Here is a 57,671-nt window from a genome sequence, read left to right on the forward strand (position 1 = left end):
GTGCAGGCCCCCGCGCCGGTGCGGGCCGTGCCGGCGCCGGCCCCCGCCCCGGTGCGTGCGGTGCCCGCGCCGGCGCCCGTGCCGAGTGACCGCCTGGGCCAGGTCAGCAGCATCGAGCCCATCACCGCCACCTCGAAGCCGACCGGCGTCGGTGCGGTCGCGGGCGGCGTGCTTGGCGGCGTGCTGGGCCACCAGATCGGCAGCGGCACCGGCCGCGACGTCGCGACGGTCGCCGGCGCCGTCGGTGGCGCGGTGGTCGGCAACAAGGTCGAGAAGAATCGCTCCGAGAAGGTCGTCGGCTACCGCGTGCACGTGACGCTGGACAACGGCCAGCAGCGCAGCTTCGAGCAGTCGGGCAGCAGCGGCCTGCAGGTCGGCGACCGGGTCCGCGTCGACGGCAACCAGATCCGACGCGTCTGAGCGCCGGCCACCGGCTGTGCTTACACTCGGGCGTTGCCGCCGCGGCGCGGCTTGCGAGGAGTCGGCCCGTGGCCATCAGCTGGATCAGCGCACTCAAGGTCATCCCCTGGGGTGACGTGATCGAGGCCGCGCCCGGCCTCGTCAAGGGCGCCCGCAAGATCTTCACCCGCACGCAGGCCGACAGCGCGCCGCCGGCTTCCGATGCCGCGTCGCCACAGGACCGCATCGAGCAGCTCGAGGCCACGGTCGCGCGCCTGGCCGAGCAGCAGCAGGCCAGCGCCGCGCTGCTCGAATCGCTGGCCGAACACAACGCCCAGGTGGTGGCCGCGATCGAGGTGCTGCGCCTGCGCAGCAAGCTGCTGGCGGGCGCCTGCGGGGTGTTGCTCGCGGCGCTGGTCGCCGGGGCCGCCTGGACGCTGCGCTGAGGGCCTGGCGATGGACCGCGTGCAGCTCGACACCGCGCCGGCCCGCGCGCTGACGGCCGCGACGCAGCCGGTGCGCCACCTGCGCCAGATCCTGCTGTGGCCGCTGCGCCTGGTGCCGCCCGAAGGCGCGGCGCGCGGCAGCAAGCCCTGGGAGCTGCTGCGCAACCTGCCCGGCTCGCCGTGGCGCGAGGAGGTCGACGAGTTCACCGGCGACGCCACGCGCTTCCACGAGCGGCACTACAACGAGTTCGTCAGCTTCCTGCCCTACGTGCAGCGCTTTCTTTATGGCGAAGGGCGCGCGCGGCGCGGGGCCGGCCAGGGCGATGCCGGTTCGCCGATGCGCGTGTTCCGCCGCCACGACGTGAAGGCGGTGCGCGTGACGGCGCATGCCGGTGCCGTGCCGCTCACGCTCGAGATCGTCCACGCCGACTTGTACTTCTTCTACGACATCGACGTCGTGATGCTGAACCTCGAGGTCGCGGCCAGCGACCTGACGCTGGCCCAGGCGCAGGACCTGCTCTACCGCTTCGGCCGCGGCTATCCCGCCGGCTGGGACGCCGATGGCGCGCCGCTGCACGGCATGCACGGCGTCGAATGGCTGGGGGCCGAGGGGGCGGTGCTGGCGCGTTCCGATTCGCAGGTGCGCGACGCCTTCCTGGCCCACGTCAGCGAGCACCGCGCGCCGCGCATCGCGTCGCACTGGGCCTTCATGCTGCAGCCGCTGGTCAGCGACCATTCCGACGAGCCCGGGCTGCTGCGCTACCGCCAGATCGAATACCACCGCATGCCCGTGATGGGCTACCTGGCGGTCGACGACCCGGCCAGCCTGACGCGCGGCGACTTCATCCGCCTGGGCCTGGTGATCGGCGGCAGCGAGGCCGAGACGGCGCTGCCGTTCGCGCAAGCCCACCTGTCCGATTTCGAGCAGCGCTTCTGCTACGACCGCTTCTGGGTCGACGCGGGCCTCGCGCCGCGCACGCGCTACCTGTGCAGCGGCCATTCGCTGATCGTCGTCGGCGATGCGCGCTCGGTGTTCTACAACTGCCGCGACCGCGGCGTGCTGGCGCAGTTCCGCCACCAGCACTTCATGCTGTTCCTGATCGCACACTTCCAGAAGGCGTCGCTGCTGATGTTCTCCGACGTGCTGGTCGAGGCGCTGAAGCAGCTGGACATCGGCAACCCGGCCAGCGTGCGCCGCTTCAAGCGCGCGATCCGCGCGAGCTTCGAATCCTTCCTGCGCTTCACGCACCGCTACTGGTTCCACCAGGTGTCCGACCAGGCCCAGGTGCGGGCGCTGTTCCGGATGTGCTCGACCCACCTCGGGCTGGACAGCCTGTACGCCGAGGTCAAGGAGCGCATCGCCGACATGAACGGCTACCTCGACGCCGACAGCCTGCGCCGCCAGGCCAACACCGTCGTGCGGCTGACGGTGGTCACGATCCTCGGGCTGATCGGCACCGTCACCACCGGCTTCCTCGGCATGAACCTGCTGGCCGAGGCAGACGCGCCGCTGCCACGCAAGCTGTGGATGTTCGGCGTCGTCTTCGTGCTGACGACGGTGCTGACCTTCTACACGATGGCCAAGTCGAAGGGCCTGTCGGATTTCCTGGACGCGCTGTCCGACGAGCGGCTGTCGACCTGGACCAAGTTCAAGGCGCTCATCGCCGTGTGGCGGCGACCGCTCGATTGACCGAGGCCGGGATGCTGTCGCGCGCGATCGGCGCGCCGGCCTGCACCGCGGCCACCCAGTCGGCGGTCGACGTCACCGCGGCGAAGCGGCTGTGGAAGACGACGCTGAACACGCGGTGGATCTCCTCGGCGCTGGCGCTGCCGGCCGCATTGGCATAGGGCACCGCACCGGTCGCATCGGCCAGGAACTCGACCGCGAAGCCGCGGTGTGCCGCCTCGAGGATGGTCGACGCATTGCAGTTCTGCGTCATGTAGCCGGTGATGGCCAGCGTGTCGATCTCGTGCCGCGCCAGCCAGTCGGCGAAGTCGGTGCCGGCGAAGACGCTCGGCCGGCCTTTCTCGATCAGGTGCTCGCGCGGGCGGCTCGCCACCACCTCGTGCAGCGCCCAGCCGGGCGAGCCGGCCGCGAACAGCGGCGCTGCGGCAGCCTCGCCGTGCTGGACCACCACCACCGGCACGCCGGCGGCACGCGCCGCATCCATCGCGCGGCCGATCCGGGCAAGGCTTTGCGACACCGGCGGGTGCTCGATCGGCAGCTTGCCGGTGACGTATTCGTTCTGCACGTCGATGACGACGAGGGCACGGCGGGGCGGGGTGGGCATGGCGGGTTCTCCTGGGTTGACGGGATGGATTCTTGCGCCGGGCCGGGTCGTGCGACAGTGGCCCGAATGCCAGCTTTCGATAAGATCGGGCCATGCCTCGCCCGCACCGCGTCGCCGTCGTCGCGTTCGACGGCATCAGCCCCTTCCACCTGTCCGTGCCCTGCATGGTGTTCGGCCCCGACATGGCCGGAGCCGGCGTGCCGGCCTTCGAGCTGCAGGTGTGCGCCAGCGAGCCCGGCCCGCTCGCGACGACCGCCGGCTTCACGATCGCGGCGACGCGCGGCCTGGCGGCGCTGTCGCGCGCGCACACCGTGATCGTGCCGTCGTGGCGCGACACCGCCGAACCGGTGCCGCCGGCCCTGCTGCAGGCGCTGCGCCGGGCCCATGCGCGCGGTGCCCGCATCGTCGGCCTGTGCCTGGGCGCCTTCGTGCTCGCCGAGGCCGGGCTGCTGGACGGCCGCCCCGCCACCACGCACTGGCACCTGGCGGGCGAGTTCGCGCGCCGATTCCCGCAGATCGACGTGCGGCCCGACGTGCTGTACGTCGACGACGGCGACGTGCTCACGTCGGCCGGCACGGCCGCCGGCATCGACTGCTGCCTGCACCTGCTGCGCGGCCTGGCCGGCGCCGAGGTGGCCGCGCGCGTCGCGCGCCGCATGGTGGTGGCGCCGCACCGGCAGGGCGGGCAGGCGCAGTACATCGAGCAGCCGCTGCCGCGCGGCGGGGCCGACCAGCGGCTGGCGGCCGTGATGTCGTGGGTGCTCGCGCGCCTGGACCAGCCGCACAGCCTGGACACGCTGGCGGCGCGCGCGGCGATGAGCCGGCGCAGCTTCACGCGCCGCTTCCGCGAGGCCACAGGCACCACCGTGCTGCAGTGGCTGCAGAACCAGCGCCTCGCGCGTGCGCAGCGCTTGCTGGAGACCAGCAGCCAGCCGCTGGAGGCGATTGCCGCCGAGGCGGGCTTCGGCTCGGCGCTGTCGCTGCGCCAGTGGTTCATGGCGCGGCTGTCGATCTCGCCATCGCAGTACCGCAAGGCGTTCAAGGGTGGCTGATGTCGACAGGCCGTGGTCCTACACGCCGGCGCGCTGCACGCCGACCGCGGCGCAGGACGGCCGCCGATTCGCGCGCAGGGGCCGGCGGCGCACGATCAAAGCCTGCTGTGCAACAACAGGAGCCGATCATGATCGCCCGTCCGTTGATCTCCCTGTGTTCGATCGCCATCGCCACCGCGCTGTGCGCCTGCGGTTCGGCGCCGCGCGAAGAGCGCCGCGTCGTCAATGACGCGCCGGTGGCCGCCCCGGTCCACGGCGAGTACGGTCGCGTGCGCGACATCGAGGTCGTGTCGGTGCAAGGCCGCACCTCGGGTGGCGGCGCGGTGCTGGGCGCCGTCCTCGGGGCGGTGGTCGGCAACCAGATCGGGGCCGGCACCGGCCGCGTCGCCGCCACTGGCGTCGGCGCGGTCGCCGGCGGCGTGGTGGGCAACCAGATCGAGCGGCACAACCGCCGCGACGACGAGGTCTACCGCGTCAGCGTGCGCTTCGACAACGGCAGCGTGCAGAGCTACGAYTTCCAGCGCATCGACGACCTGCGCGTCGGCGACCGCGTGAAGTGGGAAGGCGGGCAGTTGCACCGCGTGTAAGGGGCACGGCGCCGGCATCTGGCGCCCTGCCACGTTTGCGGAGATGATCGCGCTCTCATTCCTGGGAGCACGTCCGTGGCGACAGACAAGCGCATCCGTGTCGGCATCGGGGGCTGGACCTTCGAGCCCTGGCGCGACAACTTCTTCCCCAAGGGCTGGCCGCACGCGCGCGAGCTCGAATACGCGAGCCGCCGGCTGACGGCGATCGAGGTCAACGGCACCTACTACAGCACGATGAAGCCGGCCAGCTTCGCCAAGTGGCGCGACGAGACGCCGGACGGCTTCATGTTCTCGCTGAAGGCCTCGCGCTTCTGCACCAACCGGCGCGTGCTGGCCGAGGCGGGCGAATCGGTGCAGCGCTTCATCGGCAGCGGGCTGGCCGAGCTGGGCGACAAGCTCGGCCCGATCGTCTGGCAGTTCGCGCCGACCAAGCGCTTCGACCCGGACGACTTCGGTGCCTTCCTGAAGCTGCTGCCCGGCCAGGTCGACGGCATCGCGCTGCGCCACGTGATGGACGTGCGGCACGACAGCTTCAAGACGCCCGGCTACCTGCAGCTCGCACGTGCGCACAAGGTGGCGACGGTCTTCACCGATTCGGACGACTACCCGTCGTTTGCCGACCTGACCGGCGACTTCTTCTATGCGCGGCTGATGCGCTCGCAGGCGAGCGTGACGACCGGCTACGAGCCGAAGGTGCTGGATGCCCTGGCCGCGTGCGCGCATTGCTGGGCGGGCGGCGACGAGCCGAGCGGCCTGCCGCGCGTCGAGCCCGCGCCGGCAGCGGGCCAGCCGCGCGACGTGTTCCTGTACTTCATCAACGGCGCGAAGGAACGTGCGCCCGCCGGGGCGATGGCGCTCATCGAGCGGCTCTGATGCCGCAGGAGCGCCCGCCGCGCGACGCGGCCACGCTGGTGGTGCTGCGCGACGCCGCGGGCGGGCCGCAGGTGCTGCTGATGCAGCGCCCCGAGACCCGCGACCACACCAGTGGCGCCTGGGTCTTTCCCGGCGGCGTCGTCGACCCGCAAGACCGCGTCGCGCAGGCCTGCTGCAGCGGGCTCGACGACGCGCAGGCCAGCGCCCTGCTCGGCGTGCCGCAAGGCGGCCTCGGCTTCCACGTGGCGGCGCTGCGCGAATGCTTCGAGGAAAGCGGCCTGCTGTTCGCGCAACCGCTGCCCGCTGGCGACAACGCGCCCTGGGACGGCTGGCGCGAGCGCCTGCACCGCGGCGAGCGCACGCTGGCCGATTTCTGCCGCGACACCGGGCTGCGCTTCGCGGTCGACCGCATTGCCTACCTGAGCCATTGGGTGACGCCGCTCGGCCGCGCGAAGCGCTTCGACACGCGCTTCTTCGTCGCGCTTGCGCCGGCCGGCCAGCGCGCGCGCCACGATGGCCGCGAGATGCTGGACCACCGCTGGCTCGGCGCGGCCGAGGCGCTGGCACAAGGCGATGCGCTGAAGCTGATGGGCCCGACCCGGGCCACGCTGCAGTGGCTCTCGGCCTTCGATTCGGCGCAGGCCGCGCTCGACGCGGCACGCCGCCCGCGCGAGATCCCGCGCACGCTGCCGCGCACCGCGCAGGGCCCGTCCGGCGAGCGGCCGGTGCTGCCGCACGAGCCGGCCTGGGAAGAGATCGGCCGGCTCGATCCCACGGGCCAGGGCCTCGCGCGCCACGACATCCGCGCCGGCGTGCCGGTGCGCCTGTCGCCGCGCGTCATCCGCGTCACCGCGCCGAATGCCGGCGTGATGACCGGCCCCGGCACCAACAGCTACCTGGTCGGCGGCGGGGCGCGCAACGAATGGGCGGTCATCGATCCCGGCCCGGCCGACGCGGCGCACGTCGACGCGCTGCTCGCCGCGGCGCCGGGCGCCATCCGCTGGATCTTCGCGACCCACACCCACAGCGACCATTCGCCGGCCGCCGTGCCGCTGCAGGCGCGCACCGGGGCTGCGGTGCTGGGCCGCCGGCCGCTGCACCCCGATCGGCAGGATCCGCACTTCGCGCCGCAGCGCGAGCTGCAGCACGGCGAGCGCTGCAGGCTCGACGGCGCGACGCTGCGGGTGATCCACACGCCGGGGCACGCCTCCAACCACCTGTGCTTCCTGCTCGAGGAGGAGCGCCTGCTGTTCACCGGCGACCACGTGATGCAGTCGTCCACCGTCGTCATCAACCCGCCCGATGGCGACATGGCGGCCTACCTCACGTCGCTGCAGGCGCTGCGCGACGAACCGGTCGACTGGCTGGCGCCGGGCCACGGCTTCCTGATGGCGCAGCCGGTGCGCGTCTTCGATGCGCTGGTCGCGCACCGCCTGAAGCGCGAGGCCAAGGTGCGGCAGGCGCTGCAGACCGCCGGCCCCGCCACCGCCGAGGCCTTGCTGCCGGCGGTCTACGACGACGTCGACCCGCGCCTGCTGCCGATCGCGCTGCGCTCGCTGACGGCCCACCTGCTGAAGCTGCGCGGCGACGGGCTGGCCGCGGCCGACGAGCACGCCGGCAGCATCACCTGGCGCCCGGCCGGGCCCTGACACATCCGCATCCACAGTTTCTCGACGATTCGCCGCTACAACCCCTGAGGAGCCAGCCAACAGCCAGCGAGCATCGCGTCCTTGAGCACCACCGTGCGGTTCAGGTTCGGAGAGAACGAGGTCAACGTCTCGACGCGCACGCTCGTCCACGCCGGCCGCAGCCTCAGCGTCGAGCCCAAGGTCTTCGACATGCTCGTGATGCTGCTGGCGCACCGCGACCGCGTCGTCACGAAGGATGAACTGCTGGCCACCGTGTGGGGCGGCCGCGTCGTCACCGACGGCGTGCTGACGCACACGATCATGAAAGCCCGCCGGCTGATCGGCGACAAGCTGGAGCCCCCGGTCATACGCACCTTGCACCGCGTCGGCTACCGCTTCGTCGCCGACGTCGAGGTGCTGGACGGGTCGGCCACCGGCGCGCCATCGCCGGCGGCCGCGGCAGGCGCCCGCGTCGGGGTGCTGCCGTTTCGCGACGACACCGGCCGGCCCGACCTGGCCTGGGTCGACCTGGGGCTGATGGCGACCACGCGCGACCTGATCGCGGCGCTCGGCGGCGAGGGCTGCGCGGTGCCGGTGGGCGAGCTGCTGGCCGTCGTCGGCACGCACGATCCCGGCCTGCAGCTCGATGMGGCCGCGGCCCGGCTGGCCACCGCCCTCGGGGCCGTCGATGTCGTGCAGGCCGCGCTGTCGCAGGCGGCGCCGGCGGGGCTGAGCCTCGCCTACCGTGCCTGCGGGCCGCGCCTGCAGGGGCTGCAGGGCGCGCTGCAGGGGCCGGATCCGGTCCAGCTGTCGCACCAGCTGGCACGGCTTGTCGCCGCGCGGCTGGCGGCACCGGGCGGCGCGGCCGGCCCGCCGGGTGCGCTGGCGTCGCCCGACGCGCGCTTCGCCGATGCCGCGCAGGCGCGTGCGATGAAGGCGATGCACGAAGAGCGCTGGGCCGGCGCCGCGCGCTTGCTGAGGGTGGCGCTCGACCACCGGCCGCAGGATGCGGCGCTGCAGCTCGACTACGCGCGCTGCCTCGTCGGGCTGCGCGATCCGCGGGCGGTGCCGGTGCTGCAGGCGGCGCTGGCGCAATCGAGGCTGGCGGGGCGCACCGGCCTCGAACTGCGCGCCGTGCACCTGCTGGCCCGCCACCGCCATGCCGAGGGCGACTTCCTCGAGGCCGAACGCCTGCTGGTCGACGGCCTGCGCCGGGCCGAGGCCTGCGCCGACGATGCCGAGCTGGAACTGCATCTGCTGCTGGCCAGTGGCGAGACGCTCACCTGCCTCGGCAACCCGGGTGTCGCCAGCTGGATGCTGGACCGCGTCGAGCGGCTCGCCGAGCGGCTGGGCAACCAGGTTGCCACGGCGCAGGCCCTGGACATCCGCGGACGCATCGCCGTCTGCCGCGCACAGCCGGAAGCGGCGCTGAAGGCCTTCGAGCAGGCGGCCCGGCTGAACGAACAGGTCGGCCTGAATGCCGGTGCCGCGTATTCGCTGACGCACGTCGGCCACTGCCTGCGCGATGCCGGCCGCTTCGCGCAGGCCGCCGGCTTCTTCGTGCGCGCCTTCCAGCGCGCCCTGCTGTCGGGCAACCCGTCGGCCATCGGCCTGTGCGGCGTCTGCAGCCTGCGCTTCGGCGGCGCGCCCCCGTCCGAGCTGTCGCACGCGGACGCCGTGCTGGCGCAGATGCGCGGCCAGGGCGCGATCCCCGGTGCCACCGAGCTGGCCGAGGCGTTCGTGCTGGCGCGCCGCGGGCGCCTGCCGGCCTGCATCGCAGCGCTCGACCGCGCCGAGCAGGGGATGGCCGGCAGCCCGAGCCTGGCGTTCCACCTGTGCATGCTGCGCATCCGCGTGCTGGTGTGCCTGGGCCTGCTCGAAGAGGCGCTCGACCTGTGCCACGAACTGCGCGCGCGCGCCGGCGGCCGCCTGCAGCGGCCGATGCGTGGGGCCAGCCTGCACCTGCGTGCGCTGGTTGCCTGCGCCGAAGGCCGGCGGACCGACGCGCTCGCGCTGCTGCACGACAGCCTGCATGAAACCCCGCCGTCGCTGGCCCGTGCCGATGCCGTGCTCGACGCGGCCTGGCTGATGCTCGATGCCGGCGATCCAGCCGCGGCGCGGTCGCTGCTCGCCGGCATCGCACCGTTCATGCAGGCCGCGCGGGCCGGCGGCTACCCGCCCGCGCAGCGTGTCGAGGCGCGCTGCGACGGCGTGCCTGCTGCCGGCGATGCGGATGTCCGCCACCTGCCCAGCCAGCATGAGCTGGCCGCACCCGCCGCGGCGCCGGCCGGCCAGGCCCATGGCGCCTGACCCGCCCGACACCGACATCGCCGGCTGGCGTTTCGGCGACTGCGAACTCGACCTCGCGCAGCGCATGGTCACGCGCCGCGGCCGGCCGGTGCAGCTGACGCGGCGCGCCTTCGACGTGCTGCTGCACCTGGTGCGCCACCACGACCGCGTCGTCACGCGCGCCGAACTGCTGGCGCGCTGCTGGCCCGGGCAGCGGGTCACCGAGGGCGTCGTGGCACGCATCCTGATGCGGCTGCGGCAGGCGCTGTGCGACGTCGAGCCGCGCGACGCCGAGGCGCAGCACCTGATCCAGACGCTGCCGCGCGTGGGCTACCGCTTCGCCGGCGAGGCGGTCGCGCTGCCGCCGGCCGTGCCCGCCGAAGCGGCACCGGGGGACTGCTTCGCGGCGGCGCCGGCCGCGCTGCAACTGGCCTTGCTGCCGGTGCACAACCGCACCGGCGATGCATTGCTGGCCTGGGCCGAGCTGGGCCTGCCATCGCTGGTCGCGACCGGGCTGCGGCAGCGCGGGCTGACCGGCCTCGCGACGGTGCAGGACGTGCTCGTCGCGCTGCAGCGCGTGCCGGACGGCGCGCCGGCGGCCGAATGCGCCCGCACCGTCAGCGCCGCGCTGGGCACGCGCTTTGCCTGGGCCGGGCGGCTCACCTGCGACCAGGGCAGCTGCGTGCTGCATTTCGCGCTGCATGCCGCAGAGGGCGTGCTGCACGAGTCGACCGTGGTCGGCGACGACGTCGCGGACGTGGCCGGGCATGCGGCGGCGCGCATCGCCCAGTGGCTGGTGATCGACGAGGCGGTGGCCGCGGCGATGCCGGTCGACCTGGGCGACGCGTTCCTCGACGAGGCGCTGCGGCGCGCGCTGTGCAAGGTGCGCGACGACGACCTGGTCGGCGCCGAACACCTGCTCGACCTGCTGCACGACGCCGGCGTGCAGCGCGACGAGGTGCTGCTCGAATCGGCGCGGGTGGCGCTGCTGCTCGGCCGGCCCCATGCGACCACCGCCTTGCAGCAGCTGGAGCAGCATGCCGCCGACCGCGGCAGCCTGCACCTGCAGCTCGAAGCACGGCTGCTGCGCGCGCCGCTGCTCGAACAGCACGGGCAGATGGCGGGCGCAGCGCGGATGGCACGCGAGGCCGCCGAGCGCGCGGGCGCGGCCGGCCTGGCCGAGCTGCAGCTGCGCGCCACCGTGATGTGCGCACGGCAGACGGCTGCCGGCATGGGCGAGGGTGCGCGCGCGATGATGTCGCAGACCATCCACTGTGCCGAGACCAGCGGCAACCGCGTGCTGCTGCGCGATGCCTATGCCGCGCTGGGGCACATCGCCGCCTTCGAGCAGGACTGGGTGGCGGCCACGCGGCACCACGCGATGGGGCTGTCGGTCGCGCAGGCGCTGCACGAATCGGCGCGCGCGGTGCCGCTGTACGGGCTGTCGCAGGCCAAGCTGCAGCTCGGCCAGCTGCGCGAGGCGAGGTCGGCAGGCGTGGAGGCGCTGCGCTGCGCGCGGCTGTCTGGCACGCAGCCGATCCAGGGGCGCGCGGCGATGGCCGCCGCCGCGGCCCTGATCGCGTGCCGGCAGGCGGGTGCGCTGGCCGAGCTGCTGGCGGCGCTGGACGGCCTGGACGACCGCTCGGTGGTGATGGAGGTGGCGCGCGAGTCGCGCTGCCGCGCGACGCTGCTGCGGCTGGCGGGGCGCCATGACGAGGCGCTGGCCTGCATCGCGCAGGCCCGCCACGCCGCCCGCAAGAACCCGGTGCTGGCCGCCGCCTGCGTGCAGGAGCGCCTGCTGGTGCTGCTGGCCGCGCGCCGCCATGACGAGCTGCAGGCGCTGTGCGAGCCGCTGCTCGCGACGCCGCCGGCTTGCCTCGACCGCCGCCTGCATGCCTGGCTCGAACTGGCCCTGGCCTGGCGCGAGCACGCGCTGAACGCCGGGTCGGGGACGGCGCTGCGGCGGCTGGACTACCTGCTGCACCGCTGCCTGCCGTCGCAGGCGCACGCGCAGGCCAGCCTGGGGGCGGCCTGGATCCACCTCGACCGCGGCCAGGTGGCCGAGGCGGCTGCGCGCGTCGCGCCGCTCGGCGCCTGGCGCGTGCAGAGCCCGGCCGGCATGCTGGTCGATGCGCGGCTGCACCATGCCCGCGGCGACATGCGCCATGCGACCCAGGTGCTGCGCCGCTACCTCGAGCTGTTCGGCGAGTCGGCCACGGCGGACCAGCACGGCGCGCTGGCGCAGTGGGAGGCCGGCGGCCGTGGGCAGCCGCGCGGGCTCGGCGGCCTCGAGGCGCTGCTGTGGCTCAGCGCGCCGTCATAGCTTCTGGACCGAACTCTTGCAGGTATCGCTGATGGCCTTCAGCACGCCCGCCGCCATGTCGGCCATCACGCTGAAGAGGGTGGTCAGGTGATCGACATGTCGCAGACCTTCTACATCCAGCTGACCGGCGAGCGCGTCGCCAGCGTCGTGCCGGTGACGGTGGGCGTGACGCTGCGCGTGACGCCGCACGTGATCGTGACGGCCGAGGGCCGGCAGGCGATCCACCTGACGGTCGACATCGAGGATGGTGCGATCCAGAGCACGATGATCGGCAACATGCCGACGGTGAGCCGCAGCACCATCGGCACGCAGGCGGTGATGGGCGAGAACCAGAGCCTGCTGGTGGCCGGCTTCAACTCCGAGCGCGACGCGACCCAGCACGACGGCGTGCCGGGGCTGCGCGACCTGCCGCTCATCGGCGCCCTCTTCAGCAAGAAGACCGGCGACATCCAGAAGCGCGAGCGCATGTTCCTGATCACGCCGCGCATCGTGCAATCGGCGGCGGCCGGCGTTCCGGCCGCCAGCCGCTGAGGAAGACCATGGCCATCACCCTGCATGCTCCTGCCGCCGGCCTCGCTCCGGCCCGCCGCCTGGCCCCGCGCAGCCACACGCCGCCGGCCTTCGACACGCTGATGGCGGCGGCCTGGGCCGAACTGATCGTCGCGCACTGGGACGACCTGCGGCGCGACGGCCGCATCGACCTGCAGGCGCCGCTGGACGTCGTCGACTGGATGCCTGGCGACGGCGGGCCGGCCCGGCTGATGCTGCAGGCGCTGTTGCAGCGCATGCGCTGGCGCCTCGGCTTCGAGCCGCGGCTGCGCTACCTGGCCTGCGTCGAGGACGCGCACGCGGCGCGGGCCTGGCACGCCGAGCCGGAGCTGGGCAGCCTGCTCGATGCCGGCCTGCTGGTGCCGATGCTGTGGCCGGCCGGCGGTGCGGCGCCCGTCCTGCTGGCGGCGGGCGAGCCGCAGCCGTGGGCCTGCGCCAACCCGGTGGTGGTGCTGGCCCACGAGCGCTTTCGCCACCTGCCGCAGCGCCTGCTGGCGACGCACTATGGCCGCCTGCTCGAGGCCGACCCGCAGGACCTGGTCGGTGCGCGCGACGCTGCCGAAGACACCGCCTGGCAGCCGATGGACGAGGCCACGCTGACGCCGGCGCAGCGCCGCCTGGTGCAGCGCCACGTGGCGGGCCTGAACAGCGCCCCGGTGTGCCTGCCGCTCGGCGCGATCGAGCAGCTGGCGCAGGTGGCGGCGCTGTGCCCGGCCGGCCACCTGGTGCTGGCCAGCGCGCGCGGTTTCGTCAGCGAGCGCGGCGTGCGCCTGGGCGGGTTCGACAGCGTGCTGGCCGACTACCGGCGCGAGCGCCTGCTGCCGCTCGACTTCAGCCTGCTGGCGGCCCACCTGGCCGAGCAGGACGTGCTCGTGTGGCAACGCGGCATCGGCGACGGCCAGGTGGTGCAGGCGATCGCCGGCGGTCCCGGCACGTCGCGCGCGGTGCTGGAGCGCTGGGTCGCGCCGCTCGCGCGCGGCGACTGCGGCGATGGCGCGGCGCTGGCTCGCGTGATGCGCTGTGCCTTGCGCGAAGCCGGCGAATCCGCCGCGCTGGTGGTGCTGCGGCGCGCGCAGCACGATCCGCGCGTGTTCGGCGCGGCCTGTCCCGAGCTGCACCAGCGCTGGCTGGGCCGCACCGGCGTCGACCGCGAGGCCTGGGCCGAGGCGCTGCGCTGCGTCTGGGGCCAGCACCTGCCGTCGCCGCAGGGGCCGCCGCTGTTCCGCGACGTCGCGCTGTCGGCGATGCGCATCGCCGAATGGGGGCTGGCACGGCGTGCCTGGCTGCGCGGCCTGTCGGTGCAGGGTCCGCTGGCGCACGACCTGGCGCAGCTCGCGTGGTGCGAGGCCTGCACCGGCGAGCTGGAGGCCGGGATGCGCCATGCGCGGGCCGCGCTCGACTGCGACCCGCGCGATGCGCTGGCGCGCGACGTGCACACGCGGTTGCGGACGCGGCTGGACGACTGGGACGGCGACTGGCGCCGCTGCATCGGGCGCAGCCAGGGCGGCCTGGCGCTGGAGCCGCTGGACGCGAGCCATGCGCCGGCGCTCGGGCACCAGTTCCGCGATCCGCAGATCGCGGTGATGTCGGGCTTCGATCCGATCGATGCCGGGCGCACTGCGGTGCAATGGGTCGACGAGCGGCGCAAGGAGCCGGCGCGCGAAGACTATGCGGTGATGCACGCCGAGCACGGCTTCGTCGGGCACACCGGGCTGTACCGCTGGGAGCGTGCCGGCTTCTTCTACTTCTGGATCGGCGTCGACCACCAGGGCCGCGGCTTCGCGGCGCAGGCGGGCCGGCTGCTGTGCGAGTTCGCGCTGTCGCATGGCGTCGACTGCATCCTGACCTCGGTGTATCGCGACAACACCCGCTCGTTGCGCGGCCTGTTGCGCATCGGCTTCCGCCGCATCCCGGTGCGGCGCGCCAGCGACAAGGAGCCGGTGCACTACATGGTGTTGACCGCGCCGGGTGCCGAGGTCAACGTGATGGCGGTGCTGCACGACTACCACGTGCGCGAGGACCAGCCGACCGACTTCGTGGCCGACCTGGAGCCCTTGGCATGACGCAGGTTTCGCACGATCCGCATCGGCGCGACGAGGCCCGCCGCGAGGCCGAACGGGTCGAGCAGGCGCGCGTGCGCCACCTGCGCGAGGCGGCACGCGAGCGCGATGCCGGGCACGCGATGCCGGCCGGCGCCGTGCCGTGCAGCGAAGACGTGCTGCGGCTGCCGCTGCCTGTCGTCGCACCGCCGCGCATGGTGGTGCAGGCATCTCGCCTGATGCAAGGGGACCTGCCGGAGGTGGAGGTCGAGGCGATCCTGCAGCCGCAACGCGCGATCGTGCGGCCGGTGCACGGCGTGGCGCCGCGGCTCGCACCGGCGGCCGCCCCGGCTGAAGCGCCGACGCCGACGCCGACGCCGACGCCAACGCCAACGCCAACGCCAACGCCGGTCCGGCCTCCTCCCGCGCGGCCGATGCCGGCCCAGGTCGCCTCGGTGTCCGTCACGGTGCGCGAGGCGTTCGAGCAGGGCCTGCGCGCGGCGTTGGAGGTGCTGTCCGTCGACCTGCCGGACATGGCGCCGGTCATGGTGCCTGTCGAGGCACCTCCCCAGCCCACGCGCCACGCGAAGCGGGACCCGGTCGCACCGGTGGTGGCCGTGCAGCCGCCGGTCGAGAGCGCCGTCGCCGCGGTGCCCCACGCCGCAGGCCGCGATGCAGCACCGCCGGGGCGAGGGTCGGGCCATGAACCCCCCGTGCCGCGGGCTGAGCCGCAGCCCGCGCCACCGGCTGCGCCCGTGCCGCCGGCGGGTCGCCCGCCATCCCGGCCACCGGCGAGCATCCGGCAGGCGTTTCTCGAAGGCCATGCCAGCGTGCAGCCGCAGCGTGAGGCGCCGCGCGCCGTGGCGCGGCCGGTCTCGCCACGACAGCCTCTCCGGCAAGCTCCCCAAGAGCCCCCGCCGGCACGGCCACCCTCCCGGCCGCAGGCCCAACGGTCCGTGCCACCCCCGCCGGTGCTGGCGCCGGCGCGCGTCGACGTGCCGCGCGCCGATGCCGCCATGCGTCCTGCGGCGCGCGAGCCGGGCACCGAAGGGATCCAGCGTCGCGAGAACACCGGCGACGGCCTGCCGGGCGACCCGCTGCAGCCGGCCCGGGAGCGCCTCGACGCCCACCTTGCCACGTTGACCGCGGCACAGCAGCTGGCCAAGCGCAGCTGAGCGGCCTCAGCCGGGCCAGACGCCGGTGTCCTGCAGTTGCACCGCGAACCCGGCGGCCGACCAGCGCAGGGGCAGCGCGGCCGGGCGCCACACGCCTTCCTCGACCGTGACGCGCAGCAGCCGCTGCGCACCGGCGAAGGCCTGCAGGTCGGGGCCGTCCCACACCAGTTCGGCATCGCCGGTGAGCTGCAGCAGGTCGCCGCGCGCGTAGTCGATGAACAGCAGCCCCGCATGCGGATGCGCGGCGATGTTGCCCAGCGTGTTGAACATCCGGTTGCCGCGGAAATCCGGGATCGTCAGCACGCTGCGCCCGCCGATGGCCTGCACGCGCACGAAGCCCGGCCGCCCGCCGCGGTGCGAGACGTCGACGCCGTCGGCGCCCGCTTCGCCGCGCGCATGCGGCGAGGCCGAGGCGATGAACAAGGTGTCGGCGCGGCGCACCAGCGCCATGGCGTCGTCGCTCAGCAACGCGCCTTCGGGCCGGCTGGTGCCGGCCGCCTCGCCGGTCCATTCCGGCTCGCGGGCCTGGATGTACTGCGGGCAGTTGCCGAAGCTCTGGTCGACCTGCACGTCGATGCGCTGCGCATCGACGTGCGACACGGTGCCGTTCATGCGGTTGCGCCGGCGCGTGTGCGGCTCCAGGCCCAGCAGGCCGATCGGGTCGCCCACCGCCAGGTGCCGCGACAGCGGATCGGCCGGGTCGCGCGGCGCGCGGATGCGCAGGCCATGCTCGCCGGGCACGTCGACGAAGCCGGGCTTGCCGCTCAGCACCGATGCCCACGGGCGGCGCTGCGCATCCAGGCTGCCGACGAACAGCGTCGGCAGCTGCGCGAAGAACTGCTGGTGCTGCAGCGGCATTGCCGCGCGCAGCGCGCGCGCAGCAAAATCGCGCACCTGGTCGTGCGTGCCGGCGCGCTGCTGCACCGCGATCTCGCCTGCATGGAACAGCTGGATCTCGGTGTTCATGCCAGCACCGCCGCGTCGGGATGGCGTTGCATGCCGACGAAGCCCGGCAGCGCCTCGATGCGCTGCAGCCAGGCGCGCAGCCGCGGGTAGGGCGCGAGCGGCACGCCGCCCTCCGGCGCATGCGAGGTGTAGCTGTACAGCGCGACGTCGGCGATGGTGGGGCCGTCGCCGACCAGGTACGCGCGCTCGGCGAGGTGCGTCTCGATGCGCTCGAACAGCTGGCCGGCGATCACGCCGCAGCGTGCGTCGCGCGTGTCGCGGAACAGCTGGTTGACGCGCGCCGCCGCCGGCCCGTTGTGCAGCGGCCCGGCCGCGATCGACAGCCAGCGCTGCACCTGGGCCGCCTGCAGCGGGTCGCGCGGCAGCCAGCGGCCGCCCGCGTCGTAGCGCAGCGCGAGGTAGGTCAGGATCGCGTTGCTGTCGGCGATCGTCGCGTCGCCGTCCTCGATCACCGGCACCTGCGCGAACAGGTTCAGCGCGAGGAAGCCGGGGCGCTTCTGCTCGCCCTTGAAGATGTCGACGTCGACCCTCTCGAACGGCAGCTGCAGCAGCGACAGGAACAGCTCGGCGCGGTGCGAGTGGCCGGACAGCGGGTGGCGGTACAGGCGGATGGGGCGGTCGGGGCGGGTCATCGCAGGTCTTTCGTTGAATGTCACACGGAACGGATGGTGACCCGTCGGGGCGCCTTGTGGAATCACCGCGGCCTGCACTTGATTGTTCCGCCGCGCGGAATGGCGAGAATGGCGGGATGGACCGACTCGAGGGAATGCGGGTGTTCGTCGCCGTGGCCGATGCGCGCGGCTTTGCGCCTGCGGCGCGGCTGCTGTCGATGTCGCCGCCGGCCGTCACGCGGGCGATCGCGGCGATCGAGCAGCACGTGGGCGCGCAGCTGCTGCGCCGCACCACGCGCAGCGTGACGCTGACCGACGTCGGCGAGCGTTTCCTGGCCGACTGCAAGCGCATCCTCGCCGACGTGGCCGAGGCGGAGGCCGCCGCCGGCGGCGCCTACAGCGCGCCGCAGGGGCTGCTCGCGATCACCGCGCCGGCGATGTTCGGGCGGCTGCACGTGGCGCCGGTGCTGCTTGACTTCCTGGCCGCGCACCCGCAGGTCAGCGCGCGCACCTTCTTCGCCGACCACATCGTGCACCTGCTCGACGAGGGCTTCGATGTCGCGGTGCGCATCGCGCGGCTGCAGGACTCGGGCCTCAGCGCGGCCCCGGTGGGCCACCTGCGGCGCGTCGTCGTCGCGTCGCCGGCCTACCTGGCCGCGCACGGCGTGCCGCGCACGCCGGCCGACGTGGCGCGGCATGCGGCCATCGGGTTCTCGCAGCACGGCGCGGTCAGCGTGCCCTGGGTGTTCTACCCGCCGGGCGGCAAGGCGCGCGCCGACGGCGACAGCGTGCAGCCGCGCATGCAATTGGTGACGAACACCGGCGAGATGTCGATCGCGGCGGCGATGGCCGGGCACGGGCTGACGCGCGCGCTGTCGTACCAGGTGGCCGACGAGGTGCGGGCCGGGCGGCTGCAGGTCGTGCTGGCCGACCATGAGCCGGCGCCGATCCCGGTGCAGCTGGTGCACCTGGAGGGCCGGCGCACCACGGCCAAGCTGCGCGCCTTCATCGATTTCAGCGTCGCGCGGCTGCGCGCGGTGCCGGTGCTGAACGGGCGTTTCCCGTGGCCCGATCCGGCTTGATCTTCAACCCTTGCCTGGAATTTCACGATGAGCTTGTTGCGACTTCAAAAAACACCGTTCGGGCTGAGCCTGTCGAAGCGGCAGCAACCCTTCGACACGGGCCCTCGGCAGGCTCGGTCCCTGCTCAGGGCGAACGGGGGGTGGGTGTTCGTTGCCCTGTGTTCGACCGCCGCGCTCGCGCAGGCCGTGCCCGACCCGGCACCGTTCCCCGACCAGCCGCAGCTGCGCGAGATCGGCGCGGCCGTCAGCGCCGAGGAGCTGCGCGCGACGATCACGCGGCTGGTCGCGTTCGGCACCCGGCACACCGCGTCGGACGCCACGTCGCCGACGCGCGGCATCGGCGCCGCGCGGCGCTGGGTGCAGTCGCGCTTCACCGCGATCTCGCGCGATTGCGGCGGCTGCCTGCAGGTGGCGACGCCGGCCCAGACCTTCACCGGGCCGCGCCTGCCGCAACCGACCGAGGTGATGGACATCGTCGCGGTGCAGCGCGGCACGAGCGACCCGCAGCGCGTGATCGTCATCACCGGCCACCTCGATTCGCGCGTCAGCGACGTGATGGACGCCACCAGCGAAGCGCCGGGCGCGAACGACGATGCCTCGGGCGTGGCGGCGCTGATGGAAGCCGCGCGCGTGCTGTCGAAGTACAGGTTCCGCGCGACCCTGGTCTACGCCGCGCTGTCGGGCGAGGAGCAGGGCCTGTACGGCGGCAAGGTGCTGGTCGACCATGCCAAGGTCGAGGGCTGGCAGGTGCAGGCCGACCTGAACAACGACATCGTCGGCAACAGCCACGGCCAGGACGGCGTGCACGACAACGGCACGGTGCGCGTGTTCTCCGAGGGCACGAAGGCCACGGAGACGCCGGCGCAGGCCGGCAAGCGGCGCTACAACGGTGGCGAGGTGGATTCGCCGTCGCGCAACATCGCCCGCCTGATGGCGGCGCTGTCGCAGCGCTACGTGACCAACCTGCGCGTGCAGATGGTCTACCGCACCGATCGCTACGGCCGCGGCGGCGACCAGGTGCCCTTCCTCGATGCCGGCTTCCCGGCAGTGCGCGTGACCGAGGCGCACGAAGACTACACGCGCCAGCACCAGGACCTGCGCACCGAGGGCGGCATCGTCTACGGCGACACGATCGAGGGTGTCGACTTCCCGTACCTGGCGCAGGTGACGCGGCTGAACGCGGTGACGCTGGCGGCGCTGGCGAATGCGCCGGCGCCGCCGAAGGGCGTCGCGATCGAGGGCGCGGTGACGCCGCACACCACCGTCAAGTGGCAGGCACAGCCGGGCGCGGCCGGCTACCGCGTGTGGTGGCGCGACACCACCGCGCCGCAGTGGCAGCACAGCCGCTACGTGGCGGGGGCCGAGGCGACGCAGCTGCAGCTGAAGAACGTCGTCATCGACGACTGGTTCTTCGGCGTGTCGGCGGTGTCGGCGGACGGGTACGAGTCGCCGGTGGTGTTTCCGGGGGATCCTGGGGCGTTCTGACGCGGGACCCGGATTGGCATCCGGGCTACTTCTGGATGCCCATCACGACGTCGGGGAGCCAGGTCACCAGCGCCGGGAACAGCGTGATGATCGCGATGCAGATCACCAGGCAGACGAAGAACGGGATCGCCGCGCGGGCGATCACGTTGCTGTCCTTGCCGGTCATGTTCTGCAGCACGAACAGGTTGAAGCCGACCGGCGGCGTCACCTCGGCGATCTCGACCAGCAGCACGATGAAGATGCCGAACCAGACGAGGTCGAAGCCGGCCTTGTGGATCATCGGCAGCACCACCGCCGAGGTCAGCACGATCATCGAGATGCCGTCGAGCGCGGTGCCCAGCACCAGGTAGACGCCGACCAGCACCGCGATCAGCGCGTACGGGCTCAGGTTCATGCCGGCCACCCACTCGGCCAGCTCGCGCGGGATGCCGGTGAAGGCCATCGTCTTGGCGAGGAACGACGCGCCGGCCAGGATGAACATGATCATGCAGCTGACGCGCGTGGCGCCCATCAGCCCGTCCCAGAAGTTGCGCCAGGTCAGCGAGCGGCCGGCCGCCGCGATCGCCAGCGACCCCAGCACGCCATAGGCGGCGCATTCGGTGGCGGTGGCCCAGCCGGCCACCAGCACCCAGACGATGAAGACGATCAGCAGCCCGCAGGGGATCAGGCTGCCCGAGCGGCGCAGCTTCTCCTTGAAGCTGGTGGGCGGCTCGGCCGGCGGCACGCGGTCGGGATGGCGCCAGCTCCACCACGCGATGTAGCCGGAGAACAGCGCCATCAGCACGAAGCTCGGGATGAAGCCGGCCAGGAAGATGCGGATCACCGACGCATCGGCCGCCACCGCATAGACCACCATCGTGATCGACGGCGGGATCAGGATGCCCAGCGTGCCGGCGGTGGCCAGCGAGCCGAGCGCCAGCTGCTCGTCGTAGCCGCGGCGCTTGAGTTCGGGCAACGCCACCTTGGCGATGGTGGCGCAGGTGGCGGCCGACGAGCCCGACACCGAGCCGAAGATGCCGCAGCCGAGGATGGTGGTGTGCATCAGCCGGCCGGGGATGCGGTTGAGCCACGGCGCGAGGCCCTCGAACATCTGCTCCGACAGCTTGGTGCGGAACAGGATCTCGCCCATCCAGATGAACAGCGGCAGCGCGGCCAGCTCCCAGCTGGCGGTGGATTCCCAGAACGCGCTGAACAGGTTCTTGCCCGGCAGCGTGGTGGTGAAGAAGAACTGCCCGACCCAGCCGACGATGGCCAGGCTCATCGCGATCCAGACCCCGCCGGACAGCAGCAGCATCAGGATCAACAGCAGGATCCCGCCGATCGCCAGCAAGCTCATTCAGATGTCCTCGGAGAAATCGCCGCGCGCATGCCGTTCCTCGACCAGGCGCACATAGGTGGGCTTGCCGCCGCGCAGCACGATGACCAGCTCGTCGGCCACCGCCACCGCGAACAGGATGGCGCCGAACACGAAGCTGAGCTGCGGGATCCACATCGGGATCGGCACCATGTTGCCGGCGATGTCGTTGAACTGCCAGCTCTCGAGGGTGAAGCGCGTGGCCCAGAACGCCAGGTAGCCGATGGCCACGGTGGCGATCAGCAGCGACGTGACCTCGAGCGCGAAGCGGGTGCGCGGCGCCACTTTCTCGAGCACCAGCGTCACGCGCACGAAGTCGCCATGCTTGAACGAATGCGCCATCGCGAGGAAGGCCGAGGCGGCGCACAGCCAGGACACCACGTCGGTGACCCAGCTGACGCGCCAGCCGAGGGTGCGCCCGATCGAGGCCCAGATCATCAGCACGAAGATCGCCAGCACCGAGAACGCGGCCAGGTGGCCGGCGGCGGCGTACAGCGCGTCCAGCGTGCGCCGCAGCCGGCCCGCTGCGGCAGGTGGGGTGTCGGCCACGGCTTACTTGCGGTAGGCGTCGACGATGGACTGGCCTTCGGGGCCGGCCTTCTGCAGCCATTCCTGCAGCATCGTGTCGCCGACCTTCTTCATGTCGGCCTTCAGCTGCGCCGAGGGCGGCAGGATGGTCATGCCGTTCTTCTTCAGCAGGTCGAGGTACTCGGTGTTCTTGGACTTCGACAGGGCCCAGCCGCGCGCTTCGGCCTCGGCGCCGGCCTTCAGCAGCGCGGCCTGCAGCGGCTTGTCGAGCGCATCGAAGGCGGCCTTGTTGACCAGCACCGCGTTCTTCGGCAGCCAGGCCTGGGTGTCGTAGAAGTACTTGATGTATTCGTAGGTCTTGGTGTCGTAGCCGGTGGAGCCGGACGACATGTACGACTCGATGACGCCGGTGGCCATGGCCTGCGACAGCTCGGCGGCCTGCACCGTGACCGGCTGCGCGTTGACGAGTTCGGCGATGCGCGAGGTGGCCGGGCTGTAGGCGCGCCACTTGACGCCCTTGAGATCGGCCGCCGAGTTGATCGGCTTCTTGGCGTAGATGCCCTGCGGCGGCCAGGCCACAGCGTAGAGCAGCATCATGCCCTGCTCGGCGAGCTTCTTCTCGAGCACCGGTTTCTGCGCCTTGTAGAGCTTGGCCGATTCGTCATAGCTGTCGGCCAGGAAGGGCAGGCCGTCGGTGCCGAAGATCTGCCACTCGTTCTGGTAGTTGACCAGCAGGATCTCGCCGATCTGCGCCTGGCCGCCCTGCACGGCGCGCTTGATCTCGGGTGCCTTGAAGAGCGAGGCATTGGCGTGCACGGTGATCTTGAGCTTGCCGGCCGTGGCCTTCTCGACGTCGGCGGCGAACTGGCTCAGGTTCTCGGTGTGGAAGTTGCTGGCCGGGTAGGCCGCCGGCAGGTCCCACTTGACCTGGGCCCAGGCCGGGGCGGCCAGGGCCGCGGAGAACACGCAGGCCAGCAGCGGAAGACGCACGCTCATGGGGGAAGCTCCTCGGGTTGGGTACGGCATCGTTGGCCGCGGTGGCCGCAAGCGTACGCAGCTTGCGGAGGATCGGCCATACGGGCTTCTACGCTTAGCAAGCTCTGTTCCATCGCTGGCCGCGCGGCCATCTCCACTTTTTCTCCACAGATGCTTCGCAGACTTGCCGGCCAAGTCCAACCCAGGGAGATGAAGTGGACACCCATGGATCCAGGCCGCCTTGCGGCCGGGGGCGAGTGTGCGGCTCGGTCAGGCGCCGGCTTGTCGCATGGTTCGCCGGCTGGGCATGCGTGGCGCTGGTCGCCTCGGCCCATGCTGCTGCATCGCACGACACCGACCTGGCGGTCGTGCGCGAGATCTTGACGTCGCCCGAGGCCGACATCGATCTGACCAGTGCCAAGCTGACGATCGATCGCCTGATCGATCCGGGCATCGACGTGACTGCAGCGCTCTCGACGCTGGACGCGATGGCTGCAAGTCTCAAGGCGGCGCTGCCGGCGGATGCATCCCGAAGACAGAGGCTGGAGGTGCTGCGCCGCCATCTCTACGCGGCGAATGCCTGGAACGGCAACCGCCCGTTCCACTTCGATCTGGACGATCCGTTGGGAACGAGCCTGCGCAACAAGCTGCTGACCTCCTACCTCGCGACGAGAAAAGGCAACTGCATCTCGATGCCGATGCTGTTCGTCGCGTTGGGACAGAGGCTGGGCCTGGATCTCACGATAGCCACCGCGCCAAACCATGTGTTCGTCAAGTACCGCGACGACGACGGTGCGTGGTTGAACCTTGAAACGACGAGCGGCGCCGGCTTCACCCGCGATGCGTGGATGCGCCAGCAGTTCCCGATGAGCGACGAGGCCATCGCCTCGGGCATCTACCTGCGCGCGCTGGGCAAGAAGGAGGCGGTCGTCGTGATGGTCGGCACCTTGCTGGAGTTCTATCGCCAGCAAGGGCTGCACGAGTTGCGCCTGCGCATGGCCAGGATGGCGCTCGACTTCAGCCCCACGGACGTGGATCTCCTGCTGCACCAGCACGGCGCATGGCTTTGGTTCAGGAACCTGCTGGTCCATCGCTACGTGACGCCGGACGACCTGCCGGCCGACCAGCGAGCACGTCTCGCACAGATCGACGCCGCGCTGCGGGATCTGTACGAGAGGGCCTATGCGCTGGGCTGGCGGCCCGCGAGCGATGGCCAGGAAGAGGCAGTTCGTCAACGCGCATTGCGCGCAAAGCAAGCACAGAAGGAGAACGTGAAATGAAATGCAATCTCGGATTCACCCGAGTGGCGGCACTGTTTGCCATGGCGGTGCTCGCCGGTTCAGCTTCGGCACGGTATGTCGAAAGTGATCCCATCGGATTGGCTGCCGGCGTGAACACCTATGCCTATGTCGACGGAAATCCGCTGCTCTTTGTGGATCCGCGTGGACTGGATCGGTGGGCGACCGGACCTGCGGTAGTCATCACGAACATCGCGCCAGGCATGACGTATTTTTATGACCCCGTGGCACAGGACTACTTCGAGATCCCCACTCGCAATTCCGTGGCCTCCACGGCACTTCCGGACGCGGCCGGCACCTACCACGGCTTCATCACGCACTGCAAGAAGAAGATCTACGGAGCGGCTTACGGCACGGTGAAGATCTTCAATGATGACAACGACAACCGGCAGAGATGGATACATGGAGGCGGTTCCGGCCTGCTGGATCCGTGGGCTCCCAGGCAGGGCTGGAAGCCCACCATGGGATGCACGCGCGGCCAGAACCAGGATGTCGAGGACCTGTGCGACAAGATCTATCGTTGGCAGCAGGATCACCCAACGCAGCAGATTCCCTACGGAAGGTTCTGAGCGCCATGAACGCGTTGTCTCTGTCATGCCTTTCTCTGGTCTTGCTCGCCGCAACTGCCGGTGCCAAGCCGCCGGTTGAGCGATGTGCCGGAGCGGTGTGCCTTCGGGATCCACACCTGACGGAAGACGCGTTCGTGGAGAGGTTCGGACGCGGGATGGTGTCGACGGACGAGGATGAGCCCCGTCGGCATCGGCATTGCTTCTTCCTCGCAGCGTCGTCGCGATGGATCCTCTTCACGTTCGAGCGCGATTCGGCGCAGCGAACAGCGGAGTTGGTGAGCGTCCTCGTCAGCAGCGTCGAGCTTTGCGCGGAGCGTGTTCCACCGAAGGGGGACCTGGGACTCGCTGCAACCGAAGATGGGATAGTGCTGGGGCAGTCGCGGATGGAGATAGAGCGGATCCTGGGACGTCCGCATCGAACGGATCGGGTTGCGCAGGACGCCGCGAACATTCCTGTTGCCGTCGCCGACATCACCTACTCCTCGCGACTGGGTCGAACGAGGCTCGTTTACGAGATCGAGAACGACACCTTGTTCAACTTCTTCTACCTGACGGCCTCGGGCGAACTCAGCAGCATCCTCCTGGCCGACTCGCCGTGAAGCGATCGGCAGGACTCTGTCGCTGATCTGGATGGTTTAATCGACTCGAAGCTCGGAAGCGCAATGTGGTCGACAGATTGTGTTGACGACTGCAGCTGCTGGCGATGAAAGTCTCGGGATGAAGCAATCAAATGCGACCGTGCTGGGGTTCTGTGCTGCCGCAGCGGTCCCCGCCGCGTGGGCGTCCGCCATTGCACCCTTCGGCGGGTTCAGCGTCGGGTCGATGGCCGTGACGTTCATCATTGTTGGCTGGTTCTCCTTCCTGGCCACGGGCTTCCTCGGCCTGCCTGCGTTCCTGCTGCTGGACCGATGGAATCTCGTCACCTGGTGGTCCACCGTGCTGGTCGGCTCGGGGCTCGGCGTCGTCGTCGCGGCGGTGCTGCGTTTGCCTGACCACCTGAGTCCTCATGATCTGCAGACCATGGTGCCACTCGCCGGGGCGTCCGCCTTCGCCTTCTGGTTGGTCTGGAGGACCGGAAGGTAGCCCATGAACCACCGTTTCGTCGAAGCCTTCTACTGGGTCGTCACGCTCAAGAGCATCTCGCGCGCCGCCGAGAAGCTCTACATCACGCAGTCGGCGATGTCCAGCCGCATCGCCGCGCTCGAAGAGGAACTGGGCGTGCTGCTGCTCGACCGGCGCGACAAGCAGTTCCGCCTGACCGTCGGCGGCCTGCGCTTCTTCACGCATGCGCAGCGGCTGCTCGCGCTGCACCGCGAGATCAAGGCCGAGATGGGCGGCGGCGCGGGCGGTGCCCAGCGCACCGTGTCGCTGCGCATCGGCGTCATCGAATCGGTGCTGCACTCGTGGCTGATCGACTGGGTGCAGCACATGCGCAGCACCAACCCCGATTTCGCGCTCGAGCTGACGGTGGAAACCACGCCGGTGCTGGTCGACCAGGTGCAGCGCGGCGCGCTCGACCTGGCCTTCGCCGCGCTGCCGACCTCGGGCGAGAACCTGCGCAGCCGCGCGCTGCCGCCGATGGAGATGGTGTTCGTCGGCCACAAGGACCTGCACCGCAAGCGCCGCTACACGCTGGCCGACCTGGCCCAGCTGGAGCTGCTGACCTTCCAGCGCGGCTCGCAACCGCACGTCGCGCTGCTCGACCTGTTCCGCGAGGCCGGCCTGGAGCCGCGCCGCGTGCATGCGATCTCGTCGATCTCGGCCATGGTGCAGCTGGTCGAGGGCGGCATCGGCGTCGCGACGCTGCCGCTGGCCGCCGTGCTGCGGCTCGGCGAACGCCTGCCGCTCAAGCCGCTGGCCTGCGAATCGCCGCTGCTCCCCTTGCCGGTGCATGCCAGCTGGCGCGACGACCCGACCTCGTCCGTCGCGATCGACGTGCTGGACGCGGTGTTCGACTACATCGGCGTGCCCAAGCCTGGATCCAAAAAGCACCAGAAGAGGTCGGTGCCCCAGGATAGATCATCGAAAAAATCGATGAGCTGAGCAAAAGATTTCTCGTTTGCGGGCTCGCCCCGCAGGCCAACACAATCCGCCCCATTCGCAAACCTTCCTGCCGACGGGGTCTTGTCATGAAGCCTGAACAGAAGCCGAGCAGTGCCCGCAGCGCACGTGCCGAGATCCGCTCGGGGCGCCACGCCACCCACACCAGCGGCCTGGCCGACGACCACGTGCAGGGCAACCTGGTGATCCTGCCGCAGGCGCTCGCCAACGACTTCCTGCGCTACTGCCAGCGCAACCCGAAGCCGTGCCCGGTGCTGGCGGTGTCCGAGCCCGGCGACCCGATGCTGCCCACGCTCGGCCACGACATCGACATCCGCAGCGACGTGCCGCTGTACCGCGTGTGGCGGCGCGGCGAGCTGGTCGACGAGGTGACCGACATCGGTGCGCTGTGGCGCGACGACCTGGTGAGCTTCGTGATCGGCTGCTCGTTCTCGTTCGAGCAGGCGCTGCTGGAAGCGGGCGTGCCGCTGCGCCACGTCGCGCAGAACCGCAACGTCGCGATGTACCGCACCCACATCCCGACCGTGGCCGCCGGGCCCTTCCATGGCCCGATGGTGGTCTCGATGCGCCCGTTGAAGGCGGCCGACGCGATCCGTGCGGTGCAGGTGACCTCGCGCTTCCCGTCCGTGCACGGCGCGCCGGTGCACATCGGCGATCCGGCGCTGATCGGCATCGCCGATCTCATGCGTCCCGACTACGGCGACGCGGTCGAGGTGATGCCCGACGAACTGCCGGTGTTCTGGGCCTGCGGCGTCACGCCCCAGGCCGCGATCACGCAGGCCCGTCCCGAGTTCTGCATCACGCACGCCCCCGGCGCGATGCTGATCACCGACCTGCTGAACGCGCAGCTCGCCAGCCTCTGAGCCGCGTCCGCGCACGCGGCCGGACTGTCTTTCGTTGACCTTCCAGGAGTTTTCCATGCAGCATTCCGAGAACCGCCGATCCGTGATCCAGGCGCTGGGCGCCAGCCTGCTGGGCCTGTTCGGCACCGGCGCCCGCGCGCAGTCGCAAGAGGTGAAGATCGGCGTGATCTACCCGCTCACCGGCCCGGCCGCGTCCACGGGCGCCGAGCTGAAGAACGCGCTCGAACTCGCCGCGGACATCATCAACAACGGCGCCAAGGGCATCGCCGACCTGCCGTTCGCCGGCGGCGGCGGGCTGCCCAGGCTCAAGGGCGCGCGCATCAGGCTGGTGTTCGCCGACCACCAGGGCAACCCGCAGACCGGCGCCACCGAGGCCGAGCGCCTGATCACGCAGGAGAAGGTGGTGGCGCTGGTCGGCGCCTACAACAGCAACGTCACGGCCACCGCCAGCCAGGTGTCCGAGCGCTACGGCATTCCCTTCCTGAACCCGGAGTCGTCGTCGGCCTCGCTGACGGCGCGCGGCTTCAAGTGGTTCTTCCGCACCACGCCGCACGACGACCTGTTCGTGCACAACTTCTTCGATTTCCTGAAGGAGCTGGAGGCGAAGAAGAACTTCAAGCTCGGCGCCATCGCCACCTTCAACGAGAACACGCTGTGGGGCAACGAGACCACCAAGCTCGAGGCGAAGCTGGCGCCGGAGAAGGGCTACAACCTGGTCAAGCAGGTCACCTACCCGGCCAAGAGCACGCAGCTGACCTCCGAGGTGCAGACGCTGAAGGCGGCCAACCCGGCGCTGGTGATGCAGTCGTCGTACCTGGGCGACGCGCTGCTGTCGATGAAGACGTACAAGGAGCTGGGCTTCTCGCCGGACATGATCCTGGCCAACAACGCCGGCTTCACCGACACCGAGTTCATCAAGACGCTGGGCAAAGACGCCGAGTTCGTGATCACCCGCGAGGTGTGGGCGCTCGACCTGGCCACGCGCAACCCGCTGATCAAGCAGGTGAACGACCTGTTCGTCGCGCGCTACAAGGCCAACTTCACCGGCAACTCGTCGCGCACCTTCACCGGGCTGATGGTGCTGGCCGATGCGATCAACCGCGCCGGCGGGACGGACCCGGAGCCGATCCGCAAGGCGCTGTCCGAGACCGACCTGCGCGCCGAGAACCTGATCATGCCGTGGAAGGGCGTCAAGTTCGATGCCACCGGCCAGAACACGCTGGGCCGCGGCATCCTGGTGCAGATCGTCGACGGCAAGTACAACACGGTGTACCCGTTCAACCTCGCGACGCGCGAGGTGACCTGGCCGATGCCGAAGTGGGACCAGCGCAAGTAACTTGACTCCGTTCGGGCTGAGCCTGTCGAAGCCCCTGCTCGCATGCCACCAGGCTTCGACAAGCTCAGCCCGAACGGTATTGGAGGTATCCCATGACCGCAGAGATTCTTCTCCAAACCCTCGCGTCCGGCGTGCTGATCGGCCTGATCTACGCGCTGGTGGCGATCGGCCTCACGATGATCTTCGGCGTGATGGACATCGTGAACTTCGCGCACGGCGAGTTCCTGATGCTCGGCATGTACGCGAGCTTCTGGGGATTCTCGCTGTACGCGCTCGACCCGCTGCTGACGCTGCCGCTGACGGTGCTGATGCTGTTCGCGTTCGGCATGCTGCTCTACAAGTTCATCATCAAGCGCATCATCAACGCGCCGATGCTGAGCCAGATCTTCACCACCTTCGGGCTGATGATCCTGCTGCGCGGCGTCGCGCAGTTCCTGTGGAAGCCGGACTTCCGCTCGATCGAGAACTCCTGGGTCAGCGGCAGTGTCAAGCTGCTGGGCATCCAGCTCGGCCAGCCGCAGCTGGTGGCCGGCCTGGGCGCGGTGGCGGTGACGATGGTGGTGCATGCCTTCCTGACGCGCACCCGGCTCGGCGCCGCGCTCGAAGCCACCGCGGCCGACAAGGAAGCGGCCCAGCTGATGGGCATCGATTCGCACCGCATGTTCGCGCTCGCCTGGGGCATCGGCGCGGCCTGTGCCGGCGCGGCCGGCGTGCTGCTGGCCACCTTCTTCCCGATCTTCCCGGAGGTCGGCGCCAACTTCATCCTGCTCGCCTTCGTGGTCGTCAACCTGGGCGGCTTCGGCAGCGTCACCGGCGCGTTCTGGGCCGGCATCCTGGTGGGCGTGATCGAGGTGATGGGCGGGCTGCTGCTCGGCCCGCAGTACAAGCTGGCCGTGGTGCTGGTGCTGTTCCTCGCGGTGTTGATGTTCCGGCCGCAGGGCCTGATGGGGAAAGCATGAAGCCTTCGATCAAGACCGTCGCACTGGCCGCGATCGCGCTGGCCGCCGTGCTGCTGCCGCTGCTCACGCACAGCCCCTCGCACCTGAACCTGGCCATCCTGGTGCTGATGGCCGCGCAGCTGGGCGTCGCGTGGAACCTGCTCGGCGGCTATGCCGGCCAGGTGTCGCTCGGCCATGCGGCGTTCTACGGCATCGGTGCGTACACCTCGACGCTGCTGTTGCTGAACTTCGGCATCAACCCGTGGCTGGGCATGCTGCTGGGCGGCGTGGTCGCGGCGCTGCTGAGCCTTGCCTTCGGCTGGTCGTGCTTCCGGCTCAAGGGCCACTACTTCGCGATGGCGACGATCGCGGTCGCCGAGATCGTGCAGATCGTGTTCACCAACTGGGACTACGCCGGCAGCGCGGTCGGCCTGACGATCCCGATGGACCAGCGGGGCTGGGGCACCATGGTGTTCGCCGACAAGGCACCGTACTACTGGCTCGCGCTCGGGCTGCTGGTGCTGACGCTGCTGGCCACCTGGGCCGTCGAGCGCAGCCACGTCGGCTACTACCTGCGGGCCATCAAGGACGAGCCGGACGCGGCGCGCAGCATCGGCATCGACATCGCCCGCTACAAGCAGGTGGCCTTGTCGCTGAGCGCCTTCTTCACCGCGCTGGGCGGCAGCCTGTATGCGCAGAAGGAGCTCTACATCGACCCGGGCTCGGTGCTCAGTACTTCTCTGTCGATCAAGATGGCGCTGGTGTCCATCCTCGGCGGCGTCGGCACGCTGTTCGGGCCGGTGGTCGGCTCGGTGGTGCTGACGACGATCGAGGAAGTGACGCGCGCCAGCTTCGGCGGCACCGGGCGCGGCACCGACACCATCATCTACGCGGCGCTGATCGTCGGCATCGCGGTGTTCTACCCGAGCGGGGTGATCGGCTGGCTCCGCGAGTGGCGGCAGCGGCGCCAGGCGCGCAACGCGGCTTCGGCCAAGGTGGAGGTGGCGCTGTGAGCTTGCTCGAACTGCGGGGCGTCAGCAAGCGCTTCGGCGGCCTGATGGCCAACCAGGACGTCTCCTTCGACGTCGATGCCGGCCAGATCGTCGGCCTGATCGGCCCGAACGGCGCCGGCAAGACCACCGCCTTCAACTGCGTCGCCGGCTTCTACACGCCCAGCGCCGGCGAGATCCGCCTCGACGGCGAGACCATCTCCGGCCTGCCGCCCGAGGCTTGTGCCCGCGCCGGCATCGGCCGCACCTTCCAGGTGGCGCGCACCTTCACCAGCATGACGGCCTGCGAGAACGTGATGGCCGGCGCGCTGCTGCGCAACCGCCGCGTCGGTGCGGCGAGCGACGAGGCCCGCCAGTGGCTCGCCTTCGTCAACCTCGACCAGTTTGCCGACAAGCCGGCCGGCAGCATGACGATCAGCGAGCAGCGCCGCCTGGCGGTGGCGCGCGCGCTGGCCATCGCGCCCAAGCTGCTGCTGATGGACGAGGTGATGGCCGGCCTGAACCCGTCCGAGGTGCGCGAGATGGTCAAGGTGGTGCTGGCCATCCGCGCACGCGGCATCGCCTGCCTGATCGTCGAACACGTGCTGGAAGGGATCATGCCGATCGCCGACCGCATCGTCGTGCTGGACCGCGGCGTGAAGATCGCCGACGGCACGCCGGCCGAGGTGTCGCGCGATCCTCAGGTCATCCACGCCTACCTGGGAGACGAGTGATGCTGCAGGTCTCGAATCTCCGTGTCAGCTACAGCGGCGTGCTGGCGCTGTCCGATGTCAGCCTGGAGGTGCCGCAGGGCAAGATCGTCGCGCTGGTCGGCGGCAACGGCAACGGCAAGTCGACCACGCTGCGCGCCATCGCGGGCCTGAACAAGGTCGATGCCGGCAGCGTGCACTTCGACGGCCGGCCGGTGCACGGGCTGCCGTCGCACCAGCGCGTGCCGCTCGGCCTGTCGCTGGTGCCCGAGGGCCGGCGGCTGTTCCCGCGCCTGACGGTGCGGCGCAACCTCGAGCTGGGCGCCTTCACGCGCACCGACAGGCACGAGGTGGCGGCCGGCATCGACGAGATGTTCGCGCTGTTTCCGATCCTTGCCGAGCGCGAGGCCCAGCTGGCCGGCACGATGAGCGGCGGCGAGCAGCAGATGCTCGCGATCGCGCGCGGCCTGATGGCGAGGCCCAAGCTGCTGATGCTGGACGAGCCGTCATGGGGCATCGCGCCCAAGTTCGTCGCCAAGGTGCTCGAGGTGATCCAGCGCGTCAACGCCGGCGGCGTCACCATCCTGCTGGTCGAGCAGAACCTGCACAAGGCCTTGTCGATCGCGCACCACGGCTACGTGATCCAGACCGGTCGCATCGTGATGCAGGGCAGCGGCGCCGAGCTGGCAGCGAACGAAGACGTCAAGAAGGCCTACCTGGGCCTGTGACCGGGATGCATGCCATGGACCGCCGGCAACTCCTGCTGCTTGCCGCTGCTGCCGGTGCCGTCGCCGCGCTGCCCGCGCGCGCGGCCACCACCTGGCGCCTGGCCAGCGGCTACCGGCGCGAGTCGTTCCACACCGTCAACCTGCTGGCGCTGGCGGCCGACGTCGCGGCGGCGACGAACGGCGAGCTGCGCCTGGACGTGCAGCCCAATGGTGCGCTCGCGAAGCTGAACGACATCCGCGCCGCGGTCGAGGACGGGCGCGCCGAGGCCGGCGAGACCATCATGAGCAGCCTGGTCGCGCAGATGCCGATCGCCGGCGTCGACTCGGTGCCCTTCATCACCGCGTCCTACGCCGATGCGCGCCACATGTGGGTGCACCAGCGGCCGCTGGTCGAACGCCGCTTCGCGCAGCGCGGGCTGCAGGTGCTGTACGCGGTGCCGTGGCCGCCGCAGGGCCTGCACAGCACGAAGCCGATCGCCGGCGTGGCCGACCTGAAGGGCAGCCGCATGCGCAGCTACAACCCGACCACCGCACGCATCGCGGCGCTGCTGGGCGCGCAGGCGGTGGACGTGCCGATGGTCGAGGTCGGCCAGGCGCTGTCCGAGGGCCGCATCGACACGATGATCACCTCGGCCGTCACCGGCGTCGAGAACCAGGTCTGGTCGCGCATCCGCTTCTACTACGAGATCAACGCCTGGTTCCCGAAGAACATCGTGTTCTGCCGGGCGGTGGCCCTGCAGGCCCTGCCGGCGGCGCAGCGCGAGGCGCTGCACGCCGCGGCCRCGAAGGCCGAGGCGCGTGGCTGGGCCGCCAGCGAAGCGGCCGCCGCGTCGTCGGTCGACGAACTGCGTCGCAACGGTGTCAAGATCGAGCGCGTGCCGCACGACCTGAACCTGGAGCTCAAGCGCCTGGGCGAGCGTTTCTCGCTCGAGTGGCTGCACCAGGCCGGCGGCGAGGCCAACGAGTTTTTCATTCCCTACTTCACCAGGCCGCGGCCCCCGGGCTGACGGCACAGGAAGGATTCCATGCAAGCTCAAGTTCACAGCAGCGACCGTTGGCAGTTCTGGATCGACCGCGGCGGCACCTTCACCGACGTCGTCGCCCGGCGCCCCGACGGCACGCTGGTCACGCACAAGCTGCTCAGCGAGAACCCCGAGCAGTACCGCGACGCCGCGGTCGCCGGCATCCGCCACCTGCTGGGGCTGAAGCCCGGCGAGGCCTTCCCGGCCGAGCGCGTCGAGTGCGTGAAGATGGGCACCACGGTCGCCACCAACGCGCTGCTCGAGCGCAAGGGTGAGCCGACGCTGCTGGTCACGACGCAGGGCTTCCGCGACGCGCTGCGCATCGCGTATCAAGACCGGCCGCGCATCTTCGACTGCCACATCCAGCTGCCCGAGCTCCTGTACAGCCGCGTGATCGAGGCGCGCGAACGCGTCGGCGCCCAGGGTGACGTGGTGCAGGCGCTCGACGAGGCGCGCCTGCGCGCCGACCTGCAGGCGGCGTTCGATGCCGGGCTGCGCAGCGTCGCGATCGTCTTCATGCACGGCTACCGCTACACCGCGCACGAGCTCGTGGCCAAGGCGCTGGCGCAACAGGTGGGCTTCCCGCAGATCAGCGTGTCGCACGAGGTCAGCCCGWTGATGAAGCTSGTSGSSCGCGGCGACACGACSGTSGTCGAYGCCTACCTGTCGCCGATCCTGCGCCGCTACGTCGASCAGGTCGCCGGCGAGATGCCGGGTGTCAAGCTGTTCTTCATGCAGTCGTCCGGCGGGCTCACCGATGCGCATGCCTTCCAGGGCAAGGATGCGATCCTGTCCGGCCCGGCCGGCGGCATCGTCGGCATGGTGCGCACCGCGCAGCTCGGCCTGTCGCCGTTGGCGCACGGCGATGACGTGCCGGCGAACGCGCAGGGCGGCGCCCCGGCGCACGAGGTCAAGGTGATCGGCTTCGACATGGGCGGCACGTCGACCGACGTCAGCCACTTCGCCGGCGAGTTCGAGCGCGCCTTCGAGACGCAGGTGGCCGGCGTGCGCATGCGTGCGCCGATGATGAGCATCCACACGGTGGCGGCCGGCGGCGGCTCGATCCTGAGCTTCGACGGCGCGCGCTTCCGTGCCGGCCCGGAAAGCGCCGGTGCCAACCCCGGCCCGGCCTGCTACCGCCGCGGCGGGCCGCTGGCGGTGACCGACGCCAACGTGATGCTCGGCAAGATCCAGCCGGCGTACTTTCCGAAGGTGTTCGGCCCGAATGCCGACCAGTCGCTGGACCGCGACGTGGTGGTCGCGAAGTTCGGTGCGATGGCCGCCGACATCGAACGCGCCACCGGCGTCAAGCGCTCGCCCGAGGAGGTGGCCGAAGGCTTCATCGACATCGCGGTGGGCGCGATGGGCAATGCGATCAAGAAAATCTCGGTGGCGCGCGGCTACGACGTGACGCGCTACACGCTGCAGTGCTTCGGCGGTGCCGGCGGCCAGCATGCCTGCCGCGTCGCCGACGCGCTGGGCATGAACCGCGTGTTCGCGCACCCGCTGGCCGGCGTGCTGTCRGCCTACGGCWTGGGCCTGGCCGACCAGGCGGTGCTGCGCGAGCGCGCGGTCGAGCTGCCGCTGGCCGGCGCGATGGCGGCCGTCGGCGAGGTGCTGGACGGTCTCGCGCGCGAGACCGAGGGCGAGCTGCGGCGCCAGGGCGCCAGCAGCGCCGCCGTGAAGGTGCTGCGCCGCGTGCACGTGCGCTACGAGGGCACCGATTCGGCGCTCGTCGTGCCCTTCGGCAGCGAGGCGGACATCCAGGCCGCGTTCGAGTCCGCCTACCGGCAGCGCTTCGCCTTCCTGATGGCCGAGCGCCGGCTGGTGATCGAGGCGGTGTCGGTCGAGGCAGTGGGCGAGGGCGACGCGCCGGTCGAGCCGCGCCATGCGTTGGCCGCGAGCGGTGCGGCGCCGGTGCGCGACACGGTGCAGCTGTTCAGCGGCGGGCGCTGGTGGGATGCGGCGCTGGTGGTGCGCGAGGATGCGCAACCCGGCCACGTGGTCGACGGCCCGGCCATCATCGCCGAGAAGACCGCGACCACGGTGGTCGAGCCCGGCTGGCGCGCCCGGGTCACCGCGTACGACCACCTGCTGCTCGAACGCGTGCAGCCGCGCGAGGCGCGCAAGGCCATCGGCACCACCGTCGATCCGGTGATGCTGGAGGTGTTCAACAACCTGTTCATGAACATCGCCGAGCAGATGGGGCTGCAGCTGCAGAACACCGCCTACTCGGTGAACATCAAGGAACGGCTGGACTTCAGCTGCGCGCTGTTCGACGCCGACGGCAACCTGATCGCCAACGCGCCGCACATGCCGGTGCACCTGGGCTCGATGAGCGAGTCGATCAAGACCGTGATCCAGGGCAATGCCGGTCGCATGCAGCCGGGCGACGTGTACGCGCTGAACGACCCGTACCACGGCGGCACGCACCTGCCCGACGTGACGGTGGTGACGCCGGTGTACCTGGGCGCGGCAGCCGGCGAGAAGCCGCTGTTCTACGTCGGCTCGCGCGGCCACCATGCCGACATCGGCGGCATCACGCCGGGCTCGATGCCGCCGTTCTCGACCCGCATCGAGGAAGAGGGCGTGCAGATCGACAACGTCAAGCTGGTCGAGGCCGGCGTGCTGCGCGAGGCCGACATCCTGGCGCTGCTCAAGAGCGGCCGCTACCCCTCGCGCAACCCGCAGCAGAACCTGGCCGACCTGAAGGCGCAGATCGCCGCCAACGAGAAGGGCGTGCAGGAGCTGCGCAAGATGGTGCAGCAGTTCGGGCTGGAGGTGGTGCAGGCCTACATGCGCCACGTGCAGGACAACGCCGAGGAATCGGTGCGGCGCGTCATCACGCGGCTGAAGGACGGCCGCTTCACGCTGCCGCTGGACAACGGCGCACAGATCAGCGTGGCGATCCGCGTCGATGCGGCGCAACGCAGCGCGGTGATCGATTTCAGCGGCACCTCGGCGCAGCTGGCCAACAACTTCAACGCGCCGCGCGCGGTGTGCATGGCGGCGGTGCTGTACGTGTTCCGCACGCTGGTCAACGACGACATCCCGCTGAACGCCGGCTGCCTGAAGCCGCTGCAGGTGATCATCCCCGAGGGCTCGATGCTGAACCCGAACCCGCCGGCCTCGGTGGTGGCCGGCAACGTCGAGACCTCGACCTGCATCACCAACGCGCTGTACGGCGCGCTGGGCGTGATGGCGGCCGGCCAGTGCACGATGAACAACTTCACCTTCGGCAACGCGACCTACCAGTATTACGAAACGATCTCCGGCGGCTCGGGCGCGGGGCCGGATTTCGACGGCACCTCGGTCGTGCAGACGCACATGACGAACTCGCGGCTCACCGATCCCGAGATGCTGGAGTTCCGCTTCCCGGTGCGGCTGGACAGCTACGAGATCCGCGCCGGCTCGGGCGGCGCCGGGCGGCACCGCGGCGGCGACGGCGGCGTGCGGCGCGTGCGCTTCCTCGAGACGATGACGGCGTCGATCCTGTCGAACGGCCGCCACGCCGGCGCCTTCGGCGTGGCCGGCGGGTCGGCCGGCCGGCCCGGCATCAACCGGGTCGAGCGGGCCGACGGCACGGTCGAGACGCTGGACCACATCGGATCGGTCGAGATGCAGCCCGGCGACGTGTTCGTGGTCGAGACCCCGGGCGGCGGCGGCTACGGCGCGGCATGAGGATCATCCCTGAGCAATCGTTGTCAGTACAGATGGACCGGGCGGAAAGGGTGGAGCACGGGGGCGTCGCTGCCTACACTGCCCCTCGATCCGGCCCAATACCTCCCTCCCGCCGGATCCGATCCGGCCACGTTCCTCCCTCCGGCCGGGTCCTTCGGGCCCGCCGTTGCACGTCTCCCCCCGCTGCCGGCGGGCCCATTCTTTTGATCTCCTGCCGTCGATGCTCACGCCGGTGTTCGCACTGAAGCTGGCGCTGGTCTGTGCCGTCGTGCTGGGCGCGAGCTTCGCGGCGCGCCGCTTCGGCCACCGCGTGGCCGGCACCTTGTCGGGCATGCCGATGATTGCCGGGCCGATCATGGGCTTCGTGCTGCTGCAGTCGCCGCCGGCGCAGGCGCAGGCGATCGCGCTGGCGACCGTGGTGGCCTTCCCGGCGATGGTGTCGCACATGCTGGCCTTCGCGCATGCGGTGCGGCGGATGCCGTGGTGGGCCGCGTGGGGGGCCGCGAACGCGATGTTCCTCGCGGTCGGCAGCCTGCTGCTGTGGCTGCACCTGCCGGCGCTGCCGGCCTGCGTGCTGGCGGCACTGTCGCCGTGGGCCGGGCTGCGGCTGATGCCGGCCCACCGGCGCGAGCGCACGGTGCTGCACATCCCGGCGATCGAGCTGGTGTTGCGCGTCGCGGCGGCCGCGGCGCTGGCGGCGGCCATCATGCTCGGCGCGGCGCTGTTCCCGGCGGCAATCAGCGGGCTGCTGCTGGCCCTGCCGATCACCGGCAACGTGCTGCCCTGCTTCACGCGCGTGCGGCATGGCGCCGACGCGACGATCGAGCTGCTGTCGGGCTTCGTGCAGGGCATGGCCGGCTTCGCCACCTTGTTCATCGTGCTGGTGATCGCGCTGCCGGTGCTCGGGGCGGGCCTGTCCTGTGCACTGGCCTGGGCGGTGACGCTGGCCGTCGCGTGGGTGCTGCAGCGCAGGCGGGCCACCCTGACCGTGCCGATCATCGGCGCGGATTGACACCCGGGCGGGAACTGCCGTCGCACGCATGCCACTCAGCTCGCATCGCATGGGAGCAGGGTGGTCATGCCATGGCCGAGAGGGCTGTTTCGCTGCAGGGAGAGGCGCTCGTCGATGCGGCAGGGCAGGTCTGGTTGCCATACGACCTTCCGCACCTGCCGCACCTGCCGGCACGCACGCGCGGATGGCGCCGCCTCTCCGCGCTGCGCGACATCCGCCACGCCGGCCGCCGGCCGTTTCATTGGTGCATGCCGTCCGGCGGGACGCTGCACGTGCTCAACGGCATGGGCGTTTCGCTGGGCGACTCGATCGTCGGCATGAACGCGCTGGCGTGGCTCAAGGACCGGCATCCGGCGCTTCGCATCCACCTCTACCGAACGCCGCACGCCCCGGCAGGGGTCGAGCGGCTCTACCGGCTCGCCGGCCACCTCGTCGAATCGGTCACCTACCTGCCGCTTTCGTTGGAGACCCTGCCCGACCAGGCCATCGACCTGTCCGACGTCCTGCACTGGCCTTCGTTCGCCAGCGAGCCGATGGTGGACTTCTTCATTCGCGGCCTCGGCATGCTGCCGCACGAACTGCCGGCCTGCGCCAAGGCGAACCGCTGGCTGGCCCGGCTGCGCCTGCCATCGGTTCCCGCCGCGTGGCGTGGGCGCGGCTATGTGCTGTTCTGCGGCCAGGCCAGCACGCCGCTGCGCACGGTTCCGCAGGCGCAGGCCGCGGCGATGGTCGAGCGCATCTGGCGCCGCTACGGCCTGCCGGTCCTCGGCTTCCATCCGGTCCGGCATCCGCACCATGAAGACATCTCGCGCCATTCTGCCGGCCTGGATCAGTACATCGCCTGGGTCAAGGGCGCCCGCGCGGTGGTCGGCACGGACAGCTCGGCGATCCACCTGGCGGCGGGGTTCGACGTGCCGACGCTGGCGGTCTTCGTGAGCATCGACCCGGCATTGCGGGTGCGCGACTATCCGAACTGCCGGGCCCTGGACATGCGTTCCGAACGAACCTGCGGCCTGCACGCGAGCCACGACGCTGCCGTGCTCGAGGCGGTCCGCCGCACCTGGCAGGCCGTCGTCGAGCGGCCGGATCTGCCCTGGCCTGCGCTGGCGGCCCCGCCCGAGTGGGACTGACCCCCGTTGACAGCGCGCCGGCTCGCCTGTAAAAAGAGCATATGTTCTTGTTGAAGTAAAAATAGAACATACGTTCCATCAACGACCTGGCGCGGCGAGCGGCCCGAGCCGCCGCACGCGCCCGGCAGGAGACAAGCATGACCCGTTCACTTCGTGCCCCGGCGCCGTATGGTGCCGTGCTGGCTGGCGCCTTGCTGCTGACCGCTTGCGGCGGGGGCGGCAACGAACGCGGCGCGCCGGCGGCGGCGTCGGCCGATGCCCCGCCCACCGAACGCGCGGCCGCCATCGCGCCGCCCGGCGCCAGCACCTGGACGCCGCTGATCCCGCTGTCGATGGTGACGCCGTCGGCCGCGCTGCTGCCCAACGGCAAGGTCATCCTGTGGGCCTCGTCCGACCGCTTCACCGACAGCGCGCCGAACGGCCAGACCTACACCACGCTGTTCGACCCGGCCACGCAGACCGCGTCGGAGACGCTGGTGACGCAGACCGGGCACGACATGTTCTGCTCCGGCACGACCAACCTGCCGGACGGACGCATCCTGGTCAACGGCGGCAAGAACAGCGAGAAGACCACCATCTACGACCCGGTGTCCAACGCCTGGACCTCGGCCGCGGCGATGAAGATCACGCGCGGCTACAACGCCAACACCCTGCTGCCCGACGGCTCGGTGTTCACCTTCGGCGGCTCGTGGAGCGGCGGCCGCGGCAACAAGCACGGCGAGCGCTGGACGGCCGCCGGCGGCTGGGCGCGCCTGAACGGCGTGCCGGTCGACACGGCGCTGGGCAACGACCCCGACTTCGCGTTCCGCGCCGACAACCACATGTGGTTGATCCCGGCACCCAACGGGCGGGTGCTGCACGCCGGGCCGGCGGCCAACATGAACTGGATCGACCCCGAGGCGAACGGCGGAACGGGCGCGATCACCCCGGCCGGCCCGCGCGGCGACGACCCGTACAGCCAGAGCGGCAACGCCGTGATGTACGACATCGGCAAGGTGCTGAAGGTGGGCGGCGCACCGGCCTACGAAGGCCAGAACGCGACCAACCGCGCCTACGTGATCGACATGAACGCCGGCGTCTCGGTGCGCAAGATCGCGCCGATGGCCTACTCGCGCATCTTCGCCAACAGCGTGGTGCTGCCGAACGGGCAGGTGCTCATCGTCGGCGGCCACAGCTTCGGCCACCCGTGGTCGGACGACAACTCGGCGCTCGTGCCCGAGCTGTGGGATCCCGTCACCGAAGCCTTCACGCCGCTGCCGCCGATCGCGGTGCCGCGCAACTACCACAGCGTCGCGCTGCTGCTGCCCGATGCCCGCGTGCTGACGGCCGGCAGCGGGCTGTGCGGCAGCTGCTCGACCAACCACAACAACGCGCAGATCCTGACGCCGCACTACCTGCTCAATGCCGACGGCACGCCGGCCACGCGGCCGGTGATCAGCAACGCGCCGGCCACCGCGACGCACGGCACCAGCATCGCGGTGACGACCAACGCGGCCGTCACGGCCTTCTCGCTGGTGCGCCTGGGCTCGACCACGCACACGGTCAACAACGACCAGCGCCGCATCCCGCTGCAGTTCAGCAGCACCGGCGCCAACGCGTATTCGCTGGCGCTGCCGTCCAATCCCGGCGTCGTGCTGCCCGGCTACTACATGCTGTTCGCGATGAACGCGGAGGGCACGCCGTCGGTGTCGAAGATGATCCGCATCGGCGGCGATGCGGCACCGAAGCTGGCCAACCCCGGCTCGCAGACCACCGTCAGCGGCAGTGCCGTCAGCCTGGCGCTGGCCGCGACCACGCCGACCGGCACGCTGACCTTCGGCGCCACCGGCCTGCCGCCGGGCGTGTCGATCAACACCGCCACCGGGGCCATCACCGGCACGCCGACGACCGTCGGCCAGTACGTGGTGACCGTCAACGCGCGCAACGACGTGGCGACCAGCAGCACCCAGCTGGCCTGGGACGTGACGCCGCTGCTCGGCGCGACGGTGCAGTACGTGATGCTGGAGGCGGTGTCCGAGACCGCGGGCAAGGCCTGGACCTCGATGGCCGAGTTCAACCTGCTGGACCGCAGCGGCGCGGTGATCCCGCGCACCGGCTGGACGGTGCAGGTCGACAGCCAGGAAGCGGCGACCGGGCAGAACTCCGGGGCCGCCGCGATCGACGGCGACGCCGCCACCTTCTGGCACACCAAGTACACCGGCGGCGACGTGCCGCCGCCGCACCGCTTCATCGTCAACCTGGGCACGGCGCGCGGCATCGGCGGCTTCAAGTACCTGCCGCGGCCGGCGGCGACGGGCCAGAACGGCACCATCGCAGCCTGGAACTTCTACATCGGCAACGACGGCAGCAGCTGGTCGCTGCTGAAGAGCGGCAACTTCAACGACTTCCCCGACCGCGCGGCCGAGAAGACCATCACCGTCGACCGCGCGCCGTCGATCGCGCCGATCGCCAACCGCAACAACACGCTGAACCAGGCGGTGTCGTTCGGCGTCAGCGGCGGGGATCCGGACGGCGACACGCTCGCGTACTCGGCCACCGGGTTGCCGACGGGCCTGGCGATCAACGGCACCAGCGGGCTGATCAGCGGCACCGTCACGGCGACCGGCAACTTCGCGGTGACGGTCAGCGTGAACGACGGCCATGGCGGCACGGCCAGCGTGTCGTTCGGCTGGAACGTCAGCGCGGCGCAGTTCGTGATCGACCCGGTGCCGGCGGCACCGCTCGCGTCGGGCGGCAACGCGACTTTCAACGTCGCGTCGAACGGCGGTGCCGGCACGCGCTACCRCTGGACCTTCGGCGACGGCACGGCGCAGACGGCGTACTCGACGTCGACGACGATCAGCCACACCTATGCGGCGCCGGGGCTGTACAACGTCACGGTGGAAGCGATCGACGCCAACAACGTGGTCACCTCGCGCACCTTCAGGCAGGCCGTGTACGCGGTGACGACGAGCGCGAAGCCGACCGCCTCGTCGAGCGTCGCGATCGAGGCCGGCACGACGCCGCGCGTGTGGCTGGTCAACCAGGACAACGACAGCGTCAGCGTCTTCAACGGCAGCACGCAGGCGCGCATCGCCGAGATCGCGGTCGGCACGCGGCCGCGCAGCGTGGCCATCGCACCCGACGGCCGCGTCTGGGTCGTCAACAAGGGCGATGCGACGATCAGCATCATCGATGCCTCGACGCTGGCGCTCGCGCAGACCATCGCCCTGCCGCGCTCGTCGCAACCCTTCGGCCTGGCCTTCGCGCCCGACGGCAGCGCCGGCTACGTCGCGCTGGAAGGCAGCGGCCAGCTGCTGAAGCTGAACGCCGGCACCGGCGCGACGCTGGGCAGCGTGGCGGTGGGCGCGAACCCGCGCCACGTGTCGGTGGCGGCGGCGAGCAACCGCGTGCTGGTGTCGCGCTTCGTCTCGCCGGCCTTGCCGGGCGAGGCCACGGCCAGCGTGCAGACGGCGTTGGCCGGCGTCAAGAAGGGGGGCGAGGTGGTCTTCGTGACGCCCGCGCTGGCGATCGAGCGCACCGTGGTGCTGCAGCACAGCGACAAGCCCGACAGCCTGCTGCAGGGCCGCGGCATTCCGAACTACCTGGCACCGGCGGTGATCTCGCCGGACGGCAACAGCGCCTGGGTGCCGTCCAAGCAGGACAACCTGCTGCGCGGCACGCTGCGCGACGGCAGCAACCTGGACTTCCAGAACACGGTGCGCGCGATCAGCTCGCGCATCGACCTGGCGAGCTTCACCGAGGACTACCCGGCGCGCATCGACCACGACAACTCCGGTGTCGGCAGCGGCGCGGCCTTCCACCCGACGGGTGCCTACCTGTTCGTCGCGCTGGAGACCAGCCGCGAGGTGGCAGTGGTCGACCCGGTCGCCAAGGCCGAGGTCTACCGCTTCCCGGTCGGGCGTGCGCCGCAGGGCCTCGCGGTGTCGGCCGACGGGCTGAAGCTGTACGTCAACAACTTCATGGACCGCACGCTGGGCGTGTACGACCTGGCGCGGCTCGTCAACTTCGGCGAGCTGAACCTGCCGCTGGTGGCGAACGCGAATGCGGTGGGCACCGAGAAGCTCGCGGCCAACGTGCTGACCGGCAAGAAGCTGTTCTACGACGCGCAGGACACGCGGCTGGCGCGCGACGCGTACATGAGCTGCGCGTCGTGCCACAACGACGGCGGGCACGATGGCCGAACCTGGGACTTCACCGGCCTGGGCGAAGGCTTGCGCAACACCATCACGCTGCGCGGGCGGGCCGGGGCGCAGGGCAACAAGCACTGGACCGGCAACTTCGACGAGATCCAGGATTTCGAAGGGCAGATCCGCAACTTCGCGCTCGGCACCGGGCTGATGAGCGATGCGCTGTACAACGCCGGCACGCGTTCGCAGCCGCTGGGCGACGCGAAGGCGGGGCAGAGCGCAGACCTGGATGCGCTGGCCGCCTATGTCGCGTCGCTGAAGACGAGCGATGCGAGCCCGAACCGCAACGCCAACGGCACGCTGACGGCCGATGCGCTGGCCGGGCAGGCGATCTTCCGCGGCGCGGGCGGGTGCCTGGCCTGCCACGGTGGCACCGACGTGACCGACAGCGCCGGCGGCGTGCTGCGCAACGTCGGCACGATCAAGGCGTCGTCGGGCAAGCGCCTGGGGCAGACGCTGACCGGGCTGGACACGCCGACACTGAAGGGCGTGTGGGCGACGGCGCCCTACCTGCACGACGGCTCGGCCGCGACGCTGCTGGACGTGCTGACGACGGCGAATGCCGCCAACCTGCACGGCGCGGCGAACAGCCTGACGGCGGCGCAGCGCACGCAGCTGGTGGCCTACCTGCAGCAGCTGGACGACACGAGTGACGCGATCACCCCGGCCACCATCGGCAGCCTGTCGGTGCTGGACACGGCGAACGCGGCCGACTGGTCGGTGCAGGCCAACCTGCAGAACGGCGCGCAGCAGTTCGGCGACCGCACCTTCACGATCACCGCGCTGCCGGCGGTGCTGTCGGGTTCTCCCTGGTTGCGCACGGCGAACGATTCGAAGACCTTCACCGGCAACCCGACGGTGAGCTTCGCGCTGAACCAGCCGGCGGACGTGTACCTGACGGTCGACGATCGCTTCAACGGCGCGCTGGCGTGGATGGCGGGCTGGTCGAATACCGGGCTGAAGATGACGACCAGCGAAGGCGGCACGGCGCGCAGCTACACCGTCTTCACGAAGAGCTTCCCGGCCGGCAGCGTCAACCTCGGGCCGGCTGGGGCGGCGGGCAACAGCATGTACAGCGTGGTGGTGCGCTAGCGCGCAGGGGTGGGCGGTGCAAATCCGAAGGTGGACCTGAAGTTGGCAAGCAAACCGTTCGGACTGGGCCTGTCGAAGGCCTGCTCGCTGATGGCGACGCTCGCCGCATGGCAGGCGATGGCCGCCGACCCGGAGCTCGAGCGCGGCCGCCAGCTGTACCGCGGCGACGCGCCGCTGTCCGGCACGATCACCGGCCACGCGCAGCCGCTGCCGCCGCTGGCCACGCGCTGCATCAACTGCCACTCGCGCGACAGCGTCGCGCGCAGCCCGGCCGTGTCGGCGTCGGCTGCGCAGCCGTTCGCGCCCTTGCTGACGCGCGAACGCCTGCTGGAGCCGATCGCGCGGCGCGGCGGGCCGCCGTCGCGCTACGAGCTGGCGACTTTCTGCCGCCTGCTGCGCACCGGCATCGACCCGGCCTACGTGCTGATCCCGCGCCAGATGCCGCGCTACGCGATCGACGATGCGCAATGCCGGGCGCTGTGGACCTACCTGACCGATGGAGGAGAGCCGCGATGAGCACACGCCGATCCGTGCTGGCCGGGGCCGCCGCGCTGGTGGCCGGGCCCTGGGCCGCGCGGGCGCACCAGGCCTTCGGGCCGGTGCAGCCCGAACTGGCGGCACCGGCGCTGCCGCTGCAGGACATGGCCGGCAAGCCGGTGGCGTTGCCCGCGCTGCTGGCGGGCCAGGTGACGGCCGTGCAGCTGATGTTCACCGGCTGCAGCGCCACCTGCCCGATCCAGGGCGCGGTGTTCGCCGACGCGCAGGCGCGGCTCGCGAAGGCGCAGGCCGACCTGCGGCTGCTGTCGGTGTCGATCGATCCGCTGGGCGACGACCTGGCCGCGATGCGGGCCTGGCTCGCGAAGTTCGGTGCGCAGCCGGGACGCTGGGCCGGCGCGCTGCCGCGCGCGAAGGATGCCGATGCGCTGCTCGACTTCCTGCGTGGCCGCGCACCGGGCGTCGACCGGCACACCGCACAGGCCTTCGTGTTCGATCGCCGCGCCCGGCTGGTCTTTCGCACCGAGGACATGCCGCAGCCGGCCGAGCTGGTGGCGCTGATGCAGCGCATCGCGCAGCGCTGAGGGCGCCGCGCGCGCGAGGGTCAGAGCATCTTCAGCTTCAGTGCCGTCAGGTCGCCGGGCGGGATGTTGGTGTACAGCCCGGTGATCTCGGAATCCGACAGCGCACGGTGGTGGACCTGCACCGCGTCCAGCGCGCCGTTGAAGTGTTCCATGTAGCCCGAGCTGTTGCTGCCCGAGCCGTTGGTCGGGCGGGCCCCGAAGACCAGGCCGAAGTCCGTGGCGCGCGCCGTCGCGTAGTCGTTGACGAAGAAGCCCGTGCGGGTCGTGCGCAGGGTCTTGTCGACATAGAACTTCATCGTCGTGCCCGAGCGGACGACGGTCACCATGTGCCACTTGCCGTCCTTGAGAAGGCTGGTGTCGGCGTCGTTGTGGACCACTTCGCCCTGGCTCGGGAACTGCGTGCTGAGGAAGCGCAGGCCGCGCGTCGGATCGAGCCGCAGCCACAGCTGGTAGGGCGACTCGAGGCCGACGCCGTAGGCCCACAGCAGCGTCTCGACCGCATTGCTGTAGGTGCTGCCGGACTTGAACCACAGGTTCAGCGTGAAGTTGTTGCTCGTCAGCAGGCTGGGCGAGGCATCGGGCACGTGGATGTACGAGCTGCCGTTCAGCTGCGCGGCGGTGTCGAACTTGCCGGTCGCGGAGGCGGCGGTGCTGCCGGCCTTGCGCACCCAGCGGACCGCACCGTTGTTGCCGGAGTCGTCGGTGACGGCGCTCGAATCGGCGCCCGGCAGCGCCTGCGTGAAGAAGCGGATGGTCGTGTTGCTGCCGCTGCCGTCCTGCAATTCGGCCAGCACGCCCAGCGTGGTGGAGTTCACCATCGCCAGGTCGGTGTATTCGCCGGCACCGGTGGGCAGCGCGCTGCTGTACTTCCACGTGACGCCGTCGTCCTCGCTGTAGCGGACGACGAGGTCGGCGCGCAGCGCGCTCTTGGTGTAGTTGGCCGCGTCCTTCGACGGCGCCGTGAACGCGAGCGTGGAGGCATTGACGCGCAGCACTGCCCCCTCGACCACCGGGCCGGTGAACTGCGCGGAGGCCACCATGCGCCCGAAGCTCGCGCCGCCGTTCGTGCTGACCGACTTGACGCGCACCAGCGGCTGGTTGATCGCGACGCTGAGCGGCAGCGCGGAGCGCGAGATCTTCAGCACGTTGCCGTTGCCTTGCTCGACGAGCTGGCTTTCATTCGGCTCGAACAGGATGGAGTCGGCGACCGGCTCGGTGCCGCCGAGGGACCAGTTGGCGCCGCTGTCGTCGGAATAGAGGACGCCGGTGACGTTGCGCAGCACCTTGGCGTCGTCCGGGTCGACGCGGTAGCCCCAGAACGGCACCAGCAGCCGGCCGGCGTAGGCACCGTTCTTCAGCTGGATGCCGTGGCCCGGGCCGGGCAGCATCAGGCGGTAGTCGGCGGGAATCAGGCTGCTCCTGTCGACGGGGTTCGACCACGAGACGCCGCCGTCCGTGGTGCTGCGCAGGTAGAGCTTCGGCAGGTTGTCGAGGCTCTTCTCCGACAAGCCCTCCGACGACGAACCGTAGAAGACGAAGACGGTGCCGCTCTTCGAATCGAGCACCGGCGACGGGTTGCCGGTCGGCCGGGCGGTGGAGACCAGGTCTTCGCCCAGCCGCGTGGCGGCGCTCCAGGTGGCGCCGCTGTCGGTGGAGCGCGACACGACGACCTCCTTGTTCGACGTGTCGCTGTCGTCGCGCCGCGCTTCGCAGAACGCGAGCAGTACGCCGGGCGTCTGCGTGGCCACCAGTGCCGGCAATCGGACGACCGGTCGCAAGGCGTAGGAGATGGAGGCACCGTTGAAGACCGTGGTGCGGGACGACAACTGGGCCGATGCGGGCCCGTGGAAGAACACGGCGAATGCAAGAAATACTGCGAACAACATCTGCATGGTGATCTCCGGTACGGCGGCGGCGTGCGACGTGCACGCCATGCGGGTACCGGAGAATCGGCTGAAACGCGGCCCGATGGAGAGGCATGATCGACCGGGCGAAACGGACCGTGTTCAGAGGATGCTCAGCCGCAGCGCCGTCAGGTCGCCGGGCTGGACGTTGTTGAACAGCCCGGAGATCTCGGAGGCGGACAGGGCCCGGTGGTGGACCTGCACGTCGTCGAGCGCGCCGTTGAACTGTTCCGTGTACCCGTTCGTTCCGTTGGTGGGCCGGGCGCCGAACACCAGTCCGAAATCGGTGGCCGTGGCCGTCGTGTAGTTGTTGGCGAAGAAGCCGGTCTGGGTCGACCGCAGGGCCCCGTCCACGTAGAACAGCAGCGAGGTGCCCGAGCGCACGGCCGAGACCATGTGCCACTGGTTGTCGTTGACGATCGCGGCGTTGTTGTCTTCATAGACCTTCTGGGCCAGGGCCGGGTACTGCGTGCTGGTCATGCGCAAGCCCTTGGCCGGGTCCAGGCGCAGCGACATGTGGTACGGCGACGTGTTGCCCATCCCGTAGGCCGTCATCAGCGACTCGGACGCATTGCTGTAGTTGCCCGACTTGAACCACAGGTTCAGCGTGAAGCTGTTGTTGGTCAGCAGGCTGGGCGAGGCGTCCGGCGCGTGGACGTAGGCGCTGCCGTTCAGCCAGGTCGCGGTGTTGAACCTGCCGCTGCCGGTGGTGGAGCTGCTGCTGACCTTCTTCACCCAGCGAACGGCCGGGTTGTGGCCCGAGGCGTCGGTCACGCTGCTCGAATCGGCGGCCGGCAGCGTGGTGGTGAAGAACTTGATCTGCGTGTTGTCCCCGCTGCTGGTCTGCAGCTCGGCAATGACGCCCAGCGTGGTCGCGTTCAGCTTCGCGATGTCGGTGTATTCGGCCTTGCCGTTCGGCAGCGCGATGGGGTACTTCCAGGTGATGCCGTCGTCTTCGCTGTAGCGGATGGCCAGGTCGGCGCGCGACCCGCTGCTGGTGTAGTTGGTCGCGTCCTTGGTCGGCGAGGTGAAGGCCAGCAGCGAGGAGCTGGCCCGCAGCACGGCGCCTTCGACGCGCGGACCGCTGAACTGGGCCGACGGAACCTGCCGCGAGAAGCTCTGCCCGCCGTCGGTGCTGATCGACTTGACCCGCACCAACGGCGTGTCGGGCGACGAGATCGCCACGGGCTTGGCGGCGCGGGTGATCTTCAGGATGTTGCCGTTGCCCTGCTCGACAACCTGGCTTTCGTTGGGCCCGTACGCCTCGGCATCGCTGGCGTCCTCCATGCCGCCGAGGTCCCAGGTGGCGCCGTGGTCCTCGGAGATGAGGACGCTGGTGAATTCCCTGAGGCGGAACGTGCCGTCGCCGTTGGGCAGCTTCCGGTAGCCCCAGACCGGCGTCAACAGCGTGCCGGCGTGGCTGCCGTTCTGCAGCTGGATGCCGTGGCCCGGGCCCGGCAGCATCAGCGTGACGTCGGGCGGGATCAGCGCGCTCAGTTCCACCGGTGGGTTCCATGTGGTGCCCAGCGTGGTGCTGGAGCGCATGTACAGCTTCGGTATGTTGTCGAGGGCTTTCTCACCCTTGCCTTGGGCGCTGGAGCCGTACAAGACGAGCAGCTTGCCGTTGCTGGCGTCCAGCACCGGCGACGCATTGCCCGTGGGTCGGTTGGGGTCCGGGTCTTCGGCCAGGACCTGCGGCAGGGTCCAGGTGGCGCCGTAGTCGAAGGACGACGCGTAGACGATTTCCTTGTCCGACGTGTCGTCGCTTGAATAGCGCGCTTCGCAGAAGGCCAGCAGAACCCCGGGAGAGTTCGTGGCGACCAGTGCCGGCAGCCGCACAATGGGCCGCGTCGCATGGGTGAAGCTGCCGCCCTGAAAGATCGTGGTCTGCGCGGACAGCTGGGCCGATGCCGGCAGATGACAAGCGAGAACGAATGCAAACAATACAGCGAACAACATTTGCATGGCCATCTCCAGTACTGCATGAGATTTCGAGGACTTCCGTTTCTCCCTGCGATGCCGGGAGCGAAGGTACGCCGGAGTTCCCTGATCTCAAAGCAGTGCAGATGTCCTTCTCGTTTCCCTCCATTGACCTGGCGGCCGGGCAGGTCTTCAGGGTGCGAGTTTCCCCAGGTAGGCCCGCACGCCCGGGTGCCCGCACAGCTCGCGCATCGACGCGGCGTGCATCAGCCGGCTGGTGCGCGACTCGTCCTTGTGCACGAAGATGTAGCGCTCGCAGATGTCGGCCAGGATCTCCATGTGCACCGGCTCGTTCGGGTGCAGGCACAGGAACACCAGCTTGCCCTGGCCGCGCAGCCGGCGGAAGAACTCCAGCATGAAGCCGATGTAGCCGTCCTGCGTGTTGAACTGCGGCTCGTCGAACAGGTGCACCACCGCGCGCTCGGTGCCGGCGTGTTCGAGCATGAAGTTCGGCCGGTCGCGCTTGAACGAGCGCACCTGGTACGACTGGTGGTAGTGCAGCGCGAGCCGGTCGCGCTCGCGGTAGCGCACCTTGTGGATGTCCTGCCCGGCCACCAGCACGCGGCCCCCGCTGGGCGCATTGCCGCCGGTGATCAGCTCGAACATCGTGGTCTTGCCGGCGCCGTTGGCGCCCATCACGCCGATGATGCCCGGCGCGTCGACCTGGAAATCGGCCTCCAGCGAGAACGTGGTCTGCCGCTGCGGCCAGCCGCGGTGGTAGTGCTTGCGTAAGCCGTCGACGTGAAGAATCGGTGTGCCCATCGGATCAGACTCCCAGCAGCTTGCGTTGCAGCGCCGCATCGCCGCGCAGCGCCGCGGCGCTGCCCTCGTGCACGATGCGGCCCTGGTGCATCACGTACGCGCGGTCGGACACCGCCAGCGCACTCTCGACGTTCTGCTCCACCAGCAGCACCGCCACCCCCTCGCGCTTCAGGCGCGTCACCGTTGCCATCACGTCCTGCACCACCTTGGGCGCGAGGCCCTGGCTCGGTTCGTCGAACAGCACCAGCCCCGGCGAGCCGATCAGCGCGCGCGAGATCGCCACCATCTGCATCTCGCCGCCCGACAGGTTTTCGCACTCTCGGCCCATCAGGTACTCCATCGCCGAGAAGATCTCGAAACACTCCTTCTCGTTCCAGGCCCGAAAGCGCGTCTTCTTGCGCGCGATCGCCAGGTTGCGGGCCACCGTCAGCGTCGGGAAGATGCGCCGGTCGTCCGGCACCCAGCCGACGCCCATGCCGGCGATGCGGTGCGTCGGCAAGTGCGTGATGTCGACGCCGTCGAAGCGCACGCTGCCGCGCTTGGGCGGCGTGAGGCCGAGGATCGATCGCAGCGTCGTCGTCTTGCCGGCGCCGTTCGGGCCGAGCAGCGACACCACTTCGCCCGGCGCGATGTGAAGCGACACGCCGAACAGCGCCTGCGTCTCGGCGTAGAAGGTCTCGATGCCATGGATCTCGAGGATCGATGGTTGTGGCTTCAGGACCGCGCTCATGCCAGCATCCCCAGGTTGGAGCGTTGCACCCACGGGTTGTGGCGCAGCTGCGCCGGCGTGCCTTCGGCGATCACCTGGCCCCAGTGGATCACGTTGATCTTGTCGGCCAGGCCGAACAGGAAACGCATGTCGTGCTCGATGACCACGATGGTCAGCTCGCGTTTCAGCTGCGCAATCAGCTCGGCGACGCGCGCCGTGCCCTCGGCGCCCAGCCCGGCGGTCGGCTCGTCGAGGAACAAGAGCCGCGGGTCGGTGGCCAGCGCGACGCCGATCTCCAGCGCGCGCCGCTCGCCATACGACAGCGCCCCGGCCATCGCCGACGCCTTGCCGGCCAGCCCGACGCGGTCGAGCACCGCCATCGCCAGTTCGCGGCCGCGGCTGAAGCGCCCCAGGTCGCGCCACATCGAGAAGCCTTGTTCGCGCACCGACGGCAGCGCGACCAGCACGTTGTCCAGCGTGGTCTCGTCGTCGAACAGGTTCATGATCTGGAACGAGCGCGACAGCCCGCGCCGCGCGATCTGCCGCGGCGTGAGCCCGGTGATGTCCTCGCCGGCAAAGGTCACGCTGCCGCGGTCCGGCGCGTAGCGGCCGGTCAGCACGTTGAAGCAGGTGGTCTTGCCCGCGCCATTGGGACCCATGATCCCGGTGAGCTGCTTTTCCTCGAACGACAGCGTGATGCTTTCCAGCACCACCTGGTCGCCGAAGCGCTTGTGCAGTTGATGAGCCTCGAACAGGGCCACGGTCAGGTCTCCTTGATCTGCGTTGCGAGCGTGGCCGTGCCGCGCCGTTCGGTGCCGCGCGTCGCGCAGCGCGCCCGCCAGGCCTGCCAGGCCCCAGCCACGCCGTCCGGCTGGAACAGCACCATCACGATGAACACCAGGCCGTACCAGAGCAGCCAGGTCTCGGTGTAGGCGCCGAGCAGGTCGCGCGCCAGGATGAAGATCAGCGCGCCGATCACCGGGCCCCAGAAGCTCACCAGCCCGCCGCCGATCAGCACCATCATCACGACGAAGCCCGAGTTGTGCAGGCTCATCACGTTCGGGTAGGCCGACTGCTGCGCCATCGCGAACAGCGAGCCGGCCAGCCCGGCGATCGCCGTCGAGAGGATGAAGGCCAGCCACTTGTACAGCCACACGTTGTGGCCGACGAAGGCGGCGCGCATCTCGTTCTGCTTGATGGCGCGCAGGATGCGGCCGAACGGCGAATGCACCAGCCGCCACAAGGCCACCAGCACCAGCGCGAACACCGCGAGCGCGAAATAGAAGAAGGCCTCGTTGCTCTTGAGCGCAATGTCGACGAAGCCGAGCGACAGGTCGGGACGCTTGATGTTCAGCAGGCCGTCCTCGCCGCCGGTCACCGTGTGCCACTTGCCGGCGACGAACCAGGCAAGCTGCCCGAACGCGATCGTCAGCAGCGCGTAGTAGATGCCGCGCCGGTGCGAGATGAACGCCCCCACCAGCGCACCGGCGATGCCCGCCGCCGCCACCGCGCCCAGCACCCCCAGCACCAGCCCGGCGCCGCCGCGCAGCTGCAGCAGCCCGAACGCGTACGCGCCGATGCCGAAGTAGGCGCCATGCCCGAACGACGGCAGGCCGCCGTAGCCGAGCAGCAGGTTGTGACCCAGCGCGAACAGCATCCAGATCATGATTTCCAGCGCCAAGTACTGGTAGAGCCCGACCTTGCTGAGCCACAGCGGCGTGCTGGCCAGCACGGCCACCGTGACCAGGAGTGGAAGCGGGACGAGGGCGGCGTGTCGGCTTGAGCTGAGCATGGGAAACGGACCCGAGATTGGACTCCGCGGAATATATGTTCTATGCTTTCTACGCGCAAGAACGTTTGTTCCTATTGTGATTCGGTACTTCCCCTAGGACAGTCCAGTCCCATGAGTCCCATCTCGAGCTACGACGAATTGAAGGATGCGATCTCGCAGGCCTACCCGGGCCTGCCGGCGCAGCTGCAGCGCATTGCGCGCTTCGCGCTCGAGCGGCCGAACGACCTGGCGCTGGGCACGGTGGCGGTGGTGGCCGAGGCGGCGCAGGTGCAGCCGTCGTCGCTGATCCGCTTTGCCAATGCGCTCAGCTTCACCGGCTTCTCGCAGATGCAGCAGGTGTTCCGCGGCCACCTGGTCGAACGTTCCGGCAGCTACCGCGAACGCATCAACCAGCAGCGCCGCCTGGGTGAAGGCGGCGCGGGCGGCGGCTTCCTGAACCAGTACGTCGCCGAGGCGGTGGCCGAACTCGGCCACCTGGAAGACGGCGTGCGCGCCGCCGACGTCAACGCCGCCGTCAAGCTGCTGTGCGCGGCGCGCCGCGTGCACGTGTTCGCGCAGCGCCGCGCCTTTCCGGTCGCCTGCTACCTGGCCTATGCGCTGAGCCAGCTCGAACTGAAGGCCTACCTGCTCGAAGGCATGGGCGGCATGCTGCGCGAATCGCTGCGCAACATCGCGAGCGACGAGGTGCTGATGGTCACCAGCTTCCACAGCTACTCGCGCGAGGTGGTGGATGCCGCCGAGAACGCGCACCGGCAGGGCATCCCGGTGATCGCGATCACCGACGGACCGTTGTCGCCGCTGAAGCGCTCGGCCGCGGTGTGCTTCGAGATCGGCATGGCCTCCGACCAGGTGTTCCGCTCGCTCGTCGCGCCGCTGTGCCTTGCGCAGGCCATCGTCGTGACGACCGGCCACCGGCTGGCCGAAAGCGCGGCCGCCGCGGCGGCCCGCCCCCCACGTCGCCCGAAGGCGAGACCCCGTCAATTGAATGGAGATGCTGCATGAGTGTCAGAGAACCCGTCGCGCAACCGGCCCGTGCGCTGGACCTGGTCTGCGTCGGACGCGCCGCCGTCGACCTGTACGGCGAACAGCTGGGGGCGCGCCTGGAGGACGTGCAAAGCTTCGCCAAGTACCTGGGCGGCTCGCCCGCCAACACCGCCGTCGGCGCGTCGCGGCTCGGGCTGCATTGCGCGATGCTCAGCCGCGTCGGCGACGAGCACAACGGCCGCTTCGTGCGCGAGACCCTGGCGGCGGAGAAGGTCGACGTGTCGCAGCTGAAGACCGATCCGCAGCGCCTGACCGCGCTGGTCTTCCTGGGGCTGCGCGACCGCGACACCTTCCCGCTGGTGTTCTACCGCGACAACTGCGCCGACATGGGCTTGTGCGAGGACGACGTCGACCCGGCGGTGATCGCCGGCGCGCGCGCGCTGCTGATCTCGGGCACGCACTTGTCACGCGCCGGCACGCGCGCCGCCTGCCTGGTGGCGATGCGTGCGGCCAAGGCCGCGGGCACCCGCGTGGTGCTCGACATCGACTACCGGCCGGTGCTGTGGGGCCTGACCGCGCCGGGGCTGGGCGAGCAGCGCTATGTCGAATCGGAGCGCGTCAGCCGCGAGCTCCAGGAGATCCTGCCCTTCTGCGACCTGGTGGTCGGCACCGAGGAAGAGGTGCACATCGCCGGCGGCAGCAGCGACAGCCTGGCGGCACTGCGCCGCATCCGCGAGCTGTCCGCCGCGCTGATCGTGATGAAGCGCGGGCCGATGGGCTGCGTCGCCTACGAAGGGGCGATCCCGCCGAAGCTGGAGGACGGCGTCGCCGGCCCGGGCTTCCCGGTCGAAGTGTTCAACGTGCTCGGCGCCGGCGATGCCTTCATGGCCGGGCTGCTGCGCGGCTGGGTGCGCGATGAGCCGCTGCCGCAGGCACTGCGCTATGCCAATGCCTGCGGCGCGATCGTCGTGTCGCGCCACGGCTGCGCGCCGGCGATGCCGAGCTGGATCGAGCTGAGCCACTTCCTGGCCCATGGCTCGCGCCACCACCGGCTGCGCGAGGACGCGAAGCTGGAGCAGCTGCACCGCGCGTCGACCCGGCACCGCGACTGGCCGAGCCTGGCGGTGCTGGCCTTCGACCACCGCGCGCAGTTCGAGGAGATCGCCGCGAAGCACCAGGTGCCGCGCGAGCGCATCCCGCAGTTCAAGTCGCTGGTGGCGCGCGCCGCGGCGCAGGGCCATGCGGCCGCGCGGGCGCTGCACCCGCAGCGACATCCCGGGATGTCGTTCCCGAACGCCGGCGTGATCGTCGACGGCCGCTTCGGCGAGGACATCCTGCCGCCGCTGACCGGCATCGGCTGGTGGGTCGCGCGGCCGGTGGAGCTGCCGGGCTCGCGCCCGCTCGATTTCGAGGACGGCGGCAACGTGGGCCTCGCGCTGCGCACCTGGCCTCAGGAGCACGTCGTCAAGTGCCTGGTCTACCACCACCCCGACGATGAAGCGGGCCTTGCGGCGCAGCAGATCGCCACCGTCGGCGCGCTGGCCCAGGCCTGCAACGCCACCGGCCACGAGCTGCTGCTGGAGGTGATCCCGCCGCGCAACCTGCCCGCCGACGACGAGACGCTGGCGCGCGCGATGCGGCAGTTCTATGCCGCCGGCATCGAGCCCGACTGGTGGAAGCTGCCGCCGCCGGCCAGCGCTGCTGCCTGGCGCCACATCGAGGAAGTGATCGCGTCGAACGACCCGCTGTGCCGCGGCGTGCTGCTGCTCGGCCTGGAAGCCAGCGAACAGGCGCTGCGCGAGGGCTTCCGCGTCGCGGCCGGCCAGCCGCTGTGCAAGGGCTTCGCGGTCGGCCGTTCGCTGTTCGCCGAGGCGGCGCACGGCTGGTTCGCAGGCACGCTGAGCGACGCCGCGGTGATCGAGCAGGTGGCGGCGAGCTACCAGCGCCTGATCCAGTTCTGGAGCGAGGCGCGGGCCGAAGCCGCGGCCGGAACGCTCGTGACGAATTCCTGAACCGCGAACCGAATACCAACTCACCAGGAGAGAACGACATGACGACAGCAAGCAAGACCAAGGTGGGCTTCATCGGCCTGGGCATGATGGGCCACGGCATGGCGAAGAACCTGCTCGCCAAGGGCTTCGGCGTGAGCTTCGTGGTGCACCGCAACCGCGCCAACCTGCAGGACCTGCTGGATGCAGGCGCCACTGAACAGCCGAGCCGCGCCGCCGTCGCCGAGGCGAGCGACGTGGTCATCATCTGCGTCACCGGCTCGCCGCAGGTCGAGGAGATCGTCTACGGCAACCAGGGCCTGCTGGCCGCCGCCGGCAAGGGCCTGACGGTGATCGACACCTCGACCGCCGAGCCGGCGTCGACCGCCCGCATCCGCGCCGACTTCGCGGCCCGCGGCGTCGCCTTCATCGACGCGCCGCTGGCGCGCACGCCGAAGGAAGCCGAGGAGGGCCGGCTGAACACCATGGTCGGCGCCGAGTCGGCCGACTTCGACCGCGTGCGCCCGGTGCTGGCCGCCTTCTGCGAGAACATCTTCCACGTCGGCCCGCCGGGGCACGGCCACGTGCTGAAGCTGATCAACAACATGCTCGCGATGACGACGGCCGCGGCGATCGCCGAGGCGGTGGCCACGGCCGCGAAGAGCGGGCTGTCGCTGCAGAAGCTGTTCGACGTGATCTCGGCCGGCGGCGTCAACTCGGGGATCTTCCAGATGATGCTGGGCAAGACGCTGCAGGGCGACCTGGCCGGCCTGAAGTTCGCGATCGGCAATGCGCAGAAGGACCTGCGCTACTACACCCACCTGACCGAGATGCTGCCGACCACCAGCCACCTGGCCGAGGCCGCGCACCAGAGTTTCGTGCAGGCCGGCAACCTGGGCCTGGGCGACAAGTTCATCGCGTCGCTGCTGGAGGCGCAGGAGAAGCTGAACAACGTGCAGATCATTCCGCGCTGACCGGGCACGGACCCCACAACAACCCTGGAGACAAGCATGGACAAGTCGACGAAAGAAGTTCAAACGATCGATGCCGGCACACCCGAAATGGACAAGCCTGATGCGGGAAGGCGCAGCCTGCTGAAGGCCGGTGCCGCGGCGGCCGCCGCGCCGGCGGCCTTCTTCGGCCCGTGGGCGCACAACCGCGTCTGGGCGCAGGCCGCGGCGGCCAAGCCGCTGGTCATCGGCCTGACGATGGATGCCTCGGGCCAGTACGGCGCGAGCGGCGGCGAAGAGCGCCTGGGCGCGATGATGGCCATCAAGGAGTTCAACGACAAGGGCGGCGTGCTGGGCCGGCGCATCGAGGCGCTGCACATGGACACCGAGACCACGCCGGCCTCGGGCTCGCGCATCGCCGAACGCATGATCACGCGCAACGAGGTCGCCTTCCTGGTCGGCGCGCTGCATTCGGGCGTGGCCAACGCGATCTCGCAGGTGGCGCAGAAGTACGGCACCATCTTCCTGAACACCAATTCCAGCTCGCCCACCGAGGCCGGGAAAGACTGCCACCGCGTCAAGTTCGTGTGGGACGGCAACGGCACCAACTTCGCGCACGCGATCGTCAAGAACGCGATCAAGGTGAACGGCAAGAACTGGGTGCTGCTGACCAACGACTACGTGTGGGGCCGCACCACGTCGGCGGCCACGCGCGCCATCGTCGAGGCCAACGGCGGCAGGATCGTCGAGGAGCTGCTGGTGCCGCAGAACACGCGCGACTTCTCGTCCTACCTGCTGAAGCTGCAGCAGCTCAAGCCGAATGCGGTGGCCACCGCGATCGGCGGCGACGACATCAAGGCGCTGCGCCAGCAGGTGATCCAGCTCAACCTGCAGAAGAGCATGGCCTGGATCAACAACCAGCAGGACTGGCCCGACGTCTACGGCCTGGGCCCGGAATCGATCTTCGGCGTGTTCGGCACCACCTGGTACTACCGGCTCGACCTGCCGGGGGTCAAGGAGTTCGTCGCGGCCTACCAGAAGCAGTTCCCGGGCATGGCGATCAAGGTGCCGGGCAACGTGTACCACAACAGCTACATGGCCACGCGCGAGCTGCTGCGCTGCGTCGAGGAGGCCGGCACGACGCAGAACATCGCGGTCATCAAGAAGCTCGAAGGCCGCAAGATGCCGGCGCGCGACCGTCTGCAGCACTTCGACGCCTGGATGGATCCGGTGACGCACCAGGTGCAGCAGA

General features: G+C 70.5%; 48 protein-coding genes (1 of these 48 running past the window's edge). 36 read left to right on the forward strand and 12 right to left on the reverse strand.

All coding sequences use genetic code 11. The features are described 5' to 3' along the window. The 3 genes from AC1DYN_RS10220 to AC1DYN_RS10230 all read left to right on the forward strand — a co-directional run. Window positions 1-420, forward strand: a 420-nt coding sequence (locus AC1DYN_RS10220; protein WP_477959024.1) for a glycine zipper 2TM domain-containing protein, incomplete at its 5' end; no start/stop codon positions are given. Window positions 421-488: 68 nt separating this feature from the next. Further along, the gene (locus AC1DYN_RS10225) at window positions 489-845 is read left to right on the forward strand and encodes a hypothetical protein (protein ID WP_477959025.1); all 357 of its coding nucleotides are present in this window, start codon (window positions 489-491) and stop codon (window positions 843-845) included. 10 nt (window positions 846-855) lie between these two features. Beyond that, on the forward strand, window positions 856-2,535 hold the full coding sequence (locus AC1DYN_RS10230) for a hypothetical protein (protein ID WP_477959026.1): 1,680 nt from the start codon (window positions 856-858) through the stop codon (window positions 2,533-2,535). Here the strand turns inward: AC1DYN_RS10230 and AC1DYN_RS10235 are convergent. Further along, the gene (locus tag AC1DYN_RS10235; protein WP_477959027.1) at window positions 2,504-3,136 is read right to left on the reverse strand and encodes a cysteine hydrolase family protein; all 633 of its coding nucleotides are present in this window, start codon (window positions 3,134-3,136) and stop codon (window positions 2,504-2,506) included. The genes AC1DYN_RS10230 and AC1DYN_RS10235 overlap by 32 nt on opposite strands. Window positions 3,137-3,228: 92 nt before the next feature. Here AC1DYN_RS10235 and AC1DYN_RS10240 point away from each other — a divergent pair, with 92 nt between their 5' ends. The 9 genes from AC1DYN_RS10240 (at window position 3,229) to AC1DYN_RS10280 (ending at window position 15,651) form a co-directional block, all read left to right on the forward strand. Continuing rightward, window positions 3,229-4,188: a helix-turn-helix domain-containing protein gene (locus AC1DYN_RS10240; protein ID WP_477959028.1), complete on the forward strand. Its 960-nt coding sequence runs from the start codon at window positions 3,229-3,231 to the stop codon at window positions 4,186-4,188. Window positions 4,189-4,316: 128 nt separating this feature from the next. Continuing rightward, a complete protein-coding gene (locus tag AC1DYN_RS10245; RefSeq protein WP_477959029.1) occupies window positions 4,317-4,775 on the forward strand; it encodes a glycine zipper 2TM domain-containing protein in 459 nt (152 codons plus the stop codon). A 75-nt stretch (window positions 4,776-4,850) separates the two neighbouring features. Then, window positions 4,851-5,648, forward strand: a complete 798-nt coding sequence (locus AC1DYN_RS10250) for a DUF72 domain-containing protein (RefSeq protein WP_477959030.1) — start codon at window positions 4,851-4,853, stop codon at window positions 5,646-5,648. After that, on the forward strand, window positions 5,648-7,297 hold the full coding sequence (locus AC1DYN_RS10255; protein WP_477959031.1) for an MBL fold metallo-hydrolase: 1,650 nt from the start codon (window positions 5,648-5,650) through the stop codon (window positions 7,295-7,297). Before AC1DYN_RS10250 ends, AC1DYN_RS10255 begins: the two co-directional genes overlap by 1 nt. Before the next feature lie 81 nt (window positions 7,298-7,378). Then, window positions 7,379-9,586 carry a winged helix-turn-helix domain-containing protein gene (locus tag AC1DYN_RS10260; protein WP_477959032.1) on the forward strand — a complete coding sequence of 736 codons (2,208 nt, stop codon included), beginning with the start codon at window positions 7,379-7,381 and terminating at the stop codon, window positions 9,584-9,586. Further along, window positions 9,576-11,888, forward strand: a complete 2,313-nt coding sequence (locus AC1DYN_RS10265; RefSeq protein ID WP_477959033.1) for a winged helix-turn-helix domain-containing protein — start codon at window positions 9,576-9,578, stop codon at window positions 11,886-11,888. The genes AC1DYN_RS10260 and AC1DYN_RS10265 overlap by 11 nt, the downstream gene beginning before the upstream one ends. Window positions 11,889-11,984: 96 nt before the next feature. After that, complete coding sequence (locus AC1DYN_RS10270; RefSeq protein WP_477959034.1) at window positions 11,985-12,419, forward strand: secretin GspD/PilQ domain-containing protein; 435 nt, start codon at window positions 11,985-11,987, stop codon at window positions 12,417-12,419. Window positions 12,420-12,427: 8 nt separating this feature from the next. Next, window positions 12,428-14,500: a GNAT family N-acetyltransferase gene (locus AC1DYN_RS10275; RefSeq protein WP_477959035.1), complete on the forward strand. Its 2,073-nt coding sequence runs from the start codon at window positions 12,428-12,430 to the stop codon at window positions 14,498-14,500. Continuing rightward, the gene (locus tag AC1DYN_RS10280) at window positions 14,497-15,651 is read left to right on the forward strand and encodes a hypothetical protein (protein WP_477959036.1); all 1,155 of its coding nucleotides are present in this window, start codon (window positions 14,497-14,499) and stop codon (window positions 15,649-15,651) included. Before AC1DYN_RS10275 ends, AC1DYN_RS10280 begins: the two co-directional genes overlap by 4 nt. Before the next feature lie 6 nt (window positions 15,652-15,657). Here the strand turns inward: AC1DYN_RS10280 and AC1DYN_RS10285 are convergent, their stop codons facing one another. Both AC1DYN_RS10285 and AC1DYN_RS10290 read right to left on the reverse strand, forming a co-directional pair. Next, window positions 15,658-16,617: a flavin-nucleotide-binding protein gene (locus AC1DYN_RS10285; RefSeq protein ID WP_477959037.1), complete on the reverse strand. Its 960-nt coding sequence runs from the start codon at window positions 16,615-16,617 to the stop codon at window positions 15,658-15,660. After that, window positions 16,614-17,249: a glutathione S-transferase family protein gene (locus AC1DYN_RS10290; protein ID WP_477959038.1), complete on the reverse strand. Its 636-nt coding sequence runs from the start codon at window positions 17,247-17,249 to the stop codon at window positions 16,614-16,616. The genes AC1DYN_RS10285 and AC1DYN_RS10290 overlap by 4 nt, the downstream gene beginning before the upstream one ends. A gap of 116 nt (window positions 17,250-17,365) precedes the next feature. On the opposite strand from AC1DYN_RS10290, the gene AC1DYN_RS10295 reads away from it, so the two are divergent. Next, a complete protein-coding gene (locus AC1DYN_RS10295) occupies window positions 17,366-18,310 on the forward strand; it encodes a LysR family transcriptional regulator (protein ID WP_477959039.1) in 945 nt (314 codons plus the stop codon). 144 nt (window positions 18,311-18,454) lie between these two features. Continuing rightward, complete coding sequence (locus AC1DYN_RS10300) at window positions 18,455-19,795, forward strand: M28 family peptidase (RefSeq protein ID WP_477959040.1); 1,341 nt, start codon at window positions 18,455-18,457, stop codon at window positions 19,793-19,795. A 25-nt stretch (window positions 19,796-19,820) separates the two neighbouring features. Here the strand turns inward: AC1DYN_RS10300 and AC1DYN_RS10305 are convergent, their stop codons facing one another. Genes AC1DYN_RS10305 through AC1DYN_RS10315 form a run of 3 tightly spaced genes read right to left on the reverse strand, consistent with a single transcriptional unit; the run spans window position 19,821 to window position 22,673 of the window. After that, on the reverse strand, window positions 19,821-21,131 hold the full coding sequence (locus AC1DYN_RS10305; RefSeq protein WP_477959041.1) for a TRAP transporter large permease: 1,311 nt from the start codon (window positions 21,129-21,131) through the stop codon (window positions 19,821-19,823). Continuing rightward, window positions 21,132-21,665: a TRAP transporter small permease gene (locus tag AC1DYN_RS10310; protein WP_477959103.1), complete on the reverse strand. Its 534-nt coding sequence runs from the start codon at window positions 21,663-21,665 to the stop codon at window positions 21,132-21,134. It abuts the gene before it with no gap. Window positions 21,666-21,701: 36 nt separating this feature from the next. Further along, window positions 21,702-22,673 carry a TRAP transporter substrate-binding protein gene (locus tag AC1DYN_RS10315; RefSeq protein ID WP_477959042.1) on the reverse strand — a complete coding sequence of 324 codons (972 nt, stop codon included), beginning with the start codon at window positions 22,671-22,673 and terminating at the stop codon, window positions 21,702-21,704. A 290-nt stretch (window positions 22,674-22,963) separates the two neighbouring features. Here AC1DYN_RS10315 and AC1DYN_RS10320 point away from each other — a divergent pair, with 290 nt between their 5' ends. From AC1DYN_RS10320 to AC1DYN_RS10405, 18 genes are all read left to right on the forward strand, one after another. Next, window positions 22,964-23,932 (forward strand): transglutaminase family protein, encoded by a 969-nt coding sequence (locus AC1DYN_RS10320; RefSeq protein ID WP_477959043.1) that lies wholly within the window; start codon window positions 22,964-22,966, stop codon window positions 23,930-23,932. Continuing rightward, window positions 23,929-24,519, forward strand: a complete 591-nt coding sequence (locus AC1DYN_RS10325; protein ID WP_477959044.1) for an RHS repeat-associated core domain-containing protein — start codon at window positions 23,929-23,931, stop codon at window positions 24,517-24,519. The genes AC1DYN_RS10320 and AC1DYN_RS10325 overlap by 4 nt, the downstream gene beginning before the upstream one ends. A gap of 5 nt (window positions 24,520-24,524) precedes the next feature. Beyond that, window positions 24,525-25,118 carry a hypothetical protein gene (locus AC1DYN_RS10330; RefSeq protein WP_477959045.1) on the forward strand — a complete coding sequence of 198 codons (594 nt, stop codon included), beginning with the start codon at window positions 24,525-24,527 and terminating at the stop codon, window positions 25,116-25,118. Between the two features lie 118 nt (window positions 25,119-25,236). Further along, window positions 25,237-25,602, forward strand: coding sequence for a hypothetical protein (locus AC1DYN_RS10335; RefSeq protein WP_477959046.1), 366 nt, complete (start codon window positions 25,237-25,239; stop codon window positions 25,600-25,602). A 3-nt stretch (window positions 25,603-25,605) separates the two neighbouring features. After that, entirely contained in the window at window positions 25,606-26,562 is a 957-nt protein-coding gene (locus tag AC1DYN_RS10340; RefSeq protein WP_477959047.1) for a LysR family transcriptional regulator, read from the forward strand. 86 nt (window positions 26,563-26,648) lie between these two features. Next, window positions 26,649-27,443 (forward strand): putative hydro-lyase, encoded by a 795-nt coding sequence (locus AC1DYN_RS10345; RefSeq protein WP_477959048.1) that lies wholly within the window; start codon window positions 26,649-26,651, stop codon window positions 27,441-27,443. Window positions 27,444-27,498: 55 nt separating this feature from the next. Then, the gene (locus tag AC1DYN_RS10350) at window positions 27,499-28,779 is read left to right on the forward strand and encodes an ABC transporter substrate-binding protein (RefSeq protein WP_477959049.1); all 1,281 of its coding nucleotides are present in this window, start codon (window positions 27,499-27,501) and stop codon (window positions 28,777-28,779) included. Window positions 28,780-28,871: 92 nt separating this feature from the next. Continuing rightward, window positions 28,872-29,738 carry a branched-chain amino acid ABC transporter permease gene (locus AC1DYN_RS10355; RefSeq protein WP_477959050.1) on the forward strand — a complete coding sequence of 289 codons (867 nt, stop codon included), beginning with the start codon at window positions 28,872-28,874 and terminating at the stop codon, window positions 29,736-29,738. Further along, the gene (locus AC1DYN_RS10360; RefSeq protein WP_477959051.1) at window positions 29,735-30,730 is read left to right on the forward strand and encodes a branched-chain amino acid ABC transporter permease; all 996 of its coding nucleotides are present in this window, start codon (window positions 29,735-29,737) and stop codon (window positions 30,728-30,730) included. Before AC1DYN_RS10355 ends, AC1DYN_RS10360 begins: the two co-directional genes overlap by 4 nt. Continuing rightward, a complete protein-coding gene (locus AC1DYN_RS10365; protein WP_477959052.1) occupies window positions 30,727-31,440 on the forward strand; it encodes an ABC transporter ATP-binding protein in 714 nt (237 codons plus the stop codon). The genes AC1DYN_RS10360 and AC1DYN_RS10365 overlap by 4 nt, the downstream gene beginning before the upstream one ends. Next, a complete protein-coding gene (locus tag AC1DYN_RS10370; protein WP_477959053.1) occupies window positions 31,440-32,144 on the forward strand; it encodes an ABC transporter ATP-binding protein in 705 nt (234 codons plus the stop codon). Before AC1DYN_RS10365 ends, AC1DYN_RS10370 begins: the two co-directional genes overlap by 1 nt. 14 nt (window positions 32,145-32,158) lie before the next feature. Beyond that, a complete protein-coding gene (locus tag AC1DYN_RS10375) occupies window positions 32,159-33,151 on the forward strand; it encodes a TRAP transporter substrate-binding protein (protein ID WP_477959054.1) in 993 nt (330 codons plus the stop codon). A gap of 18 nt (window positions 33,152-33,169) precedes the next feature. Next, on the forward strand, window positions 33,170-36,847 hold the full coding sequence (locus tag AC1DYN_RS10380) for a hydantoinase B/oxoprolinase family protein (RefSeq protein WP_477959055.1): 3,678 nt from the start codon (window positions 33,170-33,172) through the stop codon (window positions 36,845-36,847). Between the two features lie 220 nt (window positions 36,848-37,067). Beyond that, window positions 37,068-37,859 (forward strand): hypothetical protein, encoded by a 792-nt coding sequence (locus tag AC1DYN_RS10385; RefSeq protein ID WP_477959057.1) that lies wholly within the window; start codon window positions 37,068-37,070, stop codon window positions 37,857-37,859. A 71-nt stretch (window positions 37,860-37,930) separates the two neighbouring features. Then, window positions 37,931-38,989: a glycosyltransferase family 9 protein gene (locus tag AC1DYN_RS10390; protein ID WP_477959059.1), complete on the forward strand. Its 1,059-nt coding sequence runs from the start codon at window positions 37,931-37,933 to the stop codon at window positions 38,987-38,989. Window positions 38,990-39,126: 137 nt separating this feature from the next. Next, window positions 39,127-44,271, forward strand: coding sequence for a galactose oxidase-like domain-containing protein (locus AC1DYN_RS10395; RefSeq protein ID WP_477959061.1), 5,145 nt, complete (start codon window positions 39,127-39,129; stop codon window positions 44,269-44,271). A 42-nt stretch (window positions 44,272-44,313) separates the two neighbouring features. After that, complete coding sequence (locus tag AC1DYN_RS10400) at window positions 44,314-44,787, forward strand: hypothetical protein (protein ID WP_477959063.1); 474 nt, start codon at window positions 44,314-44,316, stop codon at window positions 44,785-44,787. Continuing rightward, the gene (locus tag AC1DYN_RS10405; RefSeq protein WP_477959065.1) at window positions 44,784-45,350 is read left to right on the forward strand and encodes an SCO family protein; all 567 of its coding nucleotides are present in this window, start codon (window positions 44,784-44,786) and stop codon (window positions 45,348-45,350) included. Before AC1DYN_RS10400 ends, AC1DYN_RS10405 begins: the two co-directional genes overlap by 4 nt. Before the next feature lie 20 nt (window positions 45,351-45,370). Here the strand turns inward: AC1DYN_RS10405 and AC1DYN_RS10410 are convergent, their stop codons facing one another. The 6 genes from AC1DYN_RS10410 to AC1DYN_RS10435 form a co-directional block, all read right to left on the reverse strand. Then, on the reverse strand, window positions 45,371-47,242 hold the full coding sequence (locus AC1DYN_RS10410) for an exo-alpha-sialidase (RefSeq protein ID WP_477959067.1): 1,872 nt from the start codon (window positions 47,240-47,242) through the stop codon (window positions 45,371-45,373). Window positions 47,243-47,356: 114 nt separating this feature from the next. After that, window positions 47,357-49,219, reverse strand: coding sequence for an exo-alpha-sialidase (locus tag AC1DYN_RS10415; RefSeq protein ID WP_477959069.1), 1,863 nt, complete (start codon window positions 49,217-49,219; stop codon window positions 47,357-47,359). Between the two features lie 147 nt (window positions 49,220-49,366). Next, window positions 49,367-49,996: an ATP-binding cassette domain-containing protein gene (locus AC1DYN_RS10420; protein ID WP_477959071.1), complete on the reverse strand. Its 630-nt coding sequence runs from the start codon at window positions 49,994-49,996 to the stop codon at window positions 49,367-49,369. Window positions 49,997-50,000: 4 nt separating this feature from the next. Next, the gene (locus AC1DYN_RS10425; RefSeq protein WP_477959073.1) at window positions 50,001-50,726 is read right to left on the reverse strand and encodes an ABC transporter ATP-binding protein; all 726 of its coding nucleotides are present in this window, start codon (window positions 50,724-50,726) and stop codon (window positions 50,001-50,003) included. After that, window positions 50,723-51,466, reverse strand: a complete 744-nt coding sequence (locus AC1DYN_RS10430) for an ABC transporter ATP-binding protein (protein WP_477959075.1) — start codon at window positions 51,464-51,466, stop codon at window positions 50,723-50,725. Before AC1DYN_RS10430 ends, AC1DYN_RS10425 begins: the two co-directional genes overlap by 4 nt. Window positions 51,467-51,468: 2 nt before the next feature. Continuing rightward, window positions 51,469-52,443, reverse strand: a complete 975-nt coding sequence (locus AC1DYN_RS10435) for a branched-chain amino acid ABC transporter permease (protein WP_477959077.1) — start codon at window positions 52,441-52,443, stop codon at window positions 51,469-51,471. A 165-nt stretch (window positions 52,444-52,608) separates the two neighbouring features. Between AC1DYN_RS10435 and AC1DYN_RS10440 the strand changes: the two genes are divergently transcribed. The 4 genes in view from AC1DYN_RS10440 to AC1DYN_RS10455 are tightly spaced (at most 36 nt apart) and all read left to right on the forward strand, a layout consistent with a single transcriptional unit that may run on beyond the window. Continuing rightward, window positions 52,609-53,499: a MurR/RpiR family transcriptional regulator gene (locus tag AC1DYN_RS10440; RefSeq protein ID WP_477959079.1), complete on the forward strand. Its 891-nt coding sequence runs from the start codon at window positions 52,609-52,611 to the stop codon at window positions 53,497-53,499. Beyond that, window positions 53,496-55,493 (forward strand): bifunctional 5-dehydro-2-deoxygluconokinase/5-dehydro-2-deoxyphosphogluconate aldolase, encoded by a 1,998-nt coding sequence (locus AC1DYN_RS10445; protein WP_477959081.1) that lies wholly within the window; start codon window positions 53,496-53,498, stop codon window positions 55,491-55,493. The genes AC1DYN_RS10440 and AC1DYN_RS10445 overlap by 4 nt, the downstream gene beginning before the upstream one ends. Further along, on the forward strand, window positions 55,490-56,443 hold the full coding sequence (locus AC1DYN_RS10450) for an NAD(P)-dependent oxidoreductase (RefSeq protein ID WP_477959105.1): 954 nt from the start codon (window positions 55,490-55,492) through the stop codon (window positions 56,441-56,443). The genes AC1DYN_RS10445 and AC1DYN_RS10450 overlap by 4 nt, the downstream gene beginning before the upstream one ends. A 36-nt stretch (window positions 56,444-56,479) precedes the next feature. Beyond that, a protein-coding gene (locus AC1DYN_RS10455) for an ABC transporter substrate-binding protein (protein ID WP_477959083.1) crosses the window boundary here: on the forward strand, window positions 56,480-57,671 show its 5' portion. 155 nt of this gene lie beyond the right edge of the window; the window shows 1,192 of its 1,347 coding nt (coding positions 1-1,192); the start codon lies at window positions 56,480-56,482; its stop codon lies beyond the right edge, outside the window.

It is taken from the genome of Rhizobacter sp. P2_D12 (genome assembly GCF_056404395.1).

Bases quoted from the DNA above. Each gene is read 5' to 3' on its own strand.
- AC1DYN_RS10280 (WP_477959036.1), top strand. From the start codon at position 14,497: ATGACGCAGGTTTCGCACGATCCGCATCGGCGCGACGAGGCCCGCCGC.
- AC1DYN_RS10275 (WP_477959035.1), top strand. From the start codon at position 12,428: ATGGCCATCACCCTGCATGCTCCTGCCGCCGGCCTCGCTCCGGCCCGC.
- AC1DYN_RS10385 (WP_477959057.1), top strand. From the start codon at position 37,068: ATGCTCACGCCGGTGTTCGCACTGAAGCTGGCGCTGGTCTGTGCCGTC.
- AC1DYN_RS10285 (WP_477959037.1), bottom strand. From the start codon at position 16,617: ATGAACACCGAGATCCAGCTGTTCCATGCAGGCGAGATCGCGGTGCAG.
- AC1DYN_RS10330 (WP_477959045.1), top strand. From the start codon at position 24,525: ATGAACGCGTTGTCTCTGTCATGCCTTTCTCTGGTCTTGCTCGCCGCA.
- AC1DYN_RS10360 (WP_477959051.1), top strand. From the start codon at position 29,735: ATGAAGCCTTCGATCAAGACCGTCGCACTGGCCGCGATCGCGCTGGCC.
- AC1DYN_RS10345 (WP_477959048.1), top strand. From the start codon at position 26,649: ATGAAGCCTGAACAGAAGCCGAGCAGTGCCCGCAGCGCACGTGCCGAG.
- AC1DYN_RS10355 (WP_477959050.1), top strand. From the start codon at position 28,872: ATGACCGCAGAGATTCTTCTCCAAACCCTCGCGTCCGGCGTGCTGATC.
- AC1DYN_RS10305 (WP_477959041.1), bottom strand. From the start codon at position 21,131: ATGAGCTTGCTGGCGATCGGCGGGATCCTGCTGTTGATCCTGATGCTG.
- AC1DYN_RS10265 (WP_477959033.1), top strand. From the start codon at position 9,576: ATGGCGCCTGACCCGCCCGACACCGACATCGCCGGCTGGCGTTTCGGC.
- AC1DYN_RS10420 (WP_477959071.1), bottom strand. From the start codon at position 49,996: ATGGGCACACCGATTCTTCACGTCGACGGCTTACGCAAGCACTACCAC.
- AC1DYN_RS10340 (WP_477959047.1), top strand. From the start codon at position 25,606: ATGAACCACCGTTTCGTCGAAGCCTTCTACTGGGTCGTCACGCTCAAG.
- AC1DYN_RS10370 (WP_477959053.1), top strand. From the start codon at position 31,440: ATGCTGCAGGTCTCGAATCTCCGTGTCAGCTACAGCGGCGTGCTGGCG.
- AC1DYN_RS10405 (WP_477959065.1), top strand. From the start codon at position 44,784: ATGAGCACACGCCGATCCGTGCTGGCCGGGGCCGCCGCGCTGGTGGCC.
- AC1DYN_RS10325 (WP_477959044.1), top strand. From the start codon at position 23,929: ATGAAATGCAATCTCGGATTCACCCGAGTGGCGGCACTGTTTGCCATG.
- AC1DYN_RS10235 (WP_477959027.1), bottom strand. From the start codon at position 3,136: ATGCCCACCCCGCCCCGCCGTGCCCTCGTCGTCATCGACGTGCAGAAC.
- AC1DYN_RS10350 (WP_477959049.1), top strand. From the start codon at position 27,499: ATGCAGCATTCCGAGAACCGCCGATCCGTGATCCAGGCGCTGGGCGCC.
- AC1DYN_RS10440 (WP_477959079.1), top strand. From the start codon at position 52,609: ATGAGTCCCATCTCGAGCTACGACGAATTGAAGGATGCGATCTCGCAG.
- AC1DYN_RS10315 (WP_477959042.1), bottom strand. From the start codon at position 22,673: ATGAGCGTGCGTCTTCCGCTGCTGGCCTGCGTGTTCTCCGCGGCCCTG.
- AC1DYN_RS10410 (WP_477959067.1), bottom strand. From the start codon at position 47,242: ATGCAGATGTTGTTCGCAGTATTTCTTGCATTCGCCGTGTTCTTCCAC.
- AC1DYN_RS10295 (WP_477959039.1), top strand. From the start codon at position 17,366: ATGGACCGACTCGAGGGAATGCGGGTGTTCGTCGCCGTGGCCGATGCG.
- AC1DYN_RS10390 (WP_477959059.1), top strand. From the start codon at position 37,931: ATGGCCGAGAGGGCTGTTTCGCTGCAGGGAGAGGCGCTCGTCGATGCG.
- AC1DYN_RS10270 (WP_477959034.1), top strand. From the start codon at position 11,985: ATGTCGCAGACCTTCTACATCCAGCTGACCGGCGAGCGCGTCGCCAGC.
- AC1DYN_RS10230 (WP_477959026.1), top strand. From the start codon at position 856: ATGGACCGCGTGCAGCTCGACACCGCGCCGGCCCGCGCGCTGACGGCC.
- AC1DYN_RS10240 (WP_477959028.1), top strand. From the start codon at position 3,229: ATGCCTCGCCCGCACCGCGTCGCCGTCGTCGCGTTCGACGGCATCAGC.
- AC1DYN_RS10335 (WP_477959046.1), top strand. From the start codon at position 25,237: ATGAAGCAATCAAATGCGACCGTGCTGGGGTTCTGTGCTGCCGCAGCG.
- AC1DYN_RS10445 (WP_477959081.1), top strand. From the start codon at position 53,496: ATGAGTGTCAGAGAACCCGTCGCGCAACCGGCCCGTGCGCTGGACCTG.
- AC1DYN_RS10290 (WP_477959038.1), bottom strand. From the start codon at position 17,249: ATGACCCGCCCCGACCGCCCCATCCGCCTGTACCGCCACCCGCTGTCC.
- AC1DYN_RS10415 (WP_477959069.1), bottom strand. From the start codon at position 49,219: ATGCAAATGTTGTTCGCTGTATTGTTTGCATTCGTTCTCGCTTGTCAT.
- AC1DYN_RS10425 (WP_477959073.1), bottom strand. From the start codon at position 50,726: ATGAGCGCGGTCCTGAAGCCACAACCATCGATCCTCGAGATCCATGGC.
- AC1DYN_RS10255 (WP_477959031.1), top strand. From the start codon at position 5,648: ATGCCGCAGGAGCGCCCGCCGCGCGACGCGGCCACGCTGGTGGTGCTG.